The following is a 56,922-nucleotide window of genomic DNA, read 5'->3' on the forward strand; positions in this document are numbered from 1 at the left end:
GCAAAAAAGTGCTTCTAGACTAAGCATGAGGGCAAACCAGGCATGAGATTTTGCATTTTCAGCCTATCGGGTTTGCCCCTTTCTTGTCCCAGTTCTTATCCCGAACTCAGGTTAATAAGCAAACCAGTCCTTAAACCTTCTTAAGTTTTTTCGTTCCCACAAAAGGGTAAAGTCAAAGACGACTTCTTAAATTACTCCAACGTTTGCGGCTTCACAGTGTTTGCGAGGCTGCTGGCGCTGTGAGTGAACCACTTTGTAGTGACATCAGCAACATGGCTTAGTCTGCTCTCAATCCAGAGCAAACGGGTTGTGTGTCTTCTCGTGCGCATGTTCCGTCCCCTCGCCGATTCTGTCTTGTTAAGGATTTTGAGCTGAGTAGCTTCTCTGCGATCGAGGTGATGTGAACGCTTCACGCATTCTTCCAGACCGCTTCTAACTCTGGCTAAATAACTTATGGGAACTCAAAAACGAATTGGTATTTTGACGAGTGGTGGGGATTGTGCTGGTTTAAATGCTGTCATTCGTGCGGTTGTGCATCACGCGGTCAATACCTACGGCTGGGAAGTGTTGGGCATTCGTCAGGCGACGCAGGGGTTGATGGTGCGTCCACCCCTCGCAAGTAGTCTCACACCCGACAAAGTAGACCCGTTTTTAACGGCGGGTGGCACGATGCTGGGCACCACGAATAAGGGCAACCCCTTTGCGTTTCCGATGCCAGATGGCAGCCTGCGCGATCGTTCCCATGAAATCATTGAAGGCTATCGTTTGCTCGGCTTGGATGCGCTCATTGGCATTGGCGGCGATGGCAGTCTGGCGATTCTGCAACGGCTGGCGCAGCAGGGCAATTTGAATTTGGTTGGTATTCCCAAAACCATTGACAATGATGTGGGAGTCACCGAGTTGTCGATCGGCTTTGATACGGCAGTCAGCATCGCGACAGAAGCGCTGGATCGCCTGCACTTTACTGCTGCCAGCCATAGCCGTGTCATGATTTTAGAGGTGATGGGACGGGATGCAGGGCATATTGCCATCAGTGCAGGTATTGCAGGCGGAGCCGATATTATCTTGATTCCCGAAATTCCTTACACCATTAATGGGATTTGTCAGGCAATTAAACAACGTCAGGAAGCAGGCAAAAACTATTGCCTGGTGATTGTGGCAGAAGCGGTTCGCACCGAAGCGGGTGAGTCGGTCACGCTGGATTCTGATGTGGAGCAGTGTCGGTTGGGTGGCATTGGTCAATATCTCTCGAAGCAAATTTGTAGCCGCATTGATGCCGAAACGCGCGTGACTGTTTTAGGTCATATTCAGCGTGGTGGTACACCCTCACCGCTCGATCGCCTCATTGGCGCGACGTTTGGCGTAGCAGCCGTGGATCTAATCGCGGAGGAAAAGTACGATCGCGTGGTCACGTGGCAGAATCGGCACGTCAGGAGTGTGTCGATCCGTGAAGCGATTTTGCACTATGCCGCCGTGAATCCTGAAGGCACGCTGGTAAAAACGGCACGGGGACTGAATATCTATTTAGGAGACTAAACGGATAAGCGCAGATAGGAGAGTACAATTGCCCCTCCCATCTGCACTTTCCTCATGGCTGGTGGTGTTCATGCCAGTGGCGGGCAATATCAAGGCGGCGGCAGAGCCAAACGCGATCGTGCTTTTGTACGTAATCCAGAAATCTAGCTAACGAGGCAGCGCGTCCCGGTCGCCCTACCAAACGGCAATGTAGTCCAACACTCATCATTTTTGGTGCGGTGTCACCTTCGGCATAGAGTACATCAAAGGCATCGCGCAGGTAGGCAAAAAACTGATCGCCTGAGTTGAAGCCCTGAACGCTGGCAAAGCGCATATCGTTGTTATCCAGCGTGTAGGGAATGACCAGGTGAGGCTTGCCATAGTCATGCACCCAGTAGGGCAAATCATCACCGTAACTATCGGCATCGTAGAGAAAACTGCCTTCTTCTACAACCAGTCGGCGCGTATGGGGGCTGGTTCTGCCCGTATACCAACCGAGGGGGCGATCGCCCGTGACCTTTGTGTGCAGGTCGATCGCTTTCTGCAAATGCTCTCGCTCTGCCGCTTCACCAAAATATTTGTAGTCAATCCAGCGGTAGCCGTGGCTAGCAATTTCCCAGTCTGCTTCTAGCATGGCAGCCACCGCTTCGGGATTTCGCTCTAGTGCCATTGCCACACCATAGACCGTGACAGGAATTTCGCGCTGCATAAACATGCGATGCAGTCGCCAAAAGCCCGATCGACTACCGTACTCGTAACATGACTCCATATTCATGTGTCGGATGCCATGAAGCGGCACTGCGCCGACAATCTCAGACAAAAACGTTTCTGAGGCAGCATCACCATGCAGAATGCAGGTTTCGCCCCCTTCCTCATAGTTAATGACAAACTGCACGGCAACCCGCGCCTGCTTTTGCCATTTGGGATCGGGGGTGTGTTGTCCATAGCCCACCATGTCGCGGGGATAATGTTCTGGCATAGAGAAGGTTGAATGAGCAAGTGCCTGAGTGTTCTAAAGCTGAGTGCTTTGGATGCGAGTGTACCGCGATCGACCCTGCCAAAATGCATCACAAGACGCACGTTTGCTTGCGAAGTTATGTCTTGATTTCTGTCTATCAACCTTCAGCTTTAAACTCAATGCTGGCGGCTGATCACTGACTACTAACAAGCATGGCAAGATTGAACTAACTGAAGTCTCTCTGGAGGCGTTATGACTCTCACTGTTAAGGATCTGGAAAAGATACAGGAGCGAATCCCTGACCACCGTTTGGAGTTGGTGGCTGGAGAAGTTATTGTCATGAGTCCATCAGGCTACGAATCTGACGAGGTTACATCTGAATTCAGCGCACAGCTACGCAACTGGGTTAGACCCCGTAAGCTAGGACGGATCACTGGGTCGAGTGCTGGGTTTAATTTGCCAAATGCCGATACTCGTGCGTCTAATGTGTCGTTTGTGCAGGCAGAGCGGTTGCGTCGTAGCCCTCGCAACTTTGCAGAACTAGCGCCCGATTTGATGGTGGAAGTGAAGTCGCCTATGGACAGACAGCTTGACGAAACTGCGAGAGAAGATTGACGTGTTTTTAGAAGCAGGCACAAAAGTAGGGATTCTGATTAAGCCAGAGCAGCGCTGGATGGAGGTGCGGCGATCGCTTTAGACACCTGTTAACTTTGCAGGATGGCGATGTGTTAACCGTTCCCGATTTACTCTGTGGTTAGGAGTTGTTGATTAGTGAACTGTTGTGGTCGCCAGAGTTTGACTGAGCGCTTAACACTCATCCGACCGGGTGAGTGGAAAATCACCTGATGCGGTAGCCTGTGCAGAGGAAGGTGCCGTCGTCCACAAACCCTATTCTGAAAGCATCGATCAAGTACTTCAGGTACAAACGGTCTGAGACCTGGCAGCTCCCTGTCGGGTCTTTTCTGTTTACAGACTGATCGCTTCAGGTATCTGTCAGCAACATCGCTAGACGCAAGCGGGCAATCTGCGTAATTTCAGTCAGCGCTTGCTTGACTTCCGCCTCAGGCGTATGGTGCAAGCGTCGATCGAACGCTTCCAAAATGCTAGCTTTAGTATGCAGTTTGACGGCGATGATAAACGGGAAGCCAAACTTTTCTTTGTAGGCTTGATTAAGCGTATGGAAGCGATCGTATTCCTCTGCTGTCAGTCGATCTAACCCTGCGCCTGCCTGCTCTTGCACTGAGGCATCCGCCATTTTTGCCTTGCTGCCCAAGTCGGGATGTGCCCGAATCAACGTTAGCCGTTCAGCCTGCGTCATGGCATTTACCACATCGATCATCGCCTGGTACAGGTCTGTGATATCTGTAAACGGGCGCTGTGTCCAGGCTTCTCTAGCAATAGTTGGTGTAGCCTCAAATACTGCTCCCAGAGTTGCTACAAAAGCATCCTGACTCATTTGATTTAGCTGAGTGATCGAGTATGGCATAGCAACTACAGCGTGCCTGAGGCAGCGAAAAACAGCGTCAGAGAAAAAGATCAAACGTATCGTACCGCCGTCTGACTCCTGCTAAGTTATTGACCATATTGAGTCTGGTATGAGCTGATCGCGCGATCGCTATTGTTTTAGACTACCACCGCAGCCAGAGACAGAGTGTTGGGACTTAAACCAACGAGCGGACATTCTGCTCGATCGCTTTAGCTGGTTCGGTAGGCATATTGGAAGCGATCGCTTGCAGGCAGCAACCTTTCAGGCAACAACAGTAGGATAGCAAAGCAAACGCTAACGATTCGCAAGCGGTTTGGCTGCATCATTGGAAACTTAAAGAAACAGGATTATGAAAGCAAAAACCTGTCTTTTGGGTAGCACAGAAGCAGTTTCAGGATAGCGAAATTTCCAAAACGCTTCTTAACTAGCACCAAGCCAGCGATCAAAAATCTGCTTACAATTTCAAAACTTCTTAAATTCCTCTAGAATTGCTGACTAGCTATTTTAGAAAGCATTCACAATTCGTTATGGGCATAGACGCTGCTGAAAAGAACCTTCCGGCTCAAGCTTTGGAGCAGGTTTTAGGCATTGATCTGGGCGGCAGCGCCATCAAGCTTGGACGGTTTAGCCATGATGGCAATTGTTTGCAGTCGTTGACTGTGCCTACGCCTCAGCCCGCCACACCGGATGCTGTATTGACTGCTATGGCCGAGGCGATCGCCCAGGTGGATCCAAAACGCCAAGCAAGCGCGATCGGGGTGGGTACACCTGGTCCTACCGATGCCACTGGACGCATTGCCCGGATTGCCATCAACCTCCCTGACTGGCACGATATTCCACTGGCAGACTGGCTCGAAACGAAAACAGGCTGCCCGACTGCGATCGCCAACGATGCTAACTGTGCCGGTTTAGGCGAGGCGTGGCTGGGAGCCGGTCGCTGGTATCGCCATTCCATCCTGCTGACGCTGGGCACAGGCGTTGGTGGCGCAATTATTCTCGATGGCAGGCTGTTTACAGGGCACCACGGCGCGGCTGGTGAATTAGGTTTGATTACAATTAACGCCGATGGTCCCGTTTGCAACAGCGGTAATCACGGTTCTCTGGAGCAGTACGCCTCGGTGCAGGCAATCCGACGACGAACAGGCATGGAGCCAGACAAATTAAGCAAACTAGCAGCAGAAGGCGATGCTAAGGCGTTGGCGTTCTGGCACGACTATGGACGCGATCTGGGCGCAGGACTGGCAAGTTTGATTTATGTGCTGACCCCAGAGGCGATCGTCATTGGGGGTGGTGTTAGCGCCAGTGCCGATCTGTTCTTTCCAGCCGTGCTAGCAGAAATTGAACGTCGCGTGCTGCATAGCTCTCGTTCTGGTTTGCAACTACTACGGGCAGAATTGGGCAATCAGGCAGGTATGGTCGGTGCTGCTCGACTGGCGTGGCAAAAGCAGCTCGAGGGCTAACTCGGCTTCCAGGTCCTACAGTGAAGCTGCTTGGAAAGAATATCAAAGCTTGTTTGATCTAAAGCTTTAATATCCCACCAATAACGTTCTCCCAAATATACTGTATACTCTTCGCCTTTATAGTTTTTGGGAAACTCGGCAAGGCAGAAACTGTCTATGCTCAATGGTATGGTTACGTTCCTAGATTCACCAGGTTTCAGATTTTTAATGGGTCGGAAAGCCATTAGTTTGCTGTTGCTGAGTTCTTTAGGAGTAATGCTCATGTTGTAGATCATAATTCTCACAAAGACCTTATCAATCTCGCTTTTCCCTGTATTTAAAGCTGTTCCTTCAAACTGTGGAACACCGTTATGCGGGGGGAGTTGTTTTAGGTTAAGTTCGATATCATCTACTGAAGTATTCTTGCAGCCACCCAAAGCTACAATACCAATTAACAAAAAGGAGATCCAAAGATGAAGGAAATCCAAAGATGTGTGCTGTTTTCTACAATCCTGACTTAGGTTTCTACCAGCTCTACTTTCTTGCATTACAACGCTTTGAGTCTCAAAATCTTGTGGCGGTTCTTCACTGCTACATCACAACGTAACAGGGAAGAACCACTCAGTAGCACTGGCATAGTCTTAACTTAAGGATCGACTCACTTGCTACGGATTTAAGCTTCGTACGATGCGGTTTTGTTTACTTGCTTATTGCAACCTCAATTTCTCCAACACCGATCGCGTCGAAACGATATGACGATCGAGTCCAAGCTGTTTTGGCTCAACGCCAAGCGCCAGGGCGATCAGTTGTGGCAGATGCAGCACGGGCAGCCCCAGTTTTTGCCCAATCACTTTTTCGACCTCCGGTTGACGTGAATCGAGGTTCAGGTGGCAGAGAGGACAGGGCGTCACGATACAGTCAGCACCTTGCGCGATCGCCTCCTGGATGTGCATTCCTGCCATCTTAAAAGATTGGTCTGTGGCATAGCTGGAGAGCGGCCACCCACAGCATTGAGTCCGTCCGCGATAGTCAACGGGTGTCGCGCCGATCGTCCGAAATACGTTCTCCATTGACTGGGGATTAAAGGGGTCGTCGAAGGGTAGCTGGTCCTGAGCGCGCAGCAAATAGCAGCCATAAAAGGCAGCGCATTTCAGCCCCTCAAGCTTACGAGTGACTTTTTGAGCCAGCGCTTCTAAGCCATAGTCGCCCACGATCGCCCAGAGCAAGTGTGTGACATCGGTACTGCCCTTATAAGGCGAACAGCCTTCCTGCTGAAGCAACCCGTTGATGCGATCGACGTAAGCAGGGTCACTCGTCTGGCGTTCCTTAAGACGCTCATCCACGTGCCCAATCACTCCTTGACAGGTACTGCAATGGGTCAGTAGCGGCAAATTTAACGACTCTGCCAGCGCAATATTGCGGGCGTTGACGGTATCTTCCAAGAACTGCGAATCTTCCTTAAAGGTGCCAGAACCACAGCAGGATGCTTTTTTAAGCTCGACAAGTTCGATGCCTAATGCCTGAGTCAGTGCTTGCGTTGATTGATATAGTTCGCGACAAGCGCCTTGAGCAACACAACCAGGAAAGTAAGCGTATTTGAGCGGTAACGATGGCATAGTCGGTGGGGGTAGAGTGTGGGGAGCCGGATGTAAAGAGGTAAACTTCGAGGTGAGCGTTCGATCAATGTGCGCAATTAAAGGGTGCTGAACCGAAAATTTGTAGAGTATGGGGGAAGCACAACCCCTTTACCAAAACTGACGAGCTACTAAGATATTTTGCACGTTCTTAACGATCATTGTCTTTTTAGCGACTGCCGAGGATCCTTTGCGACTACTAAGAAAGCAGCCTCAGTCTGCCCTTAATGGTTGCTAGAGTGGCGTTTCGACACAACCGTCTTCCTGTTTTTTGTCCCTTGACTGATGTGCCTTCATTTTCAGAGTCACTTAGGAAAGCGTCTGGGAATGATTCGGACGATCGCGCTTTCAGATAAGATCAGGAAATGTTTGTAATTGCTCAAAGGGGCAGTACGAGTCTTAAACCGCTCGGATTACCATTTACTAAGCGTTCAAGCATTTTGAAAAAGATAACGTTGCCGCTGCATTGATTGAGGAAGCTTATGACCACCGAGACAGAAATTTTTGAGAAAGTCCAGAAGATTGTGGCTGATCAGCTAGGTGTTGAAATCAGTGAAGTCAAGCCAGAAGCTAGCTTTGCCAACGATCTAGGAGCCGATTCCCTTGATACCGTCGAGTTGGTCATGGCACTGGAAGAAGAATTTGAGATCGAAATTCCCGACGAAGCGGCAGAAGAGATTGCTACTGTCAAATCTGCTGTAGACTACATCAGCAATAAGGTCTCAGCGTCGGCTTAGGTACAGTAGGAAGTGAACAGTGAACAGCAAAGCTCTATTCTAATCGTTGATTCTGAGAGTCATTGAAGAATTGATGGCAGAAGTCTGTTCACTGAATCTCTCACTAAGACCTGAAGCCTCTTCACCGTTTTTGTGTTTCTTTGTTCTGCATTCTGGGTATCGACCCCTATCGTTGAAGCCATGACAAATAGTGACCGTAAGCGCGTTGTCGTTACAGGACTCGGCGCGATTACACCAATCGGAAATACCTTAACTGCTTACTGGGACGGCTTGTTAAGCGGACAGAATGGCATTGGTCCCATTACGCTTTTTGATGCGTCTCGGCATGAGTGTCGCATTGCTGGAGAAGTGAAAGGGTTTGATCCGCACGCCTACATGGATCGTAAAGAAGCCAAGCGGATGGATCGGTTTGCCCAGTTTGGTGTGTCTGCTAGCAAGCAGGCGATCGCCGATGCCCAGTTTGTCATCAACGATCTGAATGCAGAACAAGTCGGCGTGTTGATTGGCACTGGCATTGGCGGGTTGAAAGTGCTGGAAGATCAGCAAGAAATCAATCTGACGAAGGGACCCGATCGCTGTAGCCCCTTCATGATTCCAATGATGATTGCCAATATGGCAGCAGGATTGACCGCTATTCATACAGGCGCTAAGGGACCCAATTCCTGCTCTGTAACGGCCTGTGCTGCGGGGTCAAATGCGATCGGTGATGCCTTTCGGCTTGTGCAAAACGGTTATGCTCAGGCAATGATTTGCGGTGGCACCGAAGCTGCTGTCACGTCTCTCTCCGTCGCTGGCTTTGCCGCCTGTAAAGCGATGTCTACTCGCAATGACGATCCAGCCCATGCCAGCCGTCCCTTTGACAAAAGCCGAGATGGTTTCGTGCTTGGTGAAGGCAGCGGCATTTTGATTCTCGAAGAACTGGAACACGCTCTGGCAAGAGGTGCCCGTATCTACGCTGAAATTGTCGGCTACGGTGCCACCTGTGATGCGTACCACATTACCTCTCCGGTTCCCGGTGGCGAGGGTGCTGCACGAGCGATTTCTCTCGCGCTGAAAGACGCTAACCTTACGCCCGACCAAGTGAGCTATATCAACGCTCATGGCACTAGCACGCCAGCCAACGACTCGACTGAGACGGCAGCAATGAAAAAGGTGCTGGGCGACCACGCTTACAAGATTACTGTCAGTTCGACCAAATCGATGACAGGACATCTTCTGGGTGGCTCTGGTGGCATTGAAGCGGTGGCAGCAGTGATGGCTGTGGCAAATGATCGCGTTCCCCCTACTATCAATCTCGATAACCCTGACCCCGATTGTGACCTGGACTACGTGCCTCATCACAGCCGTGAGCAGATAGTAAACGTAGCGCTGTCCAATTCTTTTGGATTTGGTGGACATAACGTTACTTTGGCATTCAAAAAATATCGCTAGTCTCTCTAGTGGTAGTCTTTGCTTTTGCTCTATTGAACTTCGTGCTCGTTTGCCTCACATTGCCCTATTCAGGATCTAACCTATGACGACAACGACTACCCGCTTCCCGATCGACCTCGGTGCCTACAAGCCGCTGACGTTAGATCCTGCCAACAAGACCCTGACCGCCGAACAAAAAGAGACTCTCCGAGCTAATATTCAGCTTTGCCGTGACGCGATCATCTTTTTCACCGCTACGGGTGCTGCGAGGGGTGTGGGTGGTCATACCGGCGGACCCTACGATACTGTACCCGAAGTCATGATCTTGCACTCTCTTTTTCAGAGTGCCCCTGATCAGTTTGTGCCGATTTTCTTTGACGAAGCGGGGCACCGTGTTGCCACTCAATACCTTATCGCCACTTTGAATGGTGATCTGCCTGCGGAACAGCTAGCCCATTACCGAGAAGCAAATTCTCACCTGCCTGGGCACCCAGAACTGGGGCTGACTCCTGGCGTGAAGTTTAGCTCTGGTCGTCTGGGTCATATGTGGCCCTATGTGAATGGTGTGGCAATGGCGAACCCTGGCAAGACGGTTTTCTGCCTTGGCTCGGATGGCTCTCAGCAAGAAGGTAACGATGCGGAAGCAGCACGGTTGGCGGTTGCCCAGCATCTCAACGTCAAGCTGATCATTGACGACAACGACGTGACGATCGCCGGACATCCCTCCAAATACCTTCCTGGCTTTACAGTTGCTAAAACCCTGGCGGGTCATGGACTCAAGGTTTTGGAAGGTGATGGTGAAGATCTGGACGATCTGTACGCTCGGGTTATCGAAGCGGTGACAACGCCCGGACCGATCGCCGTGGTCAACAAGCGCCCTATGTCCGTTGGCATTGAAGGGTTGGAAGGCTCCACTCATGGGCATGACGTGATCTCGGTTAAGCTAGCGATCGCCTACCTGGAGAAGCGCGGTTTGACGGCAGCAGTAGACTTTTTGAAGGCGATTGAAACACCCAAGAACCCTTACAAATTCATCGGTGCGGGCGACAAGTGGGACTCCAACCGCAACGTGTTTGGTGATGCAGTAAATGCAGTCCTGGATGGCATGAGTGAAGCTGATCGCAAAGCCAACGTTGTTGTCATTGACAGCGATTTGGAAGGCTCCTGTGGTCTGAAAAAAATTCACGATGCCCACCCCGAAGTCTTCATTCCTTCCGGCATTATGGAGCGGGGCAATATCTCTGCGGCAGCGGGTTTCGGCATGGAAAAAGGCAAGCAGGGCATTTTCGCCACCTTCGCTGCCTTTTTAGAAATGTGCATTTCCGAAATTACGATGGCGCGGCTGAACTACTCCAACCTGCTCTGCCACTTCTCCCACTCTGGCATTGACGATATGGCAGATAATACCTGCCACTTTGGTATCAACAACTTTTTTGCTGATAACGGTTTGGATGATGGCTACGAAACTCGCCTTTACTTCCCTGCTGATGCGGGTCAAATGAAAGCCGTTGTTGCAAGTGTGTTTAACGATCCAGGGCTGCGATTCATCTTCTCTACTCGCTCCAAAACGCCTAACATTCTTGATGCTGATGCCAAAGATTTGTATGGCGAAGGCTATACATTTGTGTCGGGCAAGGATGAAGTTGTGCGAGAAGGCACCGCTGGCTACATTGTTAGCTTTGGTGATGGCTTGTACCGCGCCCTTGATGCAGTACATCGTCTGAAGCAGGAAGGCATTGACGTGGGTTTGATCAACAAACCGACGCTGAATGTGGTGGATGAAGCGACGATCACCAAGATCGGTGCAACTCCCTTTGTACTAGTAGTAGAAGCCTTTAACCGCAAAACAGGTCTAGGCAGCCGCTTCGGCACCTGGCTGTTGGAGCGTGGCTTGACCCCCAAATATGCCCACCTCGGCACCCACAAAGAAGGCTCCGGCGGTCTATGGGAACAGTATCCCCACCAGGGCATCGACCCAGACGGCATTATCGCTAAAGTCAAGGAACTCGTTGGTTAACTGAAACGGCTAATTTCAGCTTAATCTTTGTACTTTAATGGACTGCTAAAACATGGCTAATCTTTACCGTTAGCCTGCTTTAAAAAACGGGGAAGCATCATTGCTTCCCCGTTTTTGGTTATGTTGGTCAGATTGTTCTTTCAGCTTTTTCCGCAGTGTTTGAAATTGCTTGCGGCATTGACGTTGACGGGCGGTGCCACCTTTACCTTTATCATTTCGTCCTTCGCGTCGGGGAGACTCCCATCGCTTGAGTCGTTGTGCCATTGTGCTGCTCCACGTGAAGTGTGAGGCGGAAGGGTGTACAGGAGTAAGAAGTTGATTCACACCAATTTTTCAGATTGGGGTGCTACCGATCTCCTTTCTATTGTAGAAAAAATGCTTGGTCGGTCGCTCCTTCCTTGAGATAACTACCAGTCCAGCGCGATCGTTTCCCGTTTTTGCTGCTGTTTAATGCCATACACATTGATTCTTTCTCCTAACCTCAAAAGTCCCTAGTGTGGCGGTGCAGAGTGTGATTCAAAACTCAAAACTCAAAACTTCCACCTTCTCCCCTAAAATAAGCCAGAGACTATCCCGACTTATGGCGCGTATATGAAATCCCTCTGGCACCAATTGACGCTATTGACTCTATCGCTCTGGCACCAATTGACGCTATCAGCTCTGCCGCTCTGGCACCAATTAACGCTATCAACTCTGTCGCTGCATCAGTGGAGGAGTGCCAGCTACCTGCATGGTCTGCTGCGTCCGTTGAGGCGCTGGCGACAAAGTAGCTTTATGCTCCAGTGGGGCGATTTTATAGGAGCCGCGTTTGTCTGTTTAGTCTTTGCGATCGCTCCCTTTGTTTCAGATGACAAGAGTTCTCTAGCAGTATTGCTGGCTGCTTGTGCAGGGTTTTGGGTACTGCTAACGCTGTCAGATGGTGACGATAGCAGTGAGCAAGCTGTGGGGAATCAGGCTGAAACAGCACGATCGCCTCAGCGCTGGCAAAATTGGCTAAATCCCAGCCGTTCTCCCCTGGCAACACCGATTCACTTTATGGTGGTGCTGTACTGGGGCGTTTCAGCCGCTGCCACCGCGTTGTCTCCGGTCAAACGGGCGGCATTCACTGGATTAAGCAAACTCACCCTGTACCTGATTTTATTTGCACTGATGGCACGGGTCTTGCGATCGCCCCGCGTCCGTTCCTGGGTAACAGGCATTTATCTTCATGCAGCGCTGCTTGTCAGTTGTTACGGCATTCAGCAGAAAACCTTTGGCGTAAAGGCTCTAGCTACGTGGGTTGATCCAACCTCTCCTTCTGCTAAAGAGCCTCGCGTCTATAGCTATCTGGGCAATCCTAATTTACTGGCAGCTTATCTGTTGCCAGCGATCGCGCTAAGTCTTGTCGCCTTCTTTGTCTGGCGGCGCAAGGGACCAAAACTGCTAGCAATTACAATGGTGATCGCTAACTCCGCTTGCCTTTACTACACGGGTAGTCGGGGCGGTTGGATTGGTTTTGCCGCGATGATTTTTATCCTGTTGGTCTTACTGCTCCACTGGTGGAGTGTCTATCTACCGCGCTTTTGGCGTACATTCGCCTTACCTACTGTCCTGGGGGCAAGTATTGCAGTCATTGTTTTAGCAGTTTTGCTAGTAGCACCGCTCCGCGATCGCGCCAGCACCGTTTTTGTTGGACGCCAGGACAGCAGTAATAACTTCCGCATCAACGTTTGGATGTCGGTACTAGAAATGATTAGAGATCGACCCATTCTGGGCATCGGTCCTGGTAACGTTGCCTTTAACAGTATTTATCCCTACTATCAGCGCCCTCGCTTCAGTGCCCTTAGCGCTTACTCCATTCCACTCGAAATTGCAGTTGAAACGGGAATTATTGGACTAACCTGTTTTGTTTGGCTCCTGTTAGTCACGTTCAATATTGGTTGGCAACAGCTTCAGCGGCTACGCGCAACTAGAGATTTAGATGGGTTTTGGCTTATGGGCGCGATCGCAACGCTGGTCGGTCTGCTGAGTCACGGCTTGGTTGATACCGTTTGGTATCGTCCCCAAATCAATACGCTCTGGTGGTTAATGATTGCCCTCATTGCCAGCTACTACACTCTGCCCACTGAAACGAAAGAAGACGTATCAAAAACCGAAGTGCGCATTTAGAAATTCTTCAAAGCGCGCTGCATTGTGCGTTGGTCTTCGCGTTTCTTAATGTCTTCGCGCTTGTCATGCAGCTTCTTACCTTTCACTAGCGCCAGATCGATCTTGACCCAACCACGCTTCATATACATCTTGAGCGGTACCAGCGTTAACCCCTGCTGTTCAACCTTACCGATCAGCTTGCGGATTTCTTCGCGGTGCAGCAACAGCTTGCGGGTGCGAGTCGGTTCATGGTTAAACGCTTGACTGGTGGTTTGGTGCGGCGAGATTTGCACATTCATTAGCAACACTTCGCCCTTGCGAATAAGCGCAAAGCCATCTCTCAGGTTAACTTTACCTGCCCGAATAGATTTAACCTCCGTGCCCATCAGCTCGATGCCTGCCTCGTAGGTCTCCAGAATTTCGTAGAGATAGCGAGCCTGACGGTTATCGCTGACAATCTTATAGCTAGTACTGTTATCGCCCATACCTTTCACTCTAGCGCTTCAGGCTACGGTCTGCTAGCCGTTTAAGGAATAAATTAAGGAACAAAACGGGGCTTTGACGGTCATAAAGTACACGATCGTTACCATTCGGGGAATCTTTGAGTAAGTGCCTGGGATAAGCCTTTGTTGCTGCCAGTCGTACATTTTTTAGCGTTTTAACGCTCTTCATTTTCAAGCTGATACAGCGATCGCCTCTTTTAAGGATATCACTGCTTCACTTATTGACTAACGTGTTAGTGGAGCCGATATTCAGATGAACAGGTTCGCGATCAATAACCTTAATCCTCTTCACCGCCATCTTCTAGCCATGCTGAAGCTCTCTGAACTTTTCTTGCGCCGCTCTTCTCGCTGGGTTTACCCCTTACTCTCGGTTTTTGTTGCGCTTAGCGTATGGGTCGGGCAACCGCTGCTGGTTAGAGCTTTTTCGCTAGGTGATCTCATTCGCATCATTCCAAGTGGCATACAGGTAATCCAGCTTGCCAAACTTTCTGATCAACAAGAAGTGGCAATTGGTAAGCAGATGAACGAGCAAACGATTACACGCCGTTTTCGACTCTATCGCGGTGCTGAGCTTAATCAGTACGTGAACCAAATTGGTCAGCGGCTAGCAGCTCAAAGCGAACGAACGCAAATTCCATATACGTATCAAATTGTGGAAGATAAAAGCGTTAACGCCTTTGCAACAATGGGCGGCTTTGTCTATATCACTACTGGGCTCATGCAGGCAGCTGACAATGAAGCCCAGCTTGCCAGTGTCATTGGGCATGAGACAGGTCATATTGTACGGCGGCATCTAGTAAACCAACTAAAAGAGGAAGCCACGTTACGGGGAGTTGCAACACTGGCAAAGGTCAATAGCAACACTATTATTAATCTAGGAACTACGTTGGCACTGAGCCGTCCCCATAGCCGTAATGCTGAGTTTGAAGCCGATCAAGCCGGTCTCAGTATGTTAGGACGGGCAGGCTATGCCCAGTCTGCAGCACCCGCCTTTATGAGCAAGCTGTTGAGACAGTCTTCTACACCAACGTTCTTGAGTACTCACCCAGCCACGTCTGACCGCGTAGCTCGCTTAAAGCAGTCAATCAATCCGGCAATGGAGAACGGGGCAGGACTCGATACCGTTGCTTACAAGGCGCGGCTACGATCACTCTCTTAGCTAATCTTTGAGAAACAAAGTATTCATAGGGGCAGGTTTTGCCATTGGTTGACGAGCTAGACCGTTCAATCTTGGCTAAACCTATCCCCATCAAAAGGTCAATTCTTTCTTGAGAAGCTCCTTAGCTAGCTTGAAGCAAAGCTCGAGTTACTGCACAAAAATGTGCGTTCAACATCCAGAGTTGCATTCAGAAATGTGCTTTCTCTTGACCCATACAGAAGCGTCGCGGCACTAGAGAAAGAGTGCCTGCCGATGTGCTACGACCTGCGCTGGCTCAACATCTGTGATAGCCTCATCAAGCGGTAGCATTCGGATGGAGCGATTAAAAACATTGGCTTGATAAACGCAGCGATTAGTCATATCGACACCAGTGAGCCAGCCACTCTTAGGATGATACGCGCCTGTGTCAATATCTAGCCAACCATTTCCACGCGCTAGCTCACCAGGAGCAACTCTGGGCAGCGTAAACGTAATGGTGTGACCGGTAATAATCAGTTTGTCGGCAAAGTAAGGCTTAGAACTGCTGTGGAACTCGTCGCGAATCCAGCAAAATTCTTGTTTTGTTTGTGCTTGAAGAGGCAAATTAGGATGGACACCAGCATGAACCAGCCATAAATCGCCTAGATCTATATAGGTTGGTAGCGTTTTCAGCCAGTCGAGATGGTCGGCGAGAATACCATTGCTACCGTAGCTAGCGATCGTGGCGCGTCCACCACTGTATAGCCACGCTTGCAGAGCTGGATGAAACGTTCGTCCATTAGGAAAGGCTTCTAGCAAAAGCTGTTCATGATTGCCTAGTAAGCAGTTGTAGCCATGCTGCTGCACAAAGCTGATCACGTTAGAGCTTTCTGGTCCACGGTCGATTAGGTCGCCTAAGAAATAAACCTGATCATCTGTGCCAGGCGCAATCGCTTCTAGCAGTAGCATCAGACCTTCGTAGTGACCGTGAACATCGCCAATAATAATACGACGATGATTAGCTTCACCCATCTGCGATCGCCTTTTGTATAGTCTTGTCTAAGCTTAAAAAACTGTACGCCTACCAAAACGAGGTACAGAGCACTAATGAACCGAGCAGAAGCTTACTCAAACCCTTTATAACGAGGATACTTTGTAAGCAATATATTCATTATGCCCTGATTTTTTTGACGTTCTCGTGCCAGGTATTAAAGCTTACACTTGCTGCCCAAAGTTCATTAAACCTTTATTCATCCCTAGAGATCAGCTACTGCACCAGCGCCCTAAGGAAGCGTTGCATTTCCTCTATAAAACTCCGCTTTGGTGCTGCTTGAACACCACCCACTCGAAGCAAAATTTCCTCTAGCTTTTCAGAGCTTGGCTTGAGCAGTTCTTCTGCAGCCAGTGTGTAAGCCTCATCTGACTCTAGCCAAATTTGCCAAGGCGACGGGTAACAGCGTAATAAAGCCGCTTGATCGAGTGGGCGTACATAGTAGCAAGGCTCAAACGTACTGAGAAAACGTTCGCGAATTTTACGCGCTGTGTAGCCGATCCCAACTGCGCCAATATCTTCTAGACGGGGAGCCAGCAAGATAACAGGGCGATCGCCAGTAACGGTGCAGACTTGTTCAACAGGTGACACTTCGACCGTAGATGGTGCGACAAAGAGAAAAACCTGATCATCGGGACTTACTAGCTCTTCAACCGGGGTTGTTTGCCGCGCACCGGCTACATCTAAGCTACAAATTTGATGCGATAGCATTCCCCAGTCACGTCGGGCTAACGCAGCAGCTCCAGCATCAGTAAAAAATATTTTCAGCCCTGCACCTAGCTCGCTAAACACTGGAAGGTACTGAAGGGCGACTGGCGTAGGCTTTAGCTCTGGCAACAAGAGGTCAATCTGTAAACGGGTATAACCAGCCGCGATCGCCGCTTGAGTGGCACTTTGCGCTTGCGCGATCGCATCATCTAAAGTTTGAGGAAAAGCAACCATAAGTGGTAAATGCTAAGGGGTAAAAAGCTGAAGCGTAAGCGAAGAAGTGCTGACGTAACCATCCTAAGCCTATTAGAACGGCTCCTTTTATAGAAAAGATGCAATATCACAGTACCAAATCTACCTTCAGGCGTATTTCACATGGCAGAGGTGAATAGATAAACGACTATTTAAGCTGAGCAATGTTAACGTTTGTAACCAAGGAGCAAACCGTGAATTACTCACTTAAGCTACTTGTAGGTTTTTTGGCTGCGGCTGGTGTAACCACAGGTATTAATCTCGTTGCTAATGCCCAGCAGACCCCGGGTACGATGACGGCTCCTGCTGGTGCGGGTCAGGTAGACAGCCCAATACAACCCAGCCCTGCTCAAGCCGCACCTGGCGATCAAGCGCCAACGCAGCAAGCACCAATGGAACCAGTGCCCACGCAAAGCGCTCCAGTTCAACCCTCTAGTACACCCCTGCAAAGCCCTAATCAGTCAAGCGTATCGGTTCCAGAGTCTTCGGCTTCACTTAGTATTGATACGATCGTCGAAAAAAGCGATTCCTTCAACATCCTTAATTCTCTACTGCGTGTTGCCGATCGCAATGGTGAGTTGAGCCGTCAGTTAGCAGGCGGGGGAACGTACACTGTCTTCGCACCGACCGATCGTGCTTTTGCTGCTTTACCTGAAGGCACAATCAAGCGGTTGGTACAACCTGAAAACCGCGCCACGCTGATCAAAATTCTCAGCTATCATGTTGTCCCTGGCAAAGTTGATTCCAGCAAAATTGAATCTGGTGAAACCAGATCTGTTCAGGGTTCACCGTTGAACATTCAGGCTAATGCTGGCAGTGTGACGATTAACGATGCTCAAGTGATTCAAGCTGACATTGAAGCTCGTAATGGCGTTATTCACGCAGTCAACAAGGTCATCTTGCCTCCTGATGTGCAGGCAAGCATGGGAGTAGCACCTCAAGCATCGGGTTCTGTAAATCCACTTAATTAAGAGTCTTGTTGGAAGCCTTCTATAGCTTACTTCTGAGCTAAGACTGCTTTCACAAACCAAATAGTTACCTAGCAAAAGCGGGGTCGGACAGTAATTGCCTGACCCCTCTCTTGTTGAAGCTAATTTATGTTGAAGCTAGTTTATTTTCGTTGCCTCAGCTTTAAAGCTCTACAACGGCGACTGTTGCTTAACGGTTACGTTGACGGCGAGTCGTTCTCGGACATAGCTCTGTGTAGGCTTCAGGCTCTAGGCGCCAAATGGCATAGCCTTTTGCCAGTTTGGTAATTACAGCTTCAGTGCCTGCTGTGAGCAGCCGGTTGGCAATTTCCAGCGATCGTTGGCGGTCTGGAACCACTTTTGCAAGACCATAGTACTTGCCATCAACCATCACAGCGGCGACCCGATATTCTTCCTCCGGTAGACAAATATGGCAGGAACGATATTGGTCGCGAGATTCTAGTATTTTAGGAGTTTGGTCTAGGTGGTTTATGGGTGATTGAGAGCGGCTGGGGGATGGCATGAACTTAACCTTTTCAAAAGGCTCCAGAGGGGATGATTTTAAGAATCTAAAAGAAACTTTACTGGAATGGCTTTATTGTCTCTGCAATCTCTTCGCAACTGAAACCGTGATAATGCGCATTTTTACAGCCTTCTGGCGTAAGATACCGCCTGCTGTGCGATTTCCTCTTAACCCTTACGCGCCATACTGAAACTGTATGCTTCATCAACTGTATGCCTCCACCCTGTCACCTTGTTGTAGCAGGCAATCCTGCTATTTTCTTCTTTACAACTTGGCATGGCGGAATGTTTGGTAGTCAGCTTCGACTTGGATGGCGTAATCATGGGCATAGGTCAATACAGTCTGATGCCAGTCAATGGATTGGGCAAAGGCAATGAGGTCACCCGCGATCGCCGAACCCTGCTGTCCACTGCTTAACAAATATCCCCGAGCCGCTATGCCTGCCATCGTCTCAATTACCTTACGCAGACGACCTAATTTGCCGTTCCACTGCTCGAGTTTCACGGCATCATCTGTAGGCTGGAGTTCGCGCAGGACGTAAGACTGACCGTCGAGTGATACTGTGTCTAACAAAGCTGGTGGTACCCATTGTAGGCGCTGCTGTATGGTAACAATGCGTTCTGCTTAGGTTGCCCAATACGGCTGTGGCAAAAGTACGTAGGGCTGAAGGGAAGAGGAGACGCCCGTTTTAAGATCCAAAAGATAGTTGCTGTCAGGTGAACCGTTGCCTTTAACCAGGAGAATGTAACGTTCAAGCCCCAGGCTGCCAGTACCAGCAACGCGATAAGCGGCATCTAGCAGGCGGAAAAATTTTGGTTTCTTTTGCTTGGCTGCCCAAATTTCAAGCGATGCCTCGATCTTGTCCCGCTGGTTTGAGTCGATCGCTAGTGTTTTTTCGTCAATGAGAAGCCGTCGAGTTTTGCCAACCTTCTTCGTTCGCTCGTTTAAAAAGTCTTTACGTTTACGCTTTTTAAGACTTTGCAGTAGCTCTTTCACTAAGCCCGTAGCTGTCTCCCGGTTAACGATGCCAACTTGCCCCTTTGCCAGCACTTTAGTGTAAGCAATGAGAAAATTTTGGCAGAGCGCCCGAGCCTCGGCTTCTTCCAGCTTAAGGTTATGAGCTGCTACCAGGATTGAGGTAAGAAATCGTGCCAAATCCCAGATGCAAGGTGCAAGAGCCGCTTCATCAGAATCGTTGACATCAAAATAGACGAGGCGATCGTTCCCTTTATAACTGCCAAAGTTTTCTAAATGCAAATCGCCACAATCCCAAACTGGTGGTGCTGTATTAAGTGGGGAACTAGCTGGAAGATCTTCGTAAAATAAGTGACAGGTGCCGCGCAAAAAGGCAAACGCATTTTCACGCATCGTTTGATACTTCAGGGCAAGAAGCTCTGGTTTACGGTTTTGATTAAACTGCTGAATGCGCTCAACAACAGTTGTCATAGTGTTTCTATCTTTTGTAAGTTGCTATAGCAAAAGTCAGACTGATGAGAGCGAGGTGCAGGGCTAAAACTCCTGGTAAGGGGTAACATTGCCACGACTCTTTTAATCCCAACATCCTAACTTCTGTGGCAACAGCTATACTTTTGGCGTGATTGACTTTTAGCGCTGTTGCAAGGGCGGCTTTCTCCTCATCCCCTTGCCAAATATCCGGGTTATGCCTAAGCAATTGTCCAGTTTCATGCGTTAATACGCCTCTATCCCTACCGCTTCAAGGAAGCAAGAGCTGATTGTTCATGCTTTTAGAAGGAGTGTGGAGCATCCGTTTAAACGGACGATAATTGACTCGTTGGCGAATCAGGCAGAATAGGAAGGCAGTGGCAGTATGAGAGCGGCAGTGTGAGAAAAAGCTGCTCACCAAAATGAGTACGGTAAAGTACTTCAGCCTTAGAAGCCTGTCTTTCCACTTCGTTTATGCTCATCACGCTTTATGCTTACAGGTTCTACCAACGCTTCACTCGATCAACTTCGCGATACGTTGCGACCGGGACAGCGTGAGATTGCGCTATGGACAAGCGGAGCGTTGGCGGTTTCAGCAGTACCAGGAGCGGGAAAATCTACGGGGATGGCAGTTGCTGCTGCGATCGCTATTGCACAGCAGCAACTGCACGCTCGTCGTCAGTTGGTAGTAGTGACCTTTACGCGCTCGGCAGCAGCAAACCTGAAGACAAAGATTCGTGCCAACCTGAAAGCATTGGGGCTGCCGCCAGGGGGCTTTGTCGTACAAACGCTGCATGGGCTTGCCTGGTCGATCGCTCGTGCCCATCCAGCCTTGTCAGGTTTGAACCCAGATAACGTCTTGGTAACACCTAATCAAAACCATCGGTTGCTTCGTACCTGTGTTGAGCAGTGGATTTCGGCAAATGCGCGCCACTATCAAACGCTGCTAGAAGGACGGCAGTTTGACGGTGAGGAAACGGAGCGTTTACGCCGTCAGTCAGTGCTGCGAACAGAGGTGCTGCCTGCGTTAGCAACCACAGTGATTCATGAGGCGAAGAGTTCTGGTTTATTGCCAGGCGATTTGCGATCGCAGAGCAATGACATAGACGATCCCTATTCTGTGCTGACGATCGCGGCAGGTTTGTACGAGTTTTACCAAACCCAACTCCGCTTTCGCAACCTAATCGACTACGACGAAATGATTTTGGCAGCGCTGCGTGTGCTGGACGATCCCCAGGTGCGTCAGTCTTGGCAACAGCAGGTATTTGCTGTTTTTGAGGATGAAGCACAGGATTCCAGTCCCCTACAGACGCGGCTGTTAGAGATTTTGGCGGCTGACCCGGCTGACCCAACGAGCTACGATCGCATCAATCTCGTCCGAGTTGGCGATCCAAACCAGGCAATCAATTCTACCTTTACGCCCGCAGACCCCATCTTCTTTCGGGAGTTTTGCGAAGCGTGCCGCACTCAGAATCGGCTTGCAACGATGACGCAAGCGGGACGGAGTAGCCGTCCGATTATCGAGGCAGCAAACTTTGTGCTTCAGTGGGTGAACCAATCAAACCTTGCAGGCACAGAGCAACCGTTTCGTGTGCAGACCATTCGCCCCGTTGCGTCTAACGATCCTCAGCCCAATGCTAACCCTGTGCCAGAAGGACAAGGACTGGAACTCTATACACCCGAAGATGTGTACCAGACAGTAGAGCATATCGGTCAGCGAGTGCTGCAATTACTCAAGCAACATCCAGACGGGCGAGCGGCTGTGCTAGTGCGGACAAATGACCAGGGGCGCTTTGTAGCAAAGGAACTGTATCGCTGGTACGGGGATACCCTACCTGTGTATGAGGTGGGGCAGCGCGATCGCCAGTCCCACGTTCCGGCAGAAATGCTAACCCTACTGCAATTTCTCGATCGCCCCCACTCGCCCGATTATCTCAAAGCCGCTTTAACCGTTTTGGTGACGCGAAAGCGTATTCCCACTCAAGATCTTAACGCTCTTGTTAGCTTTCCAGAGCAATTCCTTTATCCCGGTCCTCTTGATCCAGTGCAACCAGAAGCTGTTGTTGAAGCCCGCCGTTACTGCAATAGTCTCTTGAACGCACGCTTGCAGCTTCCGCCTGCCCAACTCATACCCTTTCTCGCTTTAACGCTTGACTACGAGCAGACCGAGTTGGCAACTGCTGATAAGCTGACAGAACGCCTTGCCCAGCAGACAGAAAACAATGCGCTTTCAGCAATTCTAGGGATCTTAAGTGAGATTGTGGCTTCAGAGCAGTTTGAGCCGGTTGATGCGGACGATACTGAAGAGCGCTACACTCGCCCAGGGCAGCTTACTGTGATTACCATGCATAAAGCGAAGGGGCTGGATTGGGATTACGTGTTCATTCCGTTTTTGCATGAGCAAACTATTCCCGGTAGCCAATGGGTGCCACCGCAGGCACAGTTTCTGGGCGATTTTACGCTAGCAGAAGTTGCCCGTGCCCAGATTCGTGCCAGTTTACATAGCCAGTTTCCGCTGCCATCGCTTGCCTCTGCTTGGGAACGGGCTAAAAACCTTAAAACCGCTGAGGAATTCCGTCTCCTTTATGTGGCAATGACACGGGCAAAACGTTTGCTGTGGCTCTCCGCAGCACGGAAAGCGCCGTTTACATGGAACAAGCCCGAAAACCTACAAGACCGTGAGCCATGTCCGGTGCTACCAGCTCTCATGGAACGGTTTCCTACCTCTGTGATGACTTAAGCGGTTCGGTTTTCCGATCGGGAAAATGAGAGCCTGACAGTGAAGATGAAAGAGACTAATTTGTTACCAGTCAGGCGGCAGTCTTAGCCAGTCTGAAGCGAGTGCTTTCAGGCTAACTACTGAGGGTATTTCCTCCACGCATTGTAACAGTCTCTATCTAATGGCTCAAATTTGTGATTTGAGCAGCACGTTCTTGTAGAATGGCTTACATTATTTATGAGAGTATGTTGTAAAAGTTAACAAAAGTAGTTCAACAAACATAAGACTGCCGTGCGCGGCTAGATGGAGGCTCAATGGAAGCCCGTTTAATTAAATTTTTACAAGAAGAACTGGCGATTTCGGACTCAGCGATCGCTACAGTCAAGCGTCACCAAGAATTCAGTGCAACCCTGCTGCCGATGCTTCTCTGGCAGTATGGACTGGTGACGCTAGAAGAGCTTGACCGAATTTTTGACTGGCTTGAAACTGCCTAGTTTGAACGTCTTTTAACGTCGCGCCGTTCTAAATACTGGTGGCGGCGGGGGAGGAACCACAGGTGCTTTCATGTGATTCATCTTTTGGTTTAGTTCGCGGATACGGCGTGAAAGCAGGCGAATGATGTTAACAGCAATACCGGGCGTTTCGTCGATCGCCTCGTAAAGCTGCTGCTGTGTCAGCACCAGACAATCACAGATTGCCAGCGTGGTAACAGAGGCAGAACGAGGTTCTGCGTCAAAAAGAGACATTTCGCCAAAGCAAGCTCCTTGCTCAAGCTGCACAATTTCCTGTTTGCCGATGTGAACGCTCACTTTGCCGGACACTACCACATAGAGCGATCGCCCTTCCTGCCCTTCCGTAAAAATCGTGTGGTTGGTTGGAAACGACAACTCATCCATAATGGATGCCAACCGTACCAGAAAGTCATCCCGCAACTCTTTGAAGATGGGAACTTGCCGGACAAACAGTAAGCGATCGACGCTAGTTAACATAAATCGATAGCGGCTTGAGCTGGAGCTGAGACGAAGAACTCTAGGCCCGAGACATGGAGACGTGAGTGGCTATACCAAGTGTCGGCTACGTAGTGAGCAGATCGATGTTAGACGATCGCAAAAATCTACGGTTGAGACAAGGCTTTTCCTAGAGTGCCCATGATGTGTCAGGAAACCTAACTAGATTGGTTCCAATCCAGTTCGATTTGGAAAATTAATCACATTATTGCCTCGTTCTGCGGTCTGGTTCACTGTTTTTGCCGAATTTGATGCAAATTCTCGCATGATCGTCTGCACTTGATCAGCCACTAACGGGTCTGGGTCATGAGTTAGCATCGGCAATAACCTCATCAAAGCACGCGGCGATGCCATTTTAAGGTATGCGAGCACTGATTCACGCACAAACCCCCTGGGATGTCGCAGGCAGGCAATTGTCTGTTCTGGTGTCAGACTCCAACGCGCCTGACGCGCTAAGTGAAAGCAGCAGGCGAGCGACCAATCCGACAAAAAGTGACGCAAATCAAGTAAATGACGCAGTCGATCACTGGGAGCCATGGGTTCATAGCTCATTAAGTCTGACAAACTTTGTAATTTGTCTAGGTCAGAGTTGCGATCGAGCAAGCTTAACAAGGCACGTTTACTGGGAATATCAAGCGTATTGTCCAAAATTTCGAGTCCACGTGCCATGCTACTGCGCGAGTTTGACTGCAAGTTAAACGCAGCGGCTTTAATTGACCCGATCGGGTACAAAAACTTCATGAGTAGAAATAGGCGCTCTTCAGCATCAGCCTGCAAATCGCGCAGGGAGCGTCGCAAAAGGTCTGCCTCACGCCCCCAGACTTGCGTGGGTGTCAAGTCAAGTAGCGCGGCATAAAGCTGCCCTACAAACATGAGTTCGTGGTCAATCAGTCGTTCAATGCCACGTCTGCCTAAACGATCAGACACACTATCAATCCCCAAATCACGAGGCATTTCTAGCAAAATACGCAGAATGCTTCGGCGATCGGTGCCCCATGCTGTCATCAAGTGAGCAATCAGCGCATCTAGTGCCTCTAAGGTGCCAATTTGCCCGATCGCTCGCCATGCATGGAGTCTTACTAACTCAGGCTTATGCGTGTCTTCTGCTAGTTCTACTAGCATGGGAATGGCATCATTCTCCAAGCGCACTAATGCCTGCATCGCTGCTTCGCGAGTGGACTTGTAGTACAGCCCACGTAGTAATGATGGGTAAAATTCCTCAAGATGAGTGGAAGCGATCGCCTCCAACAGCGCACAGCGTACCCGTAACGACTCGTCCTGTAGCAGGTCTGGAATGTAGAGCCGCAACGCTTGTAGATAAACGGCTTCTCCCAACGCACGACAACCCATAACGCGCTCTTTTTCCTGCTTATGGGTCAGCATAAAACGTAGCGTATTAGTAGCTTCTGCCTTTTGTGTAGGGCTGCCTCGCCGCATCATCAGTGATGCTGCTGTCCCTCGCACCACTGAATCGACCTCTGGACGTAGGTAAGGGCGCAATTGACGGATGTCTGGCTCGTCTTCAGTCAACCAGACATAGCGTAATGCCACCGCTAGCACTTCGGGCGAGGGCGATTGATCAATCAGCGATCGCACCTGTTCCAGATAAGCTGGGTTAGGGGATGCCAGCATTGCTTCCAGGCTCTTGCGCTGTAAGCCAGGCGATAATTTCGCCAGCAAGGGAGCTAGTACTTCACCGACGTTCTTATGGTCAAGCTGGCTTAACAGTTCAATGCAAGACCCTTTATGTACATCCGTTCCGGGCTGATCCAACGCTTCGATCACTGCTCGCTTCAGTTCCCGCAGATCAACATCCCCACTGAGCTGTCCCCGCTCGGCGCTCATGACCAAGAGACCAACATACTTGCTACGCAACAGCCCAATCGTCAGAAGCCAAAGCAACGATAGACCTACGACAACGGGCAGAAGCCAATTAACTCCCACATCACCCAGGCTCGTGTTGCGGCTAAACCAGACCAGTACTAGCAGCGCTAAACCAGTGGCACCAGTAGACAGTGGCTCGGCAATGCCCCGTACCACAGACTGGATGCCACTCCGCATACTGTCGGGAATCGGCTGAAACAGTACGGGACCCAAACTGGCAAACAGCGTGTAGTGCAACAATTCATCCAGAAACTTGAGTACCACCAGGCTAACGAAGAGTCCCAGCACCCATCCTGTTGGTGCGATCGTCATTGCCACTATCCCCAGAATGGCAATCATGCCGGGTAGCAGCATTGCAGTTGCAAAGACACCAATGCGCTCAATGACACGACTAGAGGCTAGCCACTGCATTGCCAGTTCACAAACACCTAAAATGGCGCTAAACCAGCCTAAAAAACTAGCGATCGCTGCGTCAGAATTTTGTTGTCCCAAAAACTGGGCGATCGTACCTGCATTACCAAAGAGCTGAAGCTGACGGAGAAACTGAAAATCGATCAGCAGCAGTAGCACCTGCGCCAGAACAAAAAAAGTAAACAGCAAAACGACATAGCGCCTGAGTGGACCCTGCAAGCGACGATTAGCAAACTCACTCAAGCGATCTTCAGAAGTGCGTCGCAACGAGTCTGGAAACGCTTGCTGGTACGACTGGCTTAAATAAAAGAGAATGCCTGCCCCAATGATCATCATCAGGCAAGCCATCGCTACAACGTTTTTTAACCCGACCCAGGCAATCAGAAAGGTTAAGGAAAAGCCACTGATGACATCGGCAACGAGAATGCCGCTGCTAATCAGCGGATAGGTGCGCTTAATCTCCCGAATATTAAAAAGTTGATTGGCTGTAATCGACGTATTGAGGTCATTGAGGACATAAACTGCCTCTAGCCAAAGCCGCATAAGAAAGATTGTAATCGCAATCACAGATGCTCCCCAAAGGGACGACTGATTGTCTAATCCAAACCAAAACAGCAGTAGCGGTACTGCCATTAGTAATGCCGTGAGCACCAGCACTCGTCGGAGTGGTAGCACCTTCTGCAACTGTGAGTAGACAAAGCCTAAGCCTGAGCCAATACCTGCACTGGCGATATAAATCCAGGGCAACCCATCTTCCGCATTGTATTTCTGCAAAAACAGCGCGACCGTGCTTGCCTCAAACCATACCAGCCCGATCGACGTGATTGTGTAAAAAGCAAACATCAGAAATGTGCGCTCACTCTCCTCAGGACGGAGATTGACCCACCGCAGAAGTTTCTGCTTCAAACTATGATCACTAAGCCACTGGCGCTTGAGTTCCATGCCGCGTTTGCGTCCTATATGCGTAGCCGAACCCTGATGTCTCTTTGACCCCGACAGGCACCTGTCGATCGCTAGCATCGCACCTTGTAACTTTTGAAAGCGCGATCGTCACGGAGTCATCGTTGGATAGAGCAAGCCGTTGTTTGCCCCTACAAGCGATCGGTTACGAGCAGAATTAAATTGGTTTAACTTAGCTTGCCCCGAATGGCTTTCATTTTAGATAGCTGCTGACCATTCAGGGCAAAAATTTCTGACATGAACCCTGTGAGCACACTAAAAAGGCACCCCAAACGTAATCGGAGTGCCTCTATCAGTAGCGCGTTTAATCAGCTTATCAAACAGCGCTACTCACTATTTTTTAGGAGCCAATAGCATCATCATGTTGCGTCCTTCTCGCTTCGGCGCTTGCTGCACTTCAGCAAGCTCCTGAAGATCGCCTGCCATCCGCTTTAGCAAATCTTCAGCAATGTCGCTATGCTGAATCTCGCGTCCCCGGAACATAATGGTTGCCTTTACCTTGTCACCATCTTTCAAAAACCGCTTCGCCTGGTTGATGCGCACCTCGTAGTCATGCGCTTCAATCTTATAGCGCATCTTGACTTCTTTAACGTCAACGGTGTGCTGTTTCTTCTTCGCTTCACGAGCCTTCTTTTCTTGCTCGAACTTAAATTTGCCGTAGTCCATGATGCGGCAAACAGGTGGATCGGCTTTATCGCTGACAAGAACCAGATCCAGGTCTTTTTCTTCAGCGATTTGCATGGCATCGCGGGGAACCATAATCCCTAGCTGCGCACCATCCGAGTCGATCACTCGAATTTTCGGAAAGCGAATCCGTTCGTTAATTGCTGGTAAATCGCGATTTGGTCTTCTCTCAATTCTTTCAATCACAGGCATTTGATGGTTGGCAAAGTAGGGGTTGACAACTGGAAATCAGTCTTCAAGCGTGGACTGGATGGCGTGTCGTCAATTGCTAGAGTACAAAGGTGCCAGAAAACAAGTAGTCATAGATGACCAGTTTGTGAGTCGGGCATGGACTAGCTACCTGCTATTCTACTCAGTCCGTCGAAAATTCTGCTTAATTGTTACGTAAATTCCAAGAAGTCAGAAGAGCTGAGGACATGGCTGCTGCAATCTATGCCTTTAGGTTATGGGCATTTAGCAGTCTGTCTAGTAACGCTTGCAACCTTTAGTGAGCGATCCCTCTACAATGTAGTCCTTCTACTAGCTAATCAAGGGAGTTAGCAGTAGCGGCTCACATCCTCGCCGCATTCATCAGCTAGGTAACACAGCGATCGAAAGCGCAGCGCTACAACCTGTTCATAGAAAGGGTTGAGCTTGCAGAGCGGCGGGATGGAGAAAAGGGTGCGATCGAAGAGTTTAATGGTGCGCTCAAAGGGGCAGCGACCTGGGATGATTTGGCAAAAGGTTCTTGCTGTTCCGGCGTCATGAATAGCAATGTTATCCAGCCATTGACGGATCGGTTGAAGTGGAGCGAACCGATTGATCCGTGGCGTGGCTTGCTGGGATGATGTCGTTAGGTCAAGGGCTGTTTCTGTAGTAATCCAAACAAACTGTTCGACTTGAGCACTGGCAGCGGTGGCGTTAGAGTGGTTCATTTCTTCCTCTCAAGAATGAGATATGAGAAAGCTTTTTGGTGATCGTCTGCTAGTGAGGCAGATGTTATCCACAGAGCGTTCTGATGAGCGTTTTGTGGTGCTGTGAATCATTTACTCTGATACGCTTATGCTGCCAGCCTTTAAAGAAATCTTAATGGGCAGGATTACTGAAAGATCGATCGCTGCTATCTCAGCTTTCAGCGACTTTACTCAGGAAATGGGTGGGATGACGAAAGACCGATCGGCAGTACCGTTTTGACTGCTTACTCCTAGCAAATCTGTAATGATCTATGACACTTCTACCGTCCTAGTAAGTATGCGATAGAGAATAGCGCTACGTCTTTGCTCAACCCGCTTATTTCTAGAACGTTATGCGTCTTTCCCATCCGCCGTCATCACCTGAGACTGAAACGCGTACCCGCATTCTTAAGTCGGCGCTGAAGCTGTTTGCAAAATTGGGCTACGACGGTACGACAACTCGTGACCTCGCTGAATCTGCTGGGATCGCAGAGGGTACGCTGTTTCGCCACTTTCCGAATAAGAAAGCGATTTTAATTGAGGTGGCGACGCAGGGATGGGTCGAAATCTTGACGGACTTGCTAACAGAACTGAGCGAAATGGGTAGCTATAAGGCAGTAGCGCAAGTGATGCGGCGACGGATGCTGAATTTGCACAAGAACGCCGATATGCTGAAGGTCTGCTTTATGGAGGCGCAGTTTCACCCAGAGTTGCGCGATCGCATCCAGCTTGAAGTCATTGATAAAATGACGGATGTTGCAGAAGTCTTTTTTCAATCTGCAATGGATCAGGGCATTTATCGGCGCATGAACCCAAAGATTGTGGCGCGGGTGTTCCTGGGTATGTTTGCGGTGGCGGGCTTTAGTCAGGACACGATTATGGGAGAAGGGTCGTCGCCTGCTGAGATGCAAGAAATGGCGGAAGGGCTGGCAGACATCTTTTTGAATGGCGTGCTGGTCAAGAATGGAAGCTGAAACGCCAAAGGATGAAGGCTAAAAGGCTTGGGTGAGTTACGATAGAAAGCCTGCAATTTGCGTTAAGTGAAACTACACCGTTGAGTTATTACCGTCAAGAACCTGATGTCTTTGCGATCACCGACCTTCATCGGTTGCGTGGAGAAATCTTGGCGTGTCCCTATTTTGCGGTGAATAATCTGAACCGCGATTTTGTTGGTACGAAGGGCTTCTCAGTTGTGTTTCAGCAAACTGGGCTAGAGACAGTGAAGCAACAGTTTCCCTTTTTCACGCCCTATCTGGATCGCGCCTTGCAACCTTACTGCAATGCCTTTTACCTCAATCCGCTGCTGCTAAAGGAAGGGTCGCGGGTTGATCCCCATATTGATCGATCGCTGCGATCGTACTGCAAAACGGTGGAGCCACCAGCGATCGTTAGCGTCCTTTACGTGCAGGTGCCAACCAATCTACAGGGTGGGGAACTGGTACTACGAAATCATCGGCAGCAGGTGGGGCAGATTAAGCCAACATTTAATACGCTGCTTCACTTTCAGGGCGATCTGACCCATTCTGTAAACCCTGTGACAGTTAGCGGCACACGCTTGAGTCTGGTGTGTGAGCAATACAGTTTAAGTGCGGCTGAGTTGCAGGAAATTCCTGAGTTTGTGATCGAATCCAGAGCAGCGAAACCAAAACGGGCAACTGCAAGAAGATGAGTGTAGATCAAGAAGATGAGCGTAGATCCTCAACTCCCAGCTAGCTCCCCGACTTCTGGATCATGGTTAGCTTGCAGGATGGCTACAGCAAACAGTTGGAGATCTGAGTTGCTGCTTCTACTTCTGATTGGCAAGGCTGGAAATGACAGAATGAAGCAGGCGGTTCTCTCACTAATTCCAGCGTCATGCAAACTCTAGACCGAAATCCCTCTTTGATCGCTGCGTTACAGACTCGACGGACTAAATTGGCAGCTTTAGTAAACGTGCCTGTGCTGCTGTGGTCTGGGAGCAGCAGTCCGCGAAACTTTCGGGCAAATACCTTTCCGTTTCGCGCTAGCAGTCACTTTCTCTACTTTGCAGGGCTACCGCTGGAAAATGCTGCGATTCGCTTAGACGGTGGCAAGCTGGTCTTGTTTATAGATGAGGCGAGTCCAGGAAGCGCGCTGTGGCATGGAGAGTCGCCAACGCGAGATGAAATTGCCGCCGCGATCAGTGCACACGATGCGTATCCGTTAGCGGAGCTAGCTTCTCAGTCAGAGATGGCAACGATCGCAGTGCAGGATGCTACGACTCGCTCGCACCAAGCTAGAGTTCTCAAGCGTGCGATTGCATCAGCCGATGATTCCCAAGGTTTTGACTTGGCGTTGGCACGGGCGATCGTCTCCTTGCGTCTAACCCATGACGAATTTGCACTGGCAGAATTACGAAAAGCAGCTACGGTCAGCATTGCTGCTCACCAAGCAGGTATGGCAGTAACGCCCTACGCCCGTACAGAAGCAGCAGTACGAGCCGCTATGGAGAGTGTCATTATTGCCAACAACATGACTTGTGCTTACACAAGCATTGTCACTGTCCATGGCGAAGTGCTGCACAACAATCAGTATCACCACCCAATGCAACCGGGGGATCTGCTGCTTGTAGATGTGGGTGCGGAAGCTGCCTCTGGTTGGGCATCGGATATTACTCGTACTTGGGCGGTAGCAGGCAAATTTTCGCCGACACAAAGGGCAATTTATGATGTGGTGTTGGCGGCGCATGATGCCTGTATCGCCGCTATACGCCCCGGTGTGGAGTATCGTGAACTGCACTTGCTAGCAGCACGGACGATCGCCACAGGCTTAGTAGATTTAGGTATTCTGCGTGGGCAGGTAGATGATCTGGTTGAGCAGGATGCTCATGCGCTGTTCTTTCCACATGGGGTGGGGCATCTTTTGGGCTTGGATGTGCATGATATGGAAGATTTGGGTGATCTGGCAGGCTATGAAACTGGGCGCGTGCGGAGCGATCGTTTTGGGTTGAATTATTTGAGGCTTGATCGTCCACTGCAAGCAGGTATGGTTGTCACGATCGAGCCAGGTTTTTATCAAGTGCCCGCCATTTTGCAAGATCCAGAGCGTCAATCACGCTATCAAGCGGTTGTGGATTGGGATCGTCTAGCTCAGTTTGCTGATGTCCGTGGCATTCGCATTGAAGATGATGTGCTGGTGACGGCAACAGGTTCAGAAGTGCTGACAGCGGCATTACCGACGAAAGCGGAGGCGATTGAACAGTTGATTCAGGGTTAAACAAGCTGTTCTAGGTGTTGCCCCATCCTTGTCAGAGTTAGTAAGAGAGCATTAGCCCATTCAGCGATCGCGCTATGCTTCCAATCTCCTACTAATCCAACTGTCTTCCGAAGACGATCCCCATCTACTCACTCTGTAGCTTGAGAAAGAGGACTTAGTAGCCAAAATCCTTTATCATGAGTGCCACACTGCCATGTACATGTAAGAGGAATCAAGGCATATGGCTAATTTTGTAGACAAGATTGAGCGGTCTAACACGAATCCTAACGATCCTAGAAATCGTGAAGTCGTCTATGCGGCTTGGGATGACCCTCAAATTGGTAACCTTGCTACCCCCATTAATGCGTCTGGTCTCGTACGCGCATATATCAATAACTTGCCTGCCTACCGCCAAAATTTGTCTCCTTTGCGGAGAGGACTTGAAGTTGGTTTGGCTCATGGTTACTGGCTACTCGGTCCCTTTATCACATTTAATCCGCTGCGCGATACAGAGGTGGGTTCCATTGCAGGGTTACTTGCTACTCTTGGCACTCTTTTGATAGCCACGCTGAGCCTTTCGCTCTATGCCGCTAGCAATCCTCCAAGCCCGATTGCAACTGTCACCGTGCCTAGCCCACCACAGCTGTTAAGCACGTCTGAAGGCTGGAACGAATACGCCACTGGCTTTTTCCTGGGTGGTGTTGGCGGTGCTGTATTTGCTTACGGCTTGGTGACAAACATCGCCTTATTCCAGAAATATTTGAGCTTTGTTGCTCAGTAACCTTTAAGTTTGCTGAACAGCGAATGGCTTGATGTTCCGATCGTGAAGAAAAATCTAGAGCAGCACTGCTCTAGATTTTTCTTGTTTAAAGAAGCATTTTTAAGTACTTATGAGGCTGCGTGGAGAGAGTATTTAGGTAAAGTAGCTCCATCAGCATTCAAAAATTTTACCTATGACCCGAATTTTACTGACAGGTATTACTGGGCAGGTTGGTCAGGAACTCCAGCAAACCCTGGCTTCTTTGGGAGAAGTCGTTAGCGTGGGGCGCGATCGCGTCGATTTTTCGCAACCAGAAGCCGTACAGCGGGTGATGGAGACTGTGAAACCCACGATCGTCGTCAATGCGGCTGCCTATACTGCGGTTGATAAAGCCGAAAGCGAACCTGACCTCGCCAAGTTGGTGAACGCTGTTTCGCCCGGAATCCTTGCAAAAGCCGCAAGCCGCATCGGCGCAGGGCTGATTCACATCTCCACTGATTACGTGTTTGATGGCACGCAAAGTTCGCCCTATCTGGAAACGGATGCAACCAATCCGCTAGGTGTGTATGGCTCTACAAAACTGGCAGGTGAAGCAGCGGTGCGTGCTGAGTGCAATCGTCACTTCATCATTCGTACTGCCTGGGTCTATGGTGCGAAAGGTAAGGGCAATTTCGTCAAAACGATGCTGCGGCTGGGAGCTGATCGGGAAGAAGTGCGCGTCGTGACTGATCAAATTGGTGCGCCTACCTGGTCAAAAGATTTGGCTGAGGCGATCGCCCAACTTGCACCCCAATTGTCTGCCGATACGGTCGGCACCTATCACTACACCAACAGCGGTGTGTGTAGTTGGTACGATTTTGCGATCGCCATCTTTGAAGAGGCGCAGCAACTCGGCTTTCCCCTTAAAATCCAGCGCGTTATCCCTATTACCACGCCCGAATACCCCACCCCAGCCAAACGTCCTGCTTTCTCCGTCCTCTCACTCAAAAAAGTCTCGACGCTATCAGGTACGCATCCTCCTTACTGGCGACAAAGCTTGCGAGCGATGCTGCAAGAACTGCGGTCAAACCCTTGAATTACTCCTGTTGAGCAAATAATGTTTTTTCCTCTCTCAACTGACAGTTTTTGGAGTCTCTGAAGTTTGTCTGCCAGTACTTAAGACTAAGCTGATGCCTTAAGCGTCTCTATTTGGATGAGGAGTTTAAGGCTTTTGCTGCATTTTTGCATATGCTTCGTAAATGCCCTGGACGTTGTACCAGTTAAGAAAAATCCGGGCAACTTCGAGGGCAAGTTGGGTTTTACCCTGATCGATCAGCCATTGCAAGAAAGGAGCCATTGTGCGTTCGTTAAGCCGTCCGCCGATCGATAGAATGCCCCACAACAAGCGATGCAGCCAGGTCATCTGGATCATCAGCCGCACATTCCAGGTCGGATGCTTTTGGTAGAACAGCACGCCCATTTTGCCGCGCTCGATTTCTTTGTCGATCAAGTTTGGGAGTTGGCTGAGGGCAAAGGGCGGATGCCAGTGATAGCCGACAGCATCGGGGCATTTAATGAGCGTTAAGCCTAGTTGCTTCAAACGTACACCTAGCTCCAGATCTTCCCAACCGTAGAGTTGAAAGCGGGTGTCAAACAGCCCAGCTTTCTCTAGCCAGGTACGGGCGATCGCCACGTTTCCAGTGGCAAAATAGGCGGCTGAGAAATCAGTGAGCTTGTACGGCTCTGCGGTTGGATCGTCAAAGTTAGCGGTGTTGATGACGCGACCGTAGGTAAAGACGGGAGTGGGTAGTAGGGAGTGGGGAGTGGGGAAGTTTTGAGTTTGTTTCAAAGGCTGACCGCTGACCGCTGACCGCTGACCACGCTGCAAGCCTTCAGCGTGTGCCTGGAGAAAACCCTCAGTGACAACTAGATCGCTGTCGATGAAGATGATGGTGTCACCAGACGCTTTTTCAACACCTAGATTACGTGCAGCAGCGGGACCCTGGTGATCTTGCTGGAACAGTCGAACATGAGGAAATATGCTGGCGTTGGTTTGGAGCCAATCGACGGTGCCATCGGTAGAACCATCATCCACGACGACAACCTCGTAGCCTGCGATCGCGCCTGCATCAAACTGCTGAAGCTCTAATGCTTTCAGGCACTTTTCTAAAATCGGTTTGCGGTTGTAGGTCGGAATGACCACACTGAAAAACACGGCATCTCCTGGAGAAGTTTTTAGTTGTTAGCTATAAAGCCTGTTGATCAAATTAGATAGGTTTTAGCTCCTGCCTTCTGCTGACGATCTTTCGCCCTACAAGTATGTGATTTTGTTTGCTTTAGCCACTCTAGGCTATCAGATGACGCATTTGCAGGCTATTTCTGACGTGTTAGCAGCGCTTTTGGTTTCCAAGGGGACAGCAGGGACATGCCAGCAGACCGTTTAAGCAAGTGGTGAAGTGGTCGTGGGTAGATGATGTGGCTAGGTCAACAGGTTAGACAGGCGTGCAAACAACGGGCGAAAAAATTTTGGGAAGAACGCATGATTGAGAAACCTGTAGCGATCGTGCGCTCAATTTTGTAATGGCAACAGCATATTACTTTTGAGAGCCTGCCGCCAACTCTACGACCATCTCAAGATTGCTCGTCAGTATATTTCAACAAATTAATCACAAGTCGTGTTTATCTAGCCAACTTTTGCAATTTCCAACAACATCTATACCAAAAGCTAAGATAGCTTCCTTGCCCGCTAACTCCTTGTAAGTAACCTCTTGCGGTCTTTCAAACAACTCAACACATCCCCAATAGGCTCCAATAAGATAATGGATATCATATGAATCACCAACATAGTAGTTGCTATGAATAACATCTTGACAGCCGTAATAAACCTCTATGATTTCCTTCAACCCTGTAAAAGGTTTAACTTCCTGACTTGCAATCTGTTTAATGGAATGTCGAAGTATTTCCCAACAACACTCCTCCCTTGACTCAGGTAACGTTACTGACAATTCATTCAACGCTTTTTCAAACGCTGTTCCAACTTCTTCTAATCGTTCCTCAGCATCCAGCGCCGCATCTAGAATTGATGGCGAGTAAAGTCCTGCATTTAATGCCGAGTCCGCAATCTGCCGGAGTTCATAGCTAGTTGCTAAACCAAGCCGATAACGAAGTCCGTAAAATCTAAGCTGACCCAGCATGATTGTTTGCTGTTCAATTTTTTACTTGGCAGTGGATTCATCACCTGGAAAGGTGCCGACCCGATCGCTCAACTCTCTTAATTGCTCATTCAACTCTCGCTGACGCTGAAGCAACGTATCGAAGTCAGTACGTGTGGCAAAGTTTGCTCTGCTGAACTGGAGTTGCTGATTGACTTGATCCAGACACGCATTCATCCCAGCGGCAAATTCATAGCGGGTGATCGGGCGATCGCCCTGATACGTCCCATTGGGAGTGCCAGAAATACAGCCTGTTTTGGGTTCTGGTTGAGTGGGTACTGTCTGTGCGGTGGCTGCTGTTGTATGGGCAGCGATCGCCAACGGCAGCGCCAAGACCATGCGAGTTAATGTTTTTTGGGAAGACTTCATCACAACAATCGCTCCTAACCTGCAATCCCACCTTAGCAAACGAAATTACGAACTTAGCGCATCAGAAAGATAGTCGGCAGCCGCTTCTACTAGGGCGATCGCGTTTTCATAAACCATGCGTGTCGGTCCCAAAACGCCGACGCTGCCAACGGGTACAGAGTCTTTGTGATAGGTCGAAGAAATCAGTGTGCAGGTTCGCATGGGTTCTAACGGGTTTTCGGCACCAATACGAATAGTGACGCGCTTACCGGGCTGCTGCAAGTCTGACCGCTCAAAAATCAGCGGCACAAGCTGGTGTTGTTCTTCTTCTAACAGATGAATAATGGTTTGCACCTGCTGGAGTTCTGAAAATTCTGGTTGGCGCAGCACTTCTGCTAGCCCACTAATAACGATTTGAGTAGGAGCAGGCGGTTGGGAGCGGCGGGTTAGCTCCACCAGGATCGTTCTCAGCAGATCGGCATAACGTTCAAATTCGCGATCGAGTTCACTCCAGTCGATGGTTGCTAGTTCGGCGATCGCGCGACCCCGCAACTGGCTATTCAAAAAGTTGGATAAGATTTGCAGTTCGCGCTCCAGCAAATCGGCATCCAGGTTAGCCGTATCAGCCGATAGCGGCAACTCAATGAGGGCTGATTGGGTTTCGTAAGAGTCTGTCACAAAAATCAGCATCACCCGAGTCGTATCAACTGGCACAAGCTGTACGTGACGCAGATGACTGGTGTGTGTTTGCGGCGTAGTGATTAGTGTAATGTAGCCGCTGACAGTAGCTAGAATTTGCGCGGCTCCCCGCAGTACCGCTTCAAAACTCCAGTCTTCAGCATTCAGGCGATCGTTAAACAGATGCGCCATTTGCTGCGTCGAGTCATGGGATGGCACGATCAACTGATTCACATAGATACGATAACCAGAGTCAGATGGCACGCGACCGGCTGACGTATGCGGCTGAAAGAGCAGTCCGCCTTTCTCCAGTGCCGCCATCGCATTACGGATCGTGGCAGAACTGACGCTCAAGTTATAGTCCCTCACCAAGGCTTCGGAGCCAACGGGTTCAGCAGTGGCAATATAGTGGCGGATAGTTGCCCAAAGTACTTGCTGCTGACGGTTAGTAAGATTGACCAAGTTGGACATTCTTTAAAGGGCGAATCGTAAAAAGGTTTGAAGCGGTGTCAATGCATTATGAGGTCACATCGACAGAACGAAGGCAAAACATGACGGGATCAAGGAAATCAAAGGTAAGATGCACAACCTATGATCAAGATAGCAGATGCACTGTTGCCGTTTCTGCCTTAGGTGCCACTAAGTAGACGGCATACATAGCGAATCTACCATTAGGCAATTTGTTACAACACTTTGATGGTGTGACACCGAAGGATTAAACATCGAACCAGCAGTCTGTCATTCAGTATTGGGCTATAGATGGGTCAACCGCGATCGCATACGCATCAATGCCACCCACTACGTTTCTAACCTGCGTGAAGCCCTGAGTCTGTAACCACTGGCACATCTGCGCCGATCGCACACCATGATGGCAAAGGACGATCGTTTCCTTCTGTGGGTCGAGCCGCGTTTGGATATCGCCCGACCATTCGGCAAACTCACTGAGCGGTAAATGTTCAAAGCCGTCTAGTTTGGCAAGCGCTAGTTCACTCGCTTCGCGCACATCCACAAACTGCACTGCATCAGAGGGCGTGGCTAAACGCTGTGCTAACTCTGCAACCCGAATTTGAGGCAACGGTTGGTTAGATTGGGCGGTCATAGGAGAACGAAAACTCGACAATTTATCTTGCTTCCGATTGTAACAGCCTTGCATCGATCGCTTTCTCTTTCTGCTACTCCAACCCGATCGTCTAATACTGAGTCCCTTTTTATACGCTACAAATTAAGATTCCTCTGTCGCGGCTTTTCTCTTTTTATAGGAATTGAGGGGCATCAATCGGGGAATCTACCGCCAGCACTTTTTGCATTGGTACAACAACTCGCACTGCTTAATCACTGGCTGGCTCACTCTTACATCACTAAGAGGAAAGCAAGCTTCATCCATAGGAAAATAGCAGTTGTCATGGCGCTTAGTGACTGCCATAACCCTGGACTGAACCAACGTAAGGCAACACTGTTGCGATTAAGAAAATCGTTAATTGCACTGCGACAATGGTGGGACCAGATGGCAAATTAAATGCGGCAGAAAGCACCATGCCACCTACGGCGCTGAAGGCTCCTAACCCTGCCGACAGCAAAACATAGTTGGTAAAGTTGCGACTAAGCAATCGTGCAGCACAGGCAGGAATGACCACAAAGGCACTCACTAGCAACACCCCGATCGCCTTGATAGAGATGCCTACGACCAACGACAGCAGCACAATAAAAGCGGTGCGATGAGCCGATACCGACACCCCACGGGCGATCGCCAATGGTTCATGCAGCGTTACCAACATCTGCGTTCGCAACGTTAGCCCAACCAGCACTACGCAGACAATAAGCAGCAAACTGCTAAACACTAAATCGAGTTCTCGGACTGCCAGAATATCGCCAAACAAAAGGTTATTGAGTCCCCCTTTGTACTCCCCCACAAAACTGAGGATGATGATGGCGATCGCTAAAGAAGATGAGTAAATAATGTTGAGCAACGCATCCGTCCACAAACGAGTTCGCTCCAGCAAGTAAGTCACGCCCAGCGCAAACAAAACAGCAAACGGCAGCAACACCACCGATGGATTGATGCCCATCAATAGACCAATGCTGATACCCAATAGTGCTGCATGACCGAGTGCATCACTAAAAAAAGATAACTGCCGCAAAATCGTAAAGCTGCCGAGCATTCCACCCATTAACCCTGTAAGAACGCCGCCGATCATAGCTCGCTGCATGAAGGGAAATTGAAAGAGTTCGATGACGCGAGCCAGTTCAGCTTGGAAAGACATGAGGATGAGGAAGAAGTGAAGAGGTGATGGAGTGAAGGGGTGAGGAAGTGAAGGGGTGAGGAAGTGAAGAGGTGAGAAGATTTAGGGTTTGGGCATTCTCGTTTTGTTCTAGAATCCCGCTCCTTTAACCGTCCACTTCTATCTTCAATGCTGATGTCGATAGCGAACGAACTCAGAACCATACGCAGCAGAGAGGTTATCGGGAGACAGTGCCAATTCCGGGACGCCCTGACACAGTAAAGTACGATTAAGACAGAGGACACGATCGCAGTGTCGTCGCACCATATCTAAATCGTGGGAAATCTGCAAAATAGCCCAGCCCTGCTCTTGCTTGAGTTGGTACAACAGTTGATAAAACTCTGACTCGCCACGCACATCTAAGCCAGCAGGAGCCTCATCGAGAATCAACAAACGGCGCGGGTAAACTAGACAATAAGCCAGCAAGACGCGCTTAGTTTCGCCGCCGGAAAGCCTGCTGATAAGTTGATCTTTAAGGTGCGTCGCATCAACCCGTGCCAGCGCTTCTCGAACGGCGTAATGACGTTTTCTGTAATTTGCCCAGGGCAACTGAAACCCCAACCGATCCCACCCTAACCCCACCAGTTCTGCCACTGTCATGGGAATGCGGCGATCGAACAAGAAGTTTTGCGGTAAGTAGGCAATTTGCTGACGGAGCCGTGGTGGCAGAAAACCTTTGCGACTAAGGGGTTGCCCCAGAATCACAATCTCACCCGCTTGTCTAGGCAAAATTCCCAGCAACGCTTGCACCAGCGTACTTTTGCCTGCACCATTGGGACCTACGATTGCCGTATCAGTGCCTGCCTCTAGTGCAAACGAAACATCCTGCACTGCTGCATAGGTTTCCCGGTAAACGGTTAGTCGTTCAATTGATAACACCGTGTCGCTCAATCAACACCTCATTTATTGAGTAGAACAGGGAAGGAGTGGAAGGGTAGAAAAGTAGAGGAGTGGAAGAGTGAGGAGTGGAAAGGTTGGAAAGCGGGAGTAGAAGGATCAGGAGATAAATTACCCCTCCGCCTCTTTACCTCTTCACCCCATCACTCCATCACCTCAACCCACTGAGGCACTACCGCTACGAACTTCGCCAATCTAAGGGGCAGCAAGGATTGGGTCGATCGACGCGTAAATGCTGTCACCAAAGTTTTGACATTCTGCCGCATGGTGGTGATGTAGTAGTCAGGTTGCAGCGCCTCTATGCCTCCAGTTTCCATCGGGTCAAACGTGCTGACTCCCACATTTAGGTCTTTAGACAGTGCCGCAAAGGCATCTTGCCCTCCCTGCGGTTCCGTTAGCAGTGTTTTCAGATTGGTTGCCTTGACAGTATCAATTACCTGTTTGACATCAGCAGGCGATGGGTTCTCTTCGGGTACACCCACCAGAAAGTTGGCTTTCAAGCTATAGCTTTGGGCAAAGTAGGGTGCAAAGTCATGAAAGGCGACAAAGGTTTTATTTGCATACGGTTGCAGCAGCTTCGCGGTTTCGGCATCCAAATCCCGTAATTTCTGAGTGAAAGCGGCTGCATTGGCAGTGTAAGTCTCCTTGCCAGCAGGGTCAGCAGTAATCAGCCCATCCCGAATGTTTTCTACCTGTTGAATTGCGCGTTTAGGGTCAAGCCAAATATGGGGATTGAATGCTCCATGCTCATGTCCGGCTTCGGCTTTTTTCTCATTTTCATGATCGTGGTCGTGATTCTCTTTGTGGCTACCTTCGATGTCTTCAGTGGCAATGGTTTGAATGCCTTTACTAGAGTCAATGATTTGGAGATTAGCGTTGCCTGCATTCTTAACCAGATCTTCCAAAAAATCTTCTGTCTCTAGCCCGTTTTGCACAAGCACATCGGCTTTAGCCAGTTTTTGGGCATCGTCTGGTTTCGCCTGGTAATCATGGGGACCCACATTGGTAGGCAAGAGTTGGATCACGTCTGCCCGAGCGCCCGCTACTGCCTTTGTAAACTGGCTCATCGGTAGAAACGTGGTGACAATCTGCAATTCTTTAGCCGCTGCCACTGGAGATGATGCTGCTTGGGGTGCTTGTGTCTGATCTGAAGGTGTATTGGTTGCACAACTGCCTAAGCCAAGGGCGATCGCAGACACAACGATCATCGACAACCGACGGGCACGGCTTGATCGTTGTAACCCTACTTTGAGAGGAACCATGTTTATACAATGAGAATCATTATCACCCGCTCATTCTACAGCAATTGCCGTAAAAAGTAATTTGCCTGTTAGGTGAAGCTGTGACAACGTGTTTACAGCGATCGCCGCTTACTGCTGTATGGCGATCGAGTACAGCCGTCTCAGTCCTTCGTTCAACCGTGTTAGGGTTGAGAACATGATCGGTTTTGATGGGGAGCAGCCGTCAAACACAAGGGGGAAAGTCCGGTTTGAATCCGGCGCTGTCCCGCAACTGTGAACTACAGTCAGCAGTCAGCAGTGCTTTACTATGTGTTGCTTGCGATTAACTTGTAGGAGTCAGAATGCCCGCCGATCGTGGTTTACCAGTTTCTGCGAGGTACAGATTGGGTCTAAATTTTTTTGATCCCAGGTGGGGAATCGGACGCGAGGCTGTGGCAGCCAGTCGGCTGTGGCGCTATAGCTTGATTGCAATTGGTAGTGCCAGTAGCCTGATCTATCCTCATGTGCCGCTAGTTAGTTTTGCAGCGCTGGCAGGCATTACTCTTCATCGTAAGCAGGCAGTTGTCTCTGTTGCCTTGATTTGGTTTGTCAATCAGGTTTATGGTTTCGCTTTGCGAGACTATCCTTTAAGCCCGATCGCACTCTTGTGGGGTGTCACGATGGGTTTGGGCACTGTTGCAGTTGTTTTGCTCGCCTCTATGCAGCCCAAGTTTAGCGATCGAGGTTGGTTGGGGCAAACCCTGTGGCTGGGAGTGGTCATGCTGCTAGGGTTTGGCATTGCTCAGAGCAGCATTCTGTTTGTGAATCAATGGGTGGGAATGCACGGTTTTACGGCTGATGTACTCTTGCGGCTTTTTATGCGCGAGCTAGTCTGGGCGATCGCTCTTTTTACCCTCTACACTGCCTTTGTGCTAAACCATCAACGCAGTCTACGGCACACGCTCCGCTGAACCCTATGAGTTTCTTTTTCGTTCTTGGTATTCTCCTTGCCTTATTAATAGTAGGCATTGCTTTTTATCTCCTCACGGCTCGTCGCTATCAAAACGCGGACTCTGTTGCCACGTCTTATGACGAATGGACAGACGATGGCATTTTGGAGTTCTACTGGGGCGAGCACATTCACCTCGGTCACTATGGTGTGCCACCAAAACGCAAGGATTTTTTGGCAGCGAAGGCTGACTTTGTGCATGAAATGGTGCGTTGGGGCGGGTTAGACATATTACCTCCTGGTACAACCGTCTTAGATGTGGGCTGTGGTATTGGCGGCAGCAGTCGCATTCTGGCAGAAGCCTACGGGTTTGCTGTCACCGGAGTTACCATCAGTCCTCAGCAAGTGAAGCGTGCTCAAGCACTGACACCAGACGGGCTAAACGCTCAGTTTAGGGTGGATGATGCGATGGCGCTGTCGTTTCCAGATGGCAGTTTTGATGTGGTCTGGTCGATCGAAGCGGGTCCTCATATGCCCGATAAAGCTATTTTTGCTCGAGAGTTGCTGCGCGTGCTGAAACCAGGTGGTGTGCTGGTAGTGGCAGACTGGAACCAACGCGACGATCGCCAAGCGCCGCTTAATGCGTGGGAACGACCCGTGATGCGGCAATTGCTTGATCAGTGGTCTCACCCCGCTTTTGCCAGCATTGAAGGGTTTGCTGAATTGTTAGCAGCAACGGGCTATGTTGCCGGAGACGTAATCACCGCCGACTGGACGGAACCAACCCTACCGTCCTGGCTTGATTCCATCTGGCAAGGTATTGCTCGACCAAGTGGGTTGGTGCGGTTTGGGGTCGCAGGTTTGCTCAAATCACTGCGAGAAGTGCCGACGCTCCTGCTGATGCGACTGGCATTTGGCACGGGTCTTTGCCGCTTTGGGATGTTTCGTGCTGTCCGAAGTGGATTGGAAGCAGCAAACCAGCGAGAAGAAGCCAATGCGACCGCGAAATGAACTTTGGCAGGGATACTTTGGCTACTGGCAGAATCGCTTCATTCACCACCATCTTTTGACGATCGGCTACTCTGCCTGGATCGGTTATAAGCAGCACGGTCGTGGTGTTGTCGTGTGCGATGTGGTGGATACAGTCACCCCCTCGATCGATTGGAGTGTGGATACTGTAGCCTTTCAGCAGTGGTTCATTCCGCACGCTCAGGCAGAAGGCTATCTGCAAGCGGTTGCCTTAGCGCCAGAGGCTGTCACGGCCGTGCTGAGCGCGATCGCAACTTACGAACCGACTAAGGCGATCGTCGTTTTGGTCATTGGCAATGGGACTGTAGATATTAACCTACTGCAAAATCTGGCGATTTCTCCCCCTGAGTGTTGTGAGCAGGTACAACGACGCTGGGCAGAATTTCAGTCTGATTTAAGCTTTATTCAGCTTTAGGCATGAGCCTTAAGTAGGTAAGTGCTGGTTTAAGTGCGCGTCACTGGAACAGAATCGTTCGATCGACAGATGTTCTTTATGAAGATTAATGGCTACTTAAAGTAGTCTGTTGTCCGAATGCTCAGTTTGACGCTTTAGTAACGGATGTCTGATTGGCTGCTGGTTTGCCTTTGCTGACTGGCAGTACCACTCCAGCTCGACTCTTAAAAACAGAGCCTCAAAAACAAGTTTCATTACCATCCGTGCCGACGTAAACCGATCACACAAACCTTCAGCAAACGGATTACAAATCATGGTAGCAACGCCTTCTAAACCAGCCCTTGACCGCTCCATTAGTGCCTTCGGAACCGCTCGATCGACCGTTGAGGGAGCACCACTCACACCGGAAGAACTACGCAAAATGCACGCGTATTGGCGTGCTTGTAATTACCTCGCGGTTGGCATGATTTATTTGCGAGAAAACCCGCTTTTAAGAGAACCACTCAAGCCAGAACACATCAAGCGCCGTTTGTTAGGGCACTGGGGTTCAAGCCCTGGCATTAGCTTTCTTTATACACATTTAAATCGGGTCATCAAACAGCAAGACCTCAACATGATTTATGTGGTTGGTCCTGGTCATGGTGCGCCCGGTTTTCTTGGTCCTTGTTACTTAGAAGGCAGCTACTCTGAGATTTATCCAGGTAAGAGCGAAGATGCAGAGGGTCTGAAGCGCTTTTTTAAGGAATTCTCCTTTCCAGGTGGTGTTGGTAGCCACTGCACTCCCGAAACTCCCGGTTCGATTCACGAAGGCGGTGAACTGGGTTACAGTCTCGCTCATGCCTATGGAGCCGCTTACGATAATCCCGATTTGATCGTGGTGGCGCTATCGGGCGATGGTGAAGCCGAAACGGGACCGCAAGCAACCGCATGGCATTCCAACAAGTTTATTAACCCGATTCGAGATGGGGCTGTCTTGCCTGTCTTGCATTTAAATGGGTACAAAATCAACAACCCCACACTGTTGTCTCGCATCAGTCATGAGGAACTGGAAGCTCTATTTAAGGGCTATGGCTACAACCCTTACTTTGTCGAAGGGTCTGATCCTGAAACGATGCACCAGGCGCTCGCTGCTACGCTCGATCGTTGCATTGCCGAAATCAAACAGATTCAAGCCGAGGCTCGCAGCACCGGCATTGCCAAACGTGCCCGCTTCCCCATGATTGTCTTACGGACACCCAAGGGCTGGACGGGTCCTAGTGAAGTGGATGGACACAAGGTTGAAGGATTTTGGCGTGCCCATCAAGTGCCCATGTCTGATGTGACCAAAAACGACGGGCATTTTGAGGTTTTGGAAGAGTGGCTGCGGAGCTATAAGCCCGAGGAACTCTTTGATGAGAGCGGTGCGCTGCTGGCAGAGCTAAAAGACATCGCACCCAAGGGTGTTCGCCGTATAGGCTCAAATCCTCACGCCAATGGTGGCTCAGTGCGGAAAGAACTCAAGTTGCCTGATTTTCGCCAGTACGCTGCGGCTACCTCTCCGCCTGGGCACCTTCAGGTAGAGAATACTCGACCGCTGGGTGTGTTTCTCCGCGATGTTATGCGCCTCAATATGACCAATTTCCGCGTCTTTGGACCGGATGAAAACACATCTAACAAGCTCTCAGCAATCTACGAGGTAAGCAAAAAACTCTGGCTTGCAGAGTACCTTCCCGAAGATGCTGATGGTGGCGAACTAGCGGCAGATGGTCGGGTCATGGAAATGTTGAGTGAGCATACGCTAGAAGGTTGGCTAGAAGGCTACCTGCTTACAGGACGGCATGGCTTTTTCTCCACTTATGAGTCCTTCGTCCATGTGATCGATTCCATGATTAACCAGCACTGCAAATGGCTGGACATCTGCAATCATATTCCCTGGCGGGCATCCATTTCTTCGCTGAATTTGCTCATTACCTCAACGGTCTGGCGGCAAGACCACAATGGTTTTACCCATCAAGATCCTGGCTTTTTGGATGTTGTTCTCACCAAAAGCCCCAGTGTCACTCGCATTTATCTGCCGCCTGATGTCAATACGTTGCTGTCGGTTGCAGACCACTGCTTGCGGAGTGTGGATTACGTCAACGTCATTGTCTCTGACAAGCAGTTGCACTTGCAGTATCTGGATATGGATGCAGCCATTCAGCACTGTACTAAAGGGCTTGGCATTTGGGAGTGGGCAAGCACTGATGCAGGCGTTGAACCAGATGTTGTGCTGGCGTGTGCGGGCGATATTCCTACATTAGAAGCGTTGGCGGCAAGCGTGATGCTGAAGGAGCACTTTCCTAATCTCAAGCTGCGGTTTATTAACGTAGTTGATTTGTTTAAGCTGCAATCAGAGACGGAGCATCCGCATGGGTTATCCGATCGCGACTTTGATAGCTTGTTTACCACTGATAAGCCAATTATTTTCAACTTCCACGGCTATCCCTGGTTGGTGCATCGGCTGACCTATCGCCGCACCAACCATAACAATCTCCATGTGCGCGGCTACAAGGAGAAAGGGAGTATCAACACGCCTCTGGAACTAGCGATTCAAAACCAGATCGATCGCTACAGCATTGCGATGGATGTAATCGATCGTGTGCCCAGCCTTCACGTGGCGGGCGCTCATGCCAAAGAAGCGTTTAAGAACCAGCAAATTGAGTGTATCCGCTATGCCTATGAGTATGGTGTTGATATGCCCGAAATTTTGAACTGGAGATATCCAGGTACGCCTGCTGCTACTGCCCCTGCGCACGAGGATGCGTCAGACTAAGCGATCGAAACAATTGCGCTTATAATCGTGTGCGGGTAGCATCTGCGGACGGCAAGCGCTTGGAGCGGACACTGATTCAACGCGAGAAGGCAATACGTTCGTTAGGGGCATAAGATTGTTGTGCCCCTACGGGCAATCAATCACCCGCCAAGAATATCGCCTCTCTGCTTAACGTTCAGACAGCGATCGCCCTAATGTAACGACCCAACCATCGGCGTAAGAAGACTATTTACATGAATATACAAACCGTTTCCACCACTCCCTTTGCTGACCAAAAACCGGGAACCTCTGGGCTGCGTAAAAAAGTGCCCACGTTTCAGCAACCGCATTACCTGGAAAATTTTGTTCAGTCTATTTTTGACAGTCTAGAGGGCTTTGAAGGGCAAACGCTGGTGGTCGGTGGCGATGGTCGCTACTACAACCGCGAAGCTATCCAACTGATTTTGAGAATGGCAGCCGCAAACGGGTTTGGGCGCGTGCTAGTGGGACAGGGCGGCATCCTCTCTACTCCTGCGGCATCCTGTATCATTCGTAAAAACAACGCTTTTGGCGGCATTATTCTTTCGGCTAGTCATAACCCAGGCGGTCCCAAAGAAGATTTTGGCATTAAGTACAACACTGGCAATGGCGGTCCCGCGCCCGAAAAGGTGACAGACGCGATTTTTGCCCGCAGCAAGGTCATTGACCAGTACAAAATTTTGGACGCGCCGACGATCGATCTCGATCAACTTGGTCAGTTCTCTCTGGGCGCTATGACCGTTGAAGTGATTGACTCGGTAGCAGATTACGCTGAATTGATGGAATCGCTGTTTGATTTCGATCGCATCCGTCAGCTTTTGACCAGCGGACAGTTTCGGATGTGCATGGACTCGCTTCACGCGGTCACAGGTCCCTACGCTCATGCGCTGTTTGAAGGCACGCTGGGTGCACCTGCTGGCACAGTGCAGAATGGGATTCCCTTAGAAGATTTTGGTGGTGGGCATCCTGACCCCAACCTTGTTTACGCGCATGATCTGGTCGAGGTGCTGTTTGGTGAGAATGCACCGGACTTTGGTGCCGCCTCTGATGGGGATGGCGATCGCAACATGATCCTCGGTCGTCACTTTTTTGTGAATCCTAGCGATAGCCTCGCTGTGCTCGCCGCCAACGCCAAACTGGTGCCTGGTTACAAAGATGGCTTAGCAGGCATTGCCCGATCGATGCCCACGAGTCAGGCTGCCGATCGTGTGGCGAAGCGTCTTGGCATCGAAGCTTACGAAACGCCAACAGGATGGAAGTTTTTTGGCAATCTGCTTGATGCTGGCAAAGCTACACTCTGCGGTGAAGAAAGCTTTGGTACAGGCTCCAACCACGTCCGCGAAAAAGATGGTCTGTGGGCAGTGTTGTTCTGGCTCAACATCCTGGCAGTGCGACAAGAATCGGTTGAGCAAATTGTGACAGAACATTGGCAGCAGTACGGACGCAACTTTTACTCACGCCATGATTATGAAGGTGTCGATAGCGATCGCGCTGCCACACTGATGCAAGGCGTTTATGAGCAAATGCCCACGCTAAAGGGCAAAAAGTTTGGTACCTACGAAGTTGCCTTTACGGATGACTTTAGCTATACCGATCCGATCGATGGCAGCATCAGCACTAAGCAGGGTGTACGCATTGGCTTTACCGATGATTCTCGCATTGTGTTCCGGCTTTCAGGCACGGGCACTCAGGGCGCAACGCTACGGCTCTATCTCGAAAGCTATGAACCGAACATCGCCAAACATCAGCTTGATCCCCAAAAAGCATTGGCTGATTTGATCAAGATTGCGGATGAAATTGCGGGCATTCATACTCATACAGGGATGGATAAGCCAACAGTCATTACCTAAAAGATGAGTGGATAAGGATCACCCGTCAAATGGATTGGACGACGCTTGCAGAAGTTAGGATCGCAGTTCCTATCCAGCAATGCTGAACTCTAGGGCTGAACTTCGCGCAGCCGACGCTCCAGAAAGCGACGTTCGCTGTCATTCGTGACCAGTGTGAGTGCTTGCTTGTAGCTCTGAGCAGCTTCCTCTAAGGCTCCGATGCGGCGTAGTAAATCGGCACGGGCAGCGTGGAACAGGTGATAGCCGTCGAGTTCGGTGGCAAGCCTATCCAGCAGCCCGATCGCTGTCTGCGGGCTGTCTGCCATGGCGATTGCTACTGCCCGATTCAGTGACACGATCGGGGATGGTTGTAACCGTTCCAGCACATCATAAAGCTGCACGATCTGCGGCCAGTCTGTTGCTTCGGCTCGTGCTGCTTGACAGTGAAGTGCTGCGATCGCCGCTTGCAGAGCAAACACACCCGTTCCACCGCGCAATGCTTCTTCCACAAAGGGCAACGCTTCAGCAATCTGTTGGTGGTTCCAGCGCTCACGGTTCTGATCTTCGAGCAGCACTAGATCGCCAACCTCATCCAAACGGGCATCGCGTCGGGAGTCGTGGAGCAACATCAGTGCTACCAGTGCCGTTACTTCTGAGGGTGGTTGGGGCGACATGAGCTGCCTCACCAGTTGCGCCAGCCGAATGGCTTCGGTGCAAAGGTCAGCCCTCACCAGTGCCTCGCCTTTGGTCGCTGCATAGCCCTCATTAAAAATGAGATAGATCACTGTCAGCACTGCGCCGATCCGTGAAGACAGATCAGCCGTGTCGGGCACCTTGTAAGGAATACCTGCATCCCGAATTTTGCGTTTGGCACGCACTAGTCGTTGTGCCATTGTTGCTGTGGGTACGAGGAACGCGCGAGCAATTTCGTCTGTTTCCAGCCCGCCTAGCATTCGTAGCGTTAAAGCCACCTGAGTCTCGATCGCCAGTGCTGGATGGCAGCAAGTGAAGATGAGCCGCAAGCGATCATCCGGAATTTCATCCGAGTCATAGGTTGGCTCCTCACTGCTTGGAATTAACCCCGAGGCGGCATACCATTCCAGTTTTTCCGTCATCCGTGTCCGTCGTCGGAGACGGTCGATCGCTTTGTAGCGAGCGGTGCGGATGAGCCAGGCACGCGGAAGATCAGGAATCCCACTGGCTTGCCACTGTTTCACGGCGGCTGCAAAAGCCTCCTGTGCTGCTTCTTCAGCCAGATCAAAATCTCCTATCAGCCGAATCAGGGTAGCAACAATCCGCCCCCAATCAGTGCGATAAACCGAGGCAATCGCCTGGGTGACATCTGTTTCTGCATTTAGAACCATACCTGACCTAAAAATTTTGGCAAGCTGTCGATTTGAGCCATTGCCGTTCGACTTAATTACAGAAGGAACCGAAGACGGTCAGGCTCGATCGTAGCGAATGATAAAAATTTTCTGCGAGGTGTCGATTTGAGCTAACCTCGTTCGACTTACTTGCAAAGAGAAAGCATGGAGGCAACCGAATGAAATATCTACTGCTGATCTATATGGATGAAAACGCCCTGAGCGAAACCGAGCGGGAGAAATGTTACGTCGAATCTGCACAACTCGCGCAGCAGCTCAGCTCGAAGGGACAGTATTTGGCAACCGCTCCGCTCCATCCCGTCGCCACGGCAACCAGCGTCCGGGTGCGCGAGGGTAACTCACTTGTGACCGATGGACCCTTTGCCGAAACGCGCGAACAACTGGGCGGCTTCTTTCTGATTAATGCGCAGGATCTCGATGAAGCGATCGCGATCGCCGCTCAGATTCCAGGTGCGCGAGTCGGCACGGTCGAGATTCGTCCCGTGCTTGAAGTGTCGGGTTTACCAGAACCCTAATGTCTACCTGTCTCAGTTCGGCTCATTTGTCGATCGTCTCGATCCAACTATCCACAACCTTTATCCACAAACTTAGACTCCAAGGAGAGACTGCAATGCGCTTTATGATGCTCATGATTCCTAAAGGTTACGAGAGTGCGGCTCCCGATGTGATGCCGGATGCTAAAGCGATTGAAGCCATGATGAAATACAACGAAGCTCTTCAACAGGCTGGTGTGCTGCTTACCGTTGAAGGGTTGCGCCCCCCCTCAGTAGGAGCGCGAGTCACATTCAAGGGAGGAAGCCCAAAAGTAACAGAAGGGGTTGCCCCCGAGGTGAAAGAGGTGCTGGGTGGCTACTGGATGATTCAAGTGAACTCGCAAGAGGAAGCGATCGCTTGGGCTTCTCGCTGTCCTGCCTCAGAGAACGAGACGATCGAAATCCGCCAAGTGCAGGAATTCGAGGATTTCCCAGAAGATGTGCAGCAAGCCGCTGCCGGATTCCAGGAAATGCAAGGTTCTGACACCACAATGGCACCGGCAAGCATTCATACAGGCAACGAAGCTGAAATTCGTCAACTGATTAGCGATCAACAGCGTGCCATTTGTGCCAAAGACGTGGATCAAATGATGTCTCGCTATGCCGCTGAGGTCATTCTGTTTGATGTCAAACCCCCGTTTCAAACTCAAGGCAAAGACGCAGTTCGCCAACTGTGGAAAGACTGCCTGCCTTACTTTCCAGACGCTTTCGGGATGGAAACACAAGACCTCACCATTACTGTCAATGACGAGTTGGCGTTTGCCCACTGGCTCTTTCGCTTTAAGGGAGAACAAGACCACCCCGCCATGCAAATGTGGATGCGTGCCACCGCTGTTTGCCAAAGAAATCAGGACAACTGGCAGATTTTACATGAACACATCTCAGTGCCCTTTGATCCACAAACCTCTCAAGCAGTTTTCACGCTCAACCCGTAGAACGATTGTCCAGGCGCGTTTGGCAATTTGATCGAACACCTCAAAGCAATCCATCTAAACTCGCCCCTACACGCACTAACCACAAGGAGCACATCATGAAAATCAATCCTTACCTCATGTTCAACGGCAACTGTGAGGCAGCGTTCAAGTTCTATGAACAATGTCTTGGTGGCAAGATCACCATGATGATGAGTCACAAAGAAGCACCTTCGGCAGAACAAGTACCTGCTGAATGGCATGACAAAATCATGCACGCTTGCCTTGACCTGGGAGATCGCCTGTTAATGGGATCTGACAGCCCACCTGATTATTTTGAAGCACCTCAAGGCTTCTACGTGCAGATTAGCGTGACCGAGCCAGCGGAAGCAGAACGCATATTTCATGCTCTAGCAGAAAACGGAAAAGTTAAGATGCCGATCGCTCAAACCTTCTGGTCTGTCCGGTTTGGCATGTTAATTGATCAGTTTGGTACACCGTGGATGATCAACTGCGAGCAAGTAACTTGAGCCTTCGTAATCGCCCTTAAATTCAATCCACAACACCTTTCCACTCCTACGGCAACAAACCACATCAGGAAAACCATGAGTACTCAAATTTTCGTCAATCTACCCGTCAAAGATCTCAAGCAGTCGATCGAGTTTTTTACGCAACTCGGCTTTCAGTTCAATCCTCAATTCACCGATGAAACGGCCACCTGCATGATTGTCTCCGAAACCATCTTCGTCATGCTCTTGACTCATGAGAAGTTCAAGACGTTCACGCCCAAAGCAATCTGTGATGCCACAAAAAGTACTGAAGTGCTGGTGTGCTTATCCACTGAAAGCCGAGAAAAAGTGGATGAACTGGTTCATCAGGCAGTTGCCGCTGGTGGCACAACCTACAACGAACCTCAAGACCACGGCTTCATGTACGCACACGGGTTTCAGGATTTAGACGGTCACATTTGGGAACTCGTCTACATGGAGCCAAGTGCTACCACGCAAAGTTGAAAGCACAACAGATCCCGTATAGGGAAGGGAAAAACAAATAATTTTCCCCAATCATTTATCACAAGGAGCAAAAACAATGGAAACAACTCAAACACAACCGGACTCACCCATGCATGCTGAGCCACAGAAAGAGTATCAGTGGCTGCAAAAACTCGTTGGGGAGTGGACATATGAAACTGAAGTAAAAATGGAATCAGGTCAACCTACCGAAAACCCAACGGGAACTGAGACTGTACGATCCGTGGGTGGACTTTGGTTTTTAGCTGAAGGGCAGGGCGAGATGCCGGGTGGCGGTGCGGCAACAACGCTGATGACTCTCGGCTACGACCCACAAAAGCAGCGCTATGTTGGCACCTGGATTGGGTCAATGATGACCTACCTTTGGGTATACGAGGGCGAACTGGATGCTAATGAAACGGTGCTAACGCTCAACTCGGACGGACCTTCCATGAAGGGGGATGAGAAGATGGCAAAGTACAGAGATGTGATCGAGTTCAAGAGCGACGATTACCGAGTCATGACCTCACATATGTTGGGTGATGATGGACAGTGGCATCACTTCATGACCGCACACTATCGGCGGAAGTGATGTGAAAGGCTGGAACTGGAAAGAAAATGACTGGTTCCATGCTGAAGAATCCTTCTAGTTTGTATCGAACAGCTTTCCTTCAATCAATCTAGTCTGCCCCTTCCGGTTAAATCTGTTGAATCGCCTTTACAAAGGTAGCGATCGCAGCTTGCAACGCTGCCAAAATTTCTGGGTCAGCCACAGTTTCAGGGGCATCCAGATTCCGACCCAATAAGGAGATGGTGATGGATGCCTCAGACACAATGCGTCCGGTCATAATGGTGACAATTTCGGTGAGCAATGCCTGGACATAGGTTGCTCGTGGGGAGGTGTTTAGTAGAACGATCGGTTTGCTGAACACCTCCGATCCACTGGCAAGCCAACCCAGCACCTTTTTGAACATTCCTGGCACACCATGAGCTTACTCTGGCACTACCTTTAAACCTTGACTCCCAACTGCTCGGTAGGTGGCTCAAGACGGGTTTGCGGTGTACCAGAACTGGCATCAGCACGTTTGCGATCGCTCAACCCACGACCCAGCAGGACAAACAGCACTAGCATTCCCTGGATTACACCTGCCAAAGATGATTCTAGGTTGAGCGACAACGGTAATTGGAGGCTACCGATGTTGAGAGCGCTAAAGAAGAACGAGACAGGCAGAATCAACCAGGCATTAAAGCCCACCAGCATGGCAATCAGCAATGCCAGAAAGCCGAGATTGCTGGAAATGCTAGGAATCAGGCGATGGAAAACCGCGAGCACTTGCAACGCTCCGGCAATGCCTGCAAACGCACCGCAGATGGCAAACGCACTCAGCAACTGACGTACTGATGGAATGCCCAAGACGTAAGATGCTCTCAGGTTTTGACCAACGGCTCGAAGCTGCAAGCCAAAATAGGTGCCGCGCATCACAACGATCGTCAAAGCAAGCACTGCGATCGCCAGCAGCAGTGAAATAGGACTCGCTTCGGTGTTGCCAATGGTTGGTAGCCAGAGGGATTCACGGAACTGCTCAGTGCCACTCATGGATGCAACGCCTTCTCGCTTCCAGGGACCGAAGATGAGATACAGTGCCAAACCCTGTGCCGCAAAGTTCAGTCCCAAGCCTGCAAAAATCTCGTTAATGCGACCGTAGACGTTCAAAATGCCTGCCAATAAACCCCACAATAAGCCGCCGCCTGCGCCAATGACGATCGCCAGCAGCATCACCAACGGAGCCGGAAGCACATCTTGCAGTAAGCGCATACCAGCCGTTGCGGCAATCCCACCTGCCACAATCTGCCCTTCAATCCCCAAGTTATACAGTCCAGCCGTAAAGGTGAACAGCAAGCCACAGGTACACAGCAGCAGCGGAGCTAACGTTGCAATGACTCGCGCAAACTGATCGGGTGTACCGAACGCGCCTGAACACATACGGCTAACGACCTGCACTGGAGACGCGCCAGCTAGCACAATGATGACGGCAATCAAGATGAGGGCAAGGACGATCGAGCCAAGCTGATAGTACGTTTTAGACATTAATGACTCGTGGGTGTCACGCAATAGCTGTAGAAGTAAGCACGATCGGTTTAATTTAGTAGGTTCTACTCGATCTTAGATGTGTAGGATTCTACCGTCTTGGCATCGTTACATCATCTGGTGAGAAGAACAATAACATTAGGAAGATGAACAATCGCACCGCTTGCTGTTGAGTTTCGCATCAATCAACACCTGACAGATGCTTGACGGGACTCAACCAACCTTACAGCGAGGGGCGATCGCGCTTTTGTGAGGTAGTAGCATAAGGAGACAGTCGCTTGTAAGGATGATCTACACCAAGCCAAACTGCGATTGATGCGACAGGAGTGATTTCACATGACAGGTGTTGTAAAGCCCCCAATCCTTACACTCGAAGAGTTTCTAAAACAACCAGAAACAAAGCCAGCGAGTGAATTTATCGACGGTCGAGTGGAACAAAAGCCGATGCCTCAGGGGAAACACTCTCGTCTCCAACTCAGATTTTGTGATCAGATCAACGAGATTGCAGAGGCTGCTCAGATCGCAATGGCATTCCCAGAATTACGTTGTACTTTTGGTGGCAGATCGATCGTGCCTGATGCCACAGTCTTCTACTGGGAACGGATTCCGTTTGATGCGAATGGTGAAGTTGCCAATGCGTTTGAAACCTATCCTGACTGGACAATTGAAATTCTTTCGCCAGACCAAACGACGACTAAGGTCATTCGCAACATTCTGCACTGCCTGAAGCATGGTTCCCAGTTAGGCTGGTTAATTGATCCAGACGAGCGGGTGATTTTGGTGTTTCGCCCAGAGCAACTACCGACTGAATTGGTTGGCGATGACGTGCTTCCAGTGTTGCCCGCTTTAACGTTGGCTCTTACCGTGAATGATGTGTTTGCCTGGTTAAAGGGCAGACAGCGACTCTAATAGTGACGTAGGGGTTCTTTTCACAATGCCCCGATCGCCTCTTGTCGCTGAGCCTCGGCGGATCGTACTCAAAAATCTGTTTCCGGTAGCCCAATCATTCCAACAAATTGATCAAGTTCTCTTTGGTCAAATCAGCATCGCGAAGAATCTTCAGAAGTAGACCTTTGCTAATCGTCTTACGGGCATGAACAAGGATAGAGACGACTCGGTTGTCTTCGCGCTTCATGCGAACATGGCTAACTTTCTGCCGTACCACAGAGAAGCCAATCTTCTGAGGCGCAGCGATCAGTTCTTCTCTAGTTGGGCTAGGGAGTTTTGCCACTAGACCACCACTTTCTGAATGCCAATGAACTCAGTGGTTGTTTCGTCTTCAAGTTCCTCAAGGCACATTGCAATGACCTCACGGATGTTTTGCATTAGTTCATCAATGGTTTCGCCCTGGCTATAGCACGCTTTAAGTTGCGGCACTTCACACATAAATACCGTCTTCATCCCGTTCAATCACCACATAAAACTCTTTAAGTTTCATTGTTTAATCTCTTTTTTGTCTAGATCACTTTTCAAACGCTCAAGCATAAGTGTTGTTTGGTTTCGCTGCGACCAATAATTTACAGGCAAGAGTTTGACGGTGCTCAACCCAACCTGCGGTGAGAGGGACGATCTTACCAGGGTGGTTCAGGTTGAAATGTATTAACGTCACAAACTACGAGCCTTAATGAAATAGAAAAGATTACTCCATACCCCAGCTCAGGACTGCTGTTGTAAAGTCCCCATACTGTACAAAATGGCAAATGTCCCTTAGGAGCTGAGATTGCAAAAGTTTCGTCTCCTTCAAAAATCCATTCGCCTTCTGTTCGCCAACCAACACAATCACCAAACTTGTTCCAGTTTTCGTTGGAATCCCTTGGACTACCGCACTCTTGCCAAATTCGCTTCTGTATACTAAAGCCGAATTTCCCCTGGCTATAGTTCATCCAAAGATTGTCAATCGTTCTCAAATCAATACAAGGAAAATTTTCAATACTACTGTCATTAAGCCAACGCTCCTCTTCTCGCTTAGCAATCTTCAGCATTATTTTCTTCGTTCTTATGTTCGCCTCCCACCATTGACCCTCTCTCAGCACATCTCTCAATGCTGTGTAGCTTACACCTACCTCTGAACTAAGATCATCGCCCAGAGATGAGGGCTGTTTAGGTGCTGGAGGCACACCTGCTCTAGAAGAGCGTTGAGATGAAGCTGTTCTTGTAAGTTGTTGGATGCCCAAGCTTTGCAACGCCTCGATCGCCTCCATATCTGAACCTGAAGTCGCCGCTAATACCTGAACCCATAACCGTTGCGCCAAATCCCAATCTTGTTTTCTCTCAGCCCGATATGCATCGTTCTTCAACGTGGTAATGTTAGCAAGGCTAGCGTGTTGGGACATCAAGTTTGTTGCTTCAACTTCCTCTCGCTTCAATTGTTCTGCCTGTCGCTGCTGCTCTCTTTGAAGCCGTTCCCGTTTCGTCCGTTCCTCAATTTCCCTATCTACTGTTTCCAGTTTTTTAAGTGAGCCTAGTTTCTTAGGTATAACAGCAGGCTGTTTAGTCAAAAGCCTGTAAAGATCCTTATAGCCACTATTTTCAATCAAACGATTTTCATCATTATCAAGGTTTAGTAAAATATGCCCCGATAGATTGTAAAAAGCAGTGCGAATTCCATCGGGAATAATACCTCTATTAGGAGTATCAAAGAAGATTGGGTAAAACTTAGTGTTCCTTCCCTGAGCGTCATGGACGCGCCCCATAATCAAGGTTGACTCCCAAGTGACACCCAAGCCTTTATTGACCTCTTCCTTACCCCTATAGCGTTGGTAGTACCTCTCTGTGCAAATGATAAGAACAAAGTCTGATTCATCAATTTGATCAAGCATCCAGCGATCCCAGTTATCAGGCGACTGAACAAATTGGTCGATAATGCAGTCAATGCCATCATCCCGTAAAGCTTGAGCAAGGTGATAAACCTTG

Annotated in this window: 55 protein-coding genes, 3 pseudogenes and 1 riboswitch (1 of these 59 only partly in view); of the genes and pseudogenes, 29 read left to right on the forward strand and 29 right to left on the reverse strand. The window is 49.9% G+C overall.

All coding sequences use genetic code 11. The features are described 5' to 3' along the window. Positions 1-453 precede the first annotated feature (453 nt). Entirely contained in the window at positions 454-1,536 is a 1,083-nt protein-coding gene (locus tag H6F76_RS25460; RefSeq protein ID WP_190512516.1) for an ATP-dependent 6-phosphofructokinase, read from the forward strand. Between the two features lie 52 nt (positions 1,537-1,588). Here the strand turns inward: H6F76_RS25460 and puuE are convergent, their stop codons facing one another. Further along, positions 1,589-2,494 carry an allantoinase PuuE gene (gene puuE / locus H6F76_RS25465; RefSeq protein ID WP_190512518.1) on the reverse strand — a complete coding sequence of 302 codons (906 nt, stop codon included), beginning with the start codon at positions 2,492-2,494 and terminating at the stop codon, positions 1,589-1,591. Positions 2,495-2,725: 231 nt separating this feature from the next. Here puuE and H6F76_RS25470 point away from each other — a divergent pair. Then, positions 2,726-3,231 (forward strand): annotated as a pseudogene (locus tag H6F76_RS25470) (Uma2 family endonuclease). A gap of 224 nt (positions 3,232-3,455) precedes the next feature. On the opposite strand, the gene uraD reads toward H6F76_RS25470, so the two are convergent. Next, positions 3,456-3,959 carry a 2-oxo-4-hydroxy-4-carboxy-5-ureidoimidazoline decarboxylase gene (gene uraD / locus H6F76_RS25475; protein ID WP_190512519.1) on the reverse strand — a complete coding sequence of 168 codons (504 nt, stop codon included), beginning with the start codon at positions 3,957-3,959 and terminating at the stop codon, positions 3,456-3,458. A gap of 527 nt (positions 3,960-4,486) precedes the next feature. Between uraD and H6F76_RS25480 the strand changes: the two genes are divergently transcribed. Then, complete coding sequence (locus tag H6F76_RS25480; protein ID WP_190512521.1) at positions 4,487-5,419, forward strand: ROK family protein; 933 nt, start codon at positions 4,487-4,489, stop codon at positions 5,417-5,419. Here H6F76_RS25480 and H6F76_RS25485 read toward each other — a convergent pair. Both H6F76_RS25485 and H6F76_RS25490 read right to left on the reverse strand, forming a co-directional pair. Next, positions 5,416-5,856, reverse strand: coding sequence for a hypothetical protein (locus H6F76_RS25485; RefSeq protein ID WP_190512523.1), 441 nt, complete (start codon positions 5,854-5,856; stop codon positions 5,416-5,418). The genes H6F76_RS25480 and H6F76_RS25485 overlap by 4 nt on opposite strands. A gap of 249 nt (positions 5,857-6,105) precedes the next feature. Then, entirely contained in the window at positions 6,106-7,014 is a 909-nt protein-coding gene (locus H6F76_RS25490; protein ID WP_190512525.1) for a CoB--CoM heterodisulfide reductase iron-sulfur subunit B family protein, read from the reverse strand. 500 nt (positions 7,015-7,514) lie between these two features. On the opposite strand from H6F76_RS25490, the gene acpP reads away from it, so the two are divergent. The 3 genes from acpP (at position 7,515) to H6F76_RS25505 (ending at position 11,196) form a co-directional block, all read left to right on the forward strand. After that, positions 7,515-7,769 carry an acyl carrier protein gene (gene acpP / locus H6F76_RS25495; RefSeq protein WP_190453420.1) on the forward strand — a complete coding sequence of 85 codons (255 nt, stop codon included), beginning with the start codon at positions 7,515-7,517 and terminating at the stop codon, positions 7,767-7,769. Positions 7,770-7,949: 180 nt separating this feature from the next. Then, on the forward strand, positions 7,950-9,200 hold the full coding sequence (fabF, locus tag H6F76_RS25500; protein ID WP_190512527.1) for a beta-ketoacyl-ACP synthase II: 1,251 nt from the start codon (positions 7,950-7,952) through the stop codon (positions 9,198-9,200). A gap of 82 nt (positions 9,201-9,282) precedes the next feature. Next, positions 9,283-11,196 (forward strand): transketolase C-terminal domain-containing protein, encoded by a 1,914-nt coding sequence (locus H6F76_RS25505; RefSeq protein ID WP_190512529.1) that lies wholly within the window; start codon positions 9,283-9,285, stop codon positions 11,194-11,196. A gap of 69 nt (positions 11,197-11,265) precedes the next feature. On the opposite strand, the gene H6F76_RS25510 is transcribed toward H6F76_RS25505, so the two are convergent. Then, the gene (locus H6F76_RS25510) at positions 11,266-11,460 is read right to left on the reverse strand and encodes a hypothetical protein (protein WP_190512531.1); all 195 of its coding nucleotides are present in this window, start codon (positions 11,458-11,460) and stop codon (positions 11,266-11,268) included. 327 nt (positions 11,461-11,787) lie between these two features. On the opposite strand from H6F76_RS25510, the gene H6F76_RS25515 reads away from it, so the two are divergent. Then, entirely contained in the window at positions 11,788-13,344 is a 1,557-nt protein-coding gene (locus H6F76_RS25515) for an IctB family putative bicarbonate transporter (RefSeq protein ID WP_190512533.1), read from the forward strand. Here H6F76_RS25515 and smpB read toward each other — a convergent pair. Together smpB and H6F76_RS25525 are read right to left on the reverse strand one after the other, a co-directional pair. After that, complete coding sequence (gene smpB, locus H6F76_RS25520) at positions 13,341-13,808, reverse strand: SsrA-binding protein SmpB (protein WP_190453405.1); 468 nt, start codon at positions 13,806-13,808, stop codon at positions 13,341-13,343. The genes H6F76_RS25515 and smpB overlap by 4 nt on opposite strands. Positions 13,809-13,818: 10 nt before the next feature. Next, positions 13,819-13,995, reverse strand: a complete 177-nt coding sequence (locus H6F76_RS25525) for a hypothetical protein (protein ID WP_190512535.1) — start codon at positions 13,993-13,995, stop codon at positions 13,819-13,821. Between the two features lie 138 nt (positions 13,996-14,133). Here H6F76_RS25525 and H6F76_RS25530 point away from each other — a divergent pair, with 138 nt between their 5' ends. Then, entirely contained in the window at positions 14,134-14,985 is an 852-nt protein-coding gene (locus H6F76_RS25530) for a M48 family metallopeptidase (RefSeq protein WP_190512934.1), read from the forward strand. Between the two features lie 231 nt (positions 14,986-15,216). On the opposite strand, the gene H6F76_RS25535 is transcribed toward H6F76_RS25530, so the two are convergent. Together H6F76_RS25535 and H6F76_RS25540 are read right to left on the reverse strand one after the other, a co-directional pair. After that, positions 15,217-15,975: a metallophosphoesterase family protein gene (locus H6F76_RS25535; protein ID WP_190453402.1), complete on the reverse strand. Its 759-nt coding sequence runs from the start codon at positions 15,973-15,975 to the stop codon at positions 15,217-15,219. Between the two features lie 235 nt (positions 15,976-16,210). Then, on the reverse strand, positions 16,211-16,936 hold the full coding sequence (locus tag H6F76_RS25540) for a DUF1995 family protein (RefSeq protein WP_190512537.1): 726 nt from the start codon (positions 16,934-16,936) through the stop codon (positions 16,211-16,213). A gap of 212 nt (positions 16,937-17,148) precedes the next feature. Between H6F76_RS25540 and H6F76_RS25545 the strand changes: the two genes are divergently transcribed. Further along, entirely contained in the window at positions 17,149-17,925 is a 777-nt protein-coding gene (locus H6F76_RS25545; protein WP_190512539.1) for a fasciclin domain-containing protein, read from the forward strand. A gap of 187 nt (positions 17,926-18,112) precedes the next feature. On the opposite strand, the gene H6F76_RS25550 is transcribed toward H6F76_RS25545, so the two are convergent. After that, positions 18,113-18,445: a hypothetical protein gene (locus H6F76_RS25550; RefSeq protein WP_190512541.1), complete on the reverse strand. Its 333-nt coding sequence runs from the start codon at positions 18,443-18,445 to the stop codon at positions 18,113-18,115. A 264-nt stretch (positions 18,446-18,709) separates the two neighbouring features. Beyond that, positions 18,710-19,891 (reverse strand): annotated as a pseudogene (locus H6F76_RS25555) (DUF2252 domain-containing protein). A gap of 487 nt (positions 19,892-20,378) precedes the next feature. Here H6F76_RS25555 and H6F76_RS25560 point away from each other — a divergent pair. Both H6F76_RS25560 and H6F76_RS25565 read left to right on the forward strand, forming a co-directional pair. Next, entirely contained in the window at positions 20,379-22,628 is a 2,250-nt protein-coding gene (locus H6F76_RS25560) for an ATP-dependent helicase (RefSeq protein WP_190512542.1), read from the forward strand. A 293-nt stretch (positions 22,629-22,921) separates the two neighbouring features. Then, positions 22,922-23,101, forward strand: coding sequence for a DUF2949 domain-containing protein (locus tag H6F76_RS25565; protein ID WP_190453384.1), 180 nt, complete (start codon positions 22,922-22,924; stop codon positions 23,099-23,101). Positions 23,102-23,113: 12 nt separating this feature from the next. Here H6F76_RS25565 and H6F76_RS25570 read toward each other — a convergent pair whose 3' ends face one another. Both H6F76_RS25570 and H6F76_RS25575 read right to left on the reverse strand, forming a co-directional pair. Continuing rightward, positions 23,114-23,596, reverse strand: a complete 483-nt coding sequence (locus H6F76_RS25570) for a Crp/Fnr family transcriptional regulator (RefSeq protein WP_190453379.1) — start codon at positions 23,594-23,596, stop codon at positions 23,114-23,116. 180 nt (positions 23,597-23,776) lie between these two features. Continuing rightward, the gene (locus H6F76_RS25575) at positions 23,777-26,851 is read right to left on the reverse strand and encodes an MFS transporter (RefSeq protein ID WP_190512544.1); all 3,075 of its coding nucleotides are present in this window, start codon (positions 26,849-26,851) and stop codon (positions 23,777-23,779) included. Positions 26,852-26,895: 44 nt separating this feature from the next. Here H6F76_RS25575 and H6F76_RS31200 point away from each other — a divergent pair, with 44 nt between their 5' ends. After that, a complete protein-coding gene (locus tag H6F76_RS31200) occupies positions 26,896-27,030 on the forward strand; it encodes a hypothetical protein (protein WP_277881283.1) in 135 nt (44 codons plus the stop codon). Between the two features lie 172 nt (positions 27,031-27,202). On the opposite strand, the gene infC is transcribed toward H6F76_RS31200, so the two are convergent. Both infC and H6F76_RS25585 read right to left on the reverse strand, forming a co-directional pair. After that, entirely contained in the window at positions 27,203-27,745 is a 543-nt protein-coding gene (gene infC / locus H6F76_RS25580; protein ID WP_190453374.1) for a translation initiation factor IF-3, read from the reverse strand. A gap of 344 nt (positions 27,746-28,089) precedes the next feature. Further along, positions 28,090-28,467, reverse strand: coding sequence for a Mo-dependent nitrogenase C-terminal domain-containing protein (locus H6F76_RS25585; protein ID WP_190512546.1), 378 nt, complete (start codon positions 28,465-28,467; stop codon positions 28,090-28,092). Positions 28,468-28,594: 127 nt separating this feature from the next. On the opposite strand from H6F76_RS25585, the gene H6F76_RS31205 reads away from it, so the two are divergent. From H6F76_RS31205 to rfbD, 6 genes are all read left to right on the forward strand, one after another. Then, the gene (locus H6F76_RS31205) at positions 28,595-28,726 is read left to right on the forward strand and encodes a hypothetical protein (protein ID WP_277881284.1); all 132 of its coding nucleotides are present in this window, start codon (positions 28,595-28,597) and stop codon (positions 28,724-28,726) included. Positions 28,727-28,838: 112 nt separating this feature from the next. Beyond that, on the forward strand, positions 28,839-29,459 hold the full coding sequence (locus tag H6F76_RS25590) for a TetR/AcrR family transcriptional regulator (protein ID WP_190453369.1): 621 nt from the start codon (positions 28,839-28,841) through the stop codon (positions 29,457-29,459). Between the two features lie 80 nt (positions 29,460-29,539). Beyond that, on the forward strand, positions 29,540-30,154 hold the full coding sequence (locus tag H6F76_RS25595) for a 2OG-Fe(II) oxygenase (RefSeq protein ID WP_190512548.1): 615 nt from the start codon (positions 29,540-29,542) through the stop codon (positions 30,152-30,154). Between the two features lie 185 nt (positions 30,155-30,339). Continuing rightward, a complete protein-coding gene (locus tag H6F76_RS25600; protein ID WP_190512550.1) occupies positions 30,340-31,719 on the forward strand; it encodes an aminopeptidase P family protein in 1,380 nt (459 codons plus the stop codon). 220 nt (positions 31,720-31,939) lie between these two features. Then, the gene (locus tag H6F76_RS25605) at positions 31,940-32,479 is read left to right on the forward strand and encodes a photosystem I reaction center subunit XI (RefSeq protein ID WP_190453359.1); all 540 of its coding nucleotides are present in this window, start codon (positions 31,940-31,942) and stop codon (positions 32,477-32,479) included. Between the two features lie 172 nt (positions 32,480-32,651). Beyond that, the gene (gene rfbD / locus H6F76_RS25610) at positions 32,652-33,533 is read left to right on the forward strand and encodes a dTDP-4-dehydrorhamnose reductase (protein WP_190512552.1); all 882 of its coding nucleotides are present in this window, start codon (positions 32,652-32,654) and stop codon (positions 33,531-33,533) included. A 126-nt stretch (positions 33,534-33,659) separates the two neighbouring features. On the opposite strand, the gene H6F76_RS25615 is transcribed toward rfbD, so the two are convergent. From H6F76_RS25615 to H6F76_RS25650, 8 genes are all read right to left on the reverse strand, one after another. Then, positions 33,660-34,652 (reverse strand): glycosyltransferase, encoded by a 993-nt coding sequence (locus H6F76_RS25615; RefSeq protein WP_190512554.1) that lies wholly within the window; start codon positions 34,650-34,652, stop codon positions 33,660-33,662. Positions 34,653-35,103: 451 nt separating this feature from the next. Beyond that, the gene (locus H6F76_RS25620; RefSeq protein ID WP_190512556.1) at positions 35,104-35,631 is read right to left on the reverse strand and encodes a hypothetical protein; all 528 of its coding nucleotides are present in this window, start codon (positions 35,629-35,631) and stop codon (positions 35,104-35,106) included. 21 nt (positions 35,632-35,652) lie between these two features. Next, entirely contained in the window at positions 35,653-36,018 is a 366-nt protein-coding gene (locus tag H6F76_RS25625) for an S-layer homology domain-containing protein (protein ID WP_190512557.1), read from the reverse strand. Between the two features lie 45 nt (positions 36,019-36,063). After that, a complete protein-coding gene (gene hrcA / locus H6F76_RS25630) occupies positions 36,064-37,146 on the reverse strand; it encodes a heat-inducible transcriptional repressor HrcA (protein ID WP_190512559.1) in 1,083 nt (360 codons plus the stop codon). Positions 37,147-37,417: 271 nt separating this feature from the next. Then, entirely contained in the window at positions 37,418-37,774 is a 357-nt protein-coding gene (locus tag H6F76_RS25635; RefSeq protein WP_190512561.1) for a rhodanese-like domain-containing protein, read from the reverse strand. A gap of 310 nt (positions 37,775-38,084) precedes the next feature. Beyond that, positions 38,085-38,936: a metal ABC transporter permease gene (locus H6F76_RS25640; RefSeq protein ID WP_190512563.1), complete on the reverse strand. Its 852-nt coding sequence runs from the start codon at positions 38,934-38,936 to the stop codon at positions 38,085-38,087. Positions 38,937-39,080: 144 nt separating this feature from the next. Then, entirely contained in the window at positions 39,081-39,845 is a 765-nt protein-coding gene (locus H6F76_RS25645) for a metal ABC transporter ATP-binding protein (RefSeq protein WP_190453346.1), read from the reverse strand. 149 nt (positions 39,846-39,994) lie between these two features. Beyond that, complete coding sequence (locus H6F76_RS25650) at positions 39,995-41,113, reverse strand: zinc ABC transporter substrate-binding protein (protein WP_190512565.1); 1,119 nt, start codon at positions 41,111-41,113, stop codon at positions 39,995-39,997. A gap of 163 nt (positions 41,114-41,276) precedes the next feature. After that, positions 41,277-41,460, forward strand: a riboswitch (cobalamin riboswitch). 15 nt (positions 41,461-41,475) lie between these two features. Between H6F76_RS25650 and H6F76_RS25655 the strand changes: the two genes are divergently transcribed. The 5 genes from H6F76_RS25655 to H6F76_RS25675 all read left to right on the forward strand — a co-directional run bounded on the left by H6F76_RS25655 (position 41,476) and on the right by H6F76_RS25675 (position 48,102). Next, the gene (locus H6F76_RS25655; RefSeq protein WP_190512567.1) at positions 41,476-42,042 is read left to right on the forward strand and encodes a hypothetical protein; all 567 of its coding nucleotides are present in this window, start codon (positions 41,476-41,478) and stop codon (positions 42,040-42,042) included. A gap of 5 nt (positions 42,043-42,047) precedes the next feature. Further along, on the forward strand, positions 42,048-43,031 hold the full coding sequence (locus H6F76_RS25660) for a methyltransferase domain-containing protein (protein WP_190512569.1): 984 nt from the start codon (positions 42,048-42,050) through the stop codon (positions 43,029-43,031). Then, the gene (locus H6F76_RS25665; RefSeq protein ID WP_190512571.1) at positions 43,015-43,464 is read left to right on the forward strand and encodes a hypothetical protein; all 450 of its coding nucleotides are present in this window, start codon (positions 43,015-43,017) and stop codon (positions 43,462-43,464) included. The genes H6F76_RS25660 and H6F76_RS25665 overlap by 17 nt, the downstream gene beginning before the upstream one ends. 292 nt (positions 43,465-43,756) lie before the next feature. Further along, on the forward strand, positions 43,757-46,234 hold the full coding sequence (locus tag H6F76_RS25670; RefSeq protein WP_190512573.1) for a phosphoketolase family protein: 2,478 nt from the start codon (positions 43,757-43,759) through the stop codon (positions 46,232-46,234). Positions 46,235-46,467: 233 nt separating this feature from the next. Further along, positions 46,468-48,102 (forward strand): alpha-D-glucose phosphate-specific phosphoglucomutase, encoded by a 1,635-nt coding sequence (locus tag H6F76_RS25675; RefSeq protein WP_190512575.1) that lies wholly within the window; start codon positions 46,468-46,470, stop codon positions 48,100-48,102. An 89-nt stretch (positions 48,103-48,191) separates the two neighbouring features. Here the strand turns inward: H6F76_RS25675 and H6F76_RS25680 are convergent, their stop codons facing one another. Next, the gene (locus tag H6F76_RS25680) at positions 48,192-49,445 is read right to left on the reverse strand and encodes an RNA polymerase sigma factor (protein ID WP_190512577.1); all 1,254 of its coding nucleotides are present in this window, start codon (positions 49,443-49,445) and stop codon (positions 48,192-48,194) included. 179 nt (positions 49,446-49,624) lie between these two features. Between H6F76_RS25680 and H6F76_RS25685 the strand changes: the two genes are divergently transcribed. The 5 genes from H6F76_RS25685 (at position 49,625) to H6F76_RS25705 (ending at position 52,512) form a co-directional block, all read left to right on the forward strand. Further along, a complete protein-coding gene (locus H6F76_RS25685) occupies positions 49,625-49,981 on the forward strand; it encodes a YciI family protein (protein ID WP_190512579.1) in 357 nt (118 codons plus the stop codon). 95 nt (positions 49,982-50,076) lie between these two features. Further along, positions 50,077-50,934 carry a YciI family protein gene (locus H6F76_RS25690; protein ID WP_190512936.1) on the forward strand — a complete coding sequence of 286 codons (858 nt, stop codon included), beginning with the start codon at positions 50,077-50,079 and terminating at the stop codon, positions 50,932-50,934. A gap of 95 nt (positions 50,935-51,029) precedes the next feature. Beyond that, the gene (locus H6F76_RS25695; protein ID WP_190512580.1) at positions 51,030-51,440 is read left to right on the forward strand and encodes a VOC family protein; all 411 of its coding nucleotides are present in this window, start codon (positions 51,030-51,032) and stop codon (positions 51,438-51,440) included. A 75-nt stretch (positions 51,441-51,515) separates the two neighbouring features. Further along, complete coding sequence (locus tag H6F76_RS25700; protein ID WP_190453324.1) at positions 51,516-51,923, forward strand: VOC family protein; 408 nt, start codon at positions 51,516-51,518, stop codon at positions 51,921-51,923. Positions 51,924-51,999: 76 nt separating this feature from the next. Beyond that, positions 52,000-52,512 (forward strand): DUF1579 domain-containing protein, encoded by a 513-nt coding sequence (locus H6F76_RS25705; protein ID WP_190512582.1) that lies wholly within the window; start codon positions 52,000-52,002, stop codon positions 52,510-52,512. A gap of 106 nt (positions 52,513-52,618) precedes the next feature. On the opposite strand, the gene H6F76_RS25710 is transcribed toward H6F76_RS25705, so the two are convergent. Both H6F76_RS25710 and H6F76_RS25715 read right to left on the reverse strand, forming a co-directional pair. After that, on the reverse strand, positions 52,619-52,894 hold the full coding sequence (locus H6F76_RS25710) for a hypothetical protein (protein WP_190512584.1): 276 nt from the start codon (positions 52,892-52,894) through the stop codon (positions 52,619-52,621). Positions 52,895-52,929: 35 nt separating this feature from the next. Next, entirely contained in the window at positions 52,930-54,009 is a 1,080-nt protein-coding gene (locus tag H6F76_RS25715; RefSeq protein ID WP_190512585.1) for an ABC transporter permease, read from the reverse strand. Between the two features lie 336 nt (positions 54,010-54,345). On the opposite strand from H6F76_RS25715, the gene H6F76_RS25720 reads away from it, so the two are divergent. After that, a complete protein-coding gene (locus H6F76_RS25720) occupies positions 54,346-54,918 on the forward strand; it encodes a Uma2 family endonuclease (protein ID WP_190512586.1) in 573 nt (190 codons plus the stop codon). A gap of 94 nt (positions 54,919-55,012) precedes the next feature. On the opposite strand, the gene H6F76_RS25725 is transcribed toward H6F76_RS25720, so the two are convergent. The 3 genes and pseudogenes from H6F76_RS25725 to H6F76_RS25735 form a co-directional block, all read right to left on the reverse strand. Continuing rightward, positions 55,013-55,240, reverse strand: a complete 228-nt coding sequence (locus H6F76_RS25725) for a type II toxin-antitoxin system HicA family toxin (protein WP_190512587.1) — start codon at positions 55,238-55,240, stop codon at positions 55,013-55,015. Further along, positions 55,240-55,447: pseudogene (locus tag H6F76_RS25730) on the reverse strand (type II toxin-antitoxin system HicB family antitoxin). Before H6F76_RS25730 ends, H6F76_RS25725 begins: the two are co-directional and overlap by 1 nt. A 133-nt stretch (positions 55,448-55,580) precedes the next feature. After that, positions 55,581-56,922: the 3' portion of a GUN4 domain-containing protein gene (locus tag H6F76_RS25735; protein WP_190512588.1), read on the reverse strand. Its footprint extends 116 nt past the window's final position; only the last 1,342 of its 1,458 coding nucleotides appear in the window; its start codon lies beyond the right edge, outside the window; it ends in the stop codon at positions 55,581-55,583.

The sequence above is a fragment of the Leptolyngbya sp. FACHB-321 genome, assembly GCF_014695975.1.
Lineage (GTDB): Bacteria > Cyanobacteriota > Cyanobacteriia > Leptolyngbyales > Leptolyngbyaceae > Stenomitos.

What these genes read in the sequence shown, in the direction of transcription:
- H6F76_RS25605 (WP_190453359.1), top strand. Translation starts at nt 31,940, where the DNA reads ATGGCTAATTTTGTAGACAAGATTGAGCGGTCTAACACGAATCCTAAC.
- H6F76_RS25550 (WP_190512541.1), bottom strand. Translation starts at nt 18,445, where the DNA reads ATGCCATCCCCCAGCCGCTCTCAATCACCCATAAACCACCTAGACCAA.
- H6F76_RS25515 (WP_190512533.1), top strand. Translation starts at nt 11,788, where the DNA reads ATGAAATCCCTCTGGCACCAATTGACGCTATTGACTCTATCGCTCTGG.
- H6F76_RS25700 (WP_190453324.1), top strand. Translation starts at nt 51,516, where the DNA reads ATGAGTACTCAAATTTTCGTCAATCTACCCGTCAAAGATCTCAAGCAG.
- H6F76_RS25570 (WP_190453379.1), bottom strand. Translation starts at nt 23,596, where the DNA reads ATGTTAACTAGCGTCGATCGCTTACTGTTTGTCCGGCAAGTTCCCATC.
- H6F76_RS25635 (WP_190512561.1), bottom strand. Translation starts at nt 37,774, where the DNA reads ATGACCGCCCAATCTAACCAACCGTTGCCTCAAATTCGGGTTGCAGAG.
- H6F76_RS25685 (WP_190512579.1), top strand. Translation starts at nt 49,625, where the DNA reads ATGAAATATCTACTGCTGATCTATATGGATGAAAACGCCCTGAGCGAA.
- H6F76_RS25715 (WP_190512585.1), bottom strand. Translation starts at nt 54,009, where the DNA reads ATGTCTAAAACGTACTATCAGCTTGGCTCGATCGTCCTTGCCCTCATC.
- H6F76_RS25600 (WP_190512550.1), top strand. Translation starts at nt 30,340, where the DNA reads ATGCAAACTCTAGACCGAAATCCCTCTTTGATCGCTGCGTTACAGACT.
- H6F76_RS25565 (WP_190453384.1), top strand. Translation starts at nt 22,922, where the DNA reads ATGGAAGCCCGTTTAATTAAATTTTTACAAGAAGAACTGGCGATTTCG.
- H6F76_RS25540 (WP_190512537.1), bottom strand. Translation starts at nt 16,936, where the DNA reads ATGGTTGCTTTTCCTCAAACTTTAGATGATGCGATCGCGCAAGCGCAA.
- H6F76_RS25665 (WP_190512571.1), top strand. Translation starts at nt 43,015, where the DNA reads ATGCGACCGCGAAATGAACTTTGGCAGGGATACTTTGGCTACTGGCAG.
- fabF (WP_190512527.1), top strand. Translation starts at nt 7,950, where the DNA reads ATGACAAATAGTGACCGTAAGCGCGTTGTCGTTACAGGACTCGGCGCG.
- H6F76_RS25510 (WP_190512531.1), bottom strand. Translation starts at nt 11,460, where the DNA reads ATGGCACAACGACTCAAGCGATGGGAGTCTCCCCGACGCGAAGGACGA.
- H6F76_RS25640 (WP_190512563.1), bottom strand. Translation starts at nt 38,936, where the DNA reads ATGTCTTTCCAAGCTGAACTGGCTCGCGTCATCGAACTCTTTCAATTT.
- H6F76_RS25505 (WP_190512529.1), top strand. Translation starts at nt 9,283, where the DNA reads ATGACGACAACGACTACCCGCTTCCCGATCGACCTCGGTGCCTACAAG.
- H6F76_RS25525 (WP_190512535.1), bottom strand. Translation starts at nt 13,995, where the DNA reads ATGAAGAGCGTTAAAACGCTAAAAAATGTACGACTGGCAGCAACAAAG.
- H6F76_RS25575 (WP_190512544.1), bottom strand. Translation starts at nt 26,851, where the DNA reads ATGGAACTCAAGCGCCAGTGGCTTAGTGATCATAGTTTGAAGCAGAAA.
- H6F76_RS25460 (WP_190512516.1), top strand. Translation starts at nt 454, where the DNA reads ATGGGAACTCAAAAACGAATTGGTATTTTGACGAGTGGTGGGGATTGT.
- H6F76_RS25650 (WP_190512565.1), bottom strand. Translation starts at nt 41,113, where the DNA reads ATGGTTCCTCTCAAAGTAGGGTTACAACGATCAAGCCGTGCCCGTCGG.
- H6F76_RS25705 (WP_190512582.1), top strand. Translation starts at nt 52,000, where the DNA reads ATGGAAACAACTCAAACACAACCGGACTCACCCATGCATGCTGAGCCA.
- H6F76_RS25710 (WP_190512584.1), bottom strand. Translation starts at nt 52,894, where the DNA reads ATGTTCAAAAAGGTGCTGGGTTGGCTTGCCAGTGGATCGGAGGTGTTC.
- rfbD (WP_190512552.1), top strand. Translation starts at nt 32,652, where the DNA reads ATGACCCGAATTTTACTGACAGGTATTACTGGGCAGGTTGGTCAGGAA.
- H6F76_RS25625 (WP_190512557.1), bottom strand. Translation starts at nt 36,018, where the DNA reads ATGAAGTCTTCCCAAAAAACATTAACTCGCATGGTCTTGGCGCTGCCG.
- H6F76_RS25590 (WP_190453369.1), top strand. Translation starts at nt 28,839, where the DNA reads ATGCGTCTTTCCCATCCGCCGTCATCACCTGAGACTGAAACGCGTACC.
- H6F76_RS25530 (WP_190512934.1), top strand. Translation starts at nt 14,134, where the DNA reads ATGCTGAAGCTCTCTGAACTTTTCTTGCGCCGCTCTTCTCGCTGGGTT.
- H6F76_RS25660 (WP_190512569.1), top strand. Translation starts at nt 42,048, where the DNA reads ATGAGTTTCTTTTTCGTTCTTGGTATTCTCCTTGCCTTATTAATAGTA.
- uraD (WP_190512519.1), bottom strand. Translation starts at nt 3,959, where the DNA reads ATGCCATACTCGATCACTCAGCTAAATCAAATGAGTCAGGATGCTTTT.
- H6F76_RS25695 (WP_190512580.1), top strand. Translation starts at nt 51,030, where the DNA reads ATGAAAATCAATCCTTACCTCATGTTCAACGGCAACTGTGAGGCAGCG.
- H6F76_RS25560 (WP_190512542.1), top strand. Translation starts at nt 20,379, where the DNA reads ATGCTTACAGGTTCTACCAACGCTTCACTCGATCAACTTCGCGATACG.
- H6F76_RS25620 (WP_190512556.1), bottom strand. Translation starts at nt 35,631, where the DNA reads ATGCTGGGTCAGCTTAGATTTTACGGACTTCGTTATCGGCTTGGTTTA.
- H6F76_RS25535 (WP_190453402.1), bottom strand. Translation starts at nt 15,975, where the DNA reads ATGGGTGAAGCTAATCATCGTCGTATTATTATTGGCGATGTTCACGGT.
- H6F76_RS31205 (WP_277881284.1), top strand. Translation starts at nt 28,595, where the DNA reads ATGCTGCCAGCCTTTAAAGAAATCTTAATGGGCAGGATTACTGAAAGA.
- acpP (WP_190453420.1), top strand. Translation starts at nt 7,515, where the DNA reads ATGACCACCGAGACAGAAATTTTTGAGAAAGTCCAGAAGATTGTGGCT.
- hrcA (WP_190512559.1), bottom strand. Translation starts at nt 37,146, where the DNA reads ATGTCCAACTTGGTCAATCTTACTAACCGTCAGCAGCAAGTACTTTGG.
- infC (WP_190453374.1), bottom strand. Translation starts at nt 27,745, where the DNA reads ATGCCTGTGATTGAAAGAATTGAGAGAAGACCAAATCGCGATTTACCA.
- H6F76_RS25585 (WP_190512546.1), bottom strand. Translation starts at nt 28,467, where the DNA reads ATGAACCACTCTAACGCCACCGCTGCCAGTGCTCAAGTCGAACAGTTT.
- H6F76_RS25720 (WP_190512586.1), top strand. Translation starts at nt 54,346, where the DNA reads ATGACAGGTGTTGTAAAGCCCCCAATCCTTACACTCGAAGAGTTTCTA.
- smpB (WP_190453405.1), bottom strand. Translation starts at nt 13,808, where the DNA reads ATGGGCGATAACAGTACTAGCTATAAGATTGTCAGCGATAACCGTCAG.
- H6F76_RS25690 (WP_190512936.1), top strand. Translation starts at nt 50,077, where the DNA reads ATGCGCTTTATGATGCTCATGATTCCTAAAGGTTACGAGAGTGCGGCT.
- H6F76_RS25480 (WP_190512521.1), top strand. Translation starts at nt 4,487, where the DNA reads ATGGGCATAGACGCTGCTGAAAAGAACCTTCCGGCTCAAGCTTTGGAG.
- H6F76_RS25680 (WP_190512577.1), bottom strand. Translation starts at nt 49,445, where the DNA reads ATGGTTCTAAATGCAGAAACAGATGTCACCCAGGCGATTGCCTCGGTT.
- H6F76_RS25675 (WP_190512575.1), top strand. Translation starts at nt 46,468, where the DNA reads ATGAATATACAAACCGTTTCCACCACTCCCTTTGCTGACCAAAAACCG.
- H6F76_RS25670 (WP_190512573.1), top strand. Translation starts at nt 43,757, where the DNA reads ATGGTAGCAACGCCTTCTAAACCAGCCCTTGACCGCTCCATTAGTGCC.
- H6F76_RS25490 (WP_190512525.1), bottom strand. Translation starts at nt 7,014, where the DNA reads ATGCCATCGTTACCGCTCAAATACGCTTACTTTCCTGGTTGTGTTGCT.
- puuE (WP_190512518.1), bottom strand. Translation starts at nt 2,494, where the DNA reads ATGCCAGAACATTATCCCCGCGACATGGTGGGCTATGGACAACACACC.